Below are 56,908 nucleotides of genomic sequence, written 5' to 3'. Positions count from 1 at the left end.
TAATCAGCTGTTTTGATCATGTAACCTACACCGTTGTAAGCAGATACACCTAAATCTTCAAATGCCTTGGCAGCGCCAAGTACACTTGTACGGCTTGTAAAATCGATAGAACTGAAATCGGGCGTTAAACCTGGAATAGCATTACCTTGTAAAGCAGCTTTGAAAAACTCACGGTGAGCAATTTCATGATCGCGGATGTCTGTCAGGTAAGCAGATTCCTGTGCGCTGATGCCCGAATACGGAGTAGCAGCAACCTGCGTGTAAAATGCGGCTTCTAATTGTTCAAGCGCATAGGCATAGTTTAAAATTGCCGGGTCGCCCGAGCCAAGATCGATGTGATCATTGTACACATCGTGATTTTTTGAGCATGATTCTAATGATAAAACTCCGGCAGTAATTGCAGCTCCAGCTCCAGCATAACGCAAAAACTGTCTCCTGGCCATTCCACCCTGCTGTGGAGCCCCCTTTGTAGATGTTTCCATAAAAGATAGAAGTTTGTTTTTAAGTGAAAAAAATTGATTTATATTTATTACATATACGTGATTGTAATGTTCTTTGGATTTATATAATAACGATAGCCATAAGTTGTAAAGCATATAATATCTTTGTAACAGATGGATCACATAGCGCAAAACATTGAAGCCCTGATTTTTGCATCAGAACAAAGCATCAGGCTGGAAGAGCTGCAATACTGCCTTCAAAGCGTTTTTAATACAGATTTTTCGCCTGAGGATATTTTAAAATATATTGAAGAAATACGCATCAAATACAATGATGCACATTTTGCTATAGCGCTAGTGAAAACAGGTAACGGTTATCAGTTTTTAACCAAAAAAGAATATCACCAGGCAATAAACCAGTTGCAACTGCAACGATCAAAAAAGAAACTGAGCCAGGCCGCTATTGAAACACTGGCTATAATTGCTTACCGGCAGCCCATTACAAAACTGGAAGTGGAACAGATACGTGGTGTAAACTGCGATTATACTATTCAAAAACTGCTGGAAAAAGAGCTGATCAGTATCACCGGTAAGTCTGAGTCGGTGGGTAAACCGCTTTTGTATGGCACAAGCCCTATGTTTATGGATTATTTCGGTATTAACAGCATCAGCGAACTTCCACAGATGAAAGAACTGGTGACAGAAACCGATAGCATTGGAGATCAGGCTGAATAAATTTATTCAGCCTTTTTGCAGATTATTGATTTTCTTTATTTTTGTCAGACCTTAAATTTGCAGGTAAAAGGGACAAATTTCTATATTGCTTATACATTTCACTAATTAAGTTTTAAGTCAAATGGCAACGCCTAAAAAGAACGACAAAAAAGCACCCTCTAAAAGCGCTAATCCGAAAAAGTCAGATAAGTCTGTAGATGCTAAAGCTAAAAAAAGGCCTTTAGACGATGATGATGATGACGATTTTGAAGGTGGTTATGATGATCTGGATTATGAAGGATTAGACCGCTTTGCAGAAGAAGACGACTTTTAATCATTTCCTGATATAACTCATTTTACAGGCATCCGGTTGATGAGACTGGATGCTTTTTTCTTACAACTGATTTTCGCCCGCCACCAAAAAATGACCATCAAAGAAGTTAAGGATAAACAAGCCCGAAAAGCATTTTTAGATGTTGCCCGCAAAATTTACGCGAACGACGAAAATTGGATCTGCCCGCTTGATAATGATATTGAAGCTGTTTTTGATCCTGCCAAGAACAGCTTTTTTCAGCATGGCAAATGCACCAGGTGGATTTTAATTAATGACAAAGGTGATGTAACTGGGCGCGTGGCTGCTTTTATCAATGACAAAAAAGCCTATACCTACGAACAACCTACCGGCGGCATGGGCTTTTTTGAATGTATTGAAAATCAGGCTGCAGCCAACCTGCTTTTTGATACCGCCAAAAACTGGCTGCACCAGAATGGGATGAAGGCAATGGATGGTCCTATCAATTTCGGCGAAAATGATACTTTTTGGGGCTTATTGATAGAAGGATTTATCCCGCCATCTTATGGCATGAACTACCACCTCCCCTATTACAAGGCTTTGTTTGAGAACTATGGATTTGTTACGCAATACGAGCAAATTACCAACTGCGTAGATGCACACAAGCCGTTCCCAGAGCGTTTTACAAAAATTGCACAATGGGTAGCCAAAAAACCCGGATATGATATTAAGCACCTCGAAGCTGCCCGTATTGAAAAATTTGCAGCAGATTTCAGGGAGATATACAATGATGCCTGGAAAGATTTCAAAAACTTTGCGCCTATATCCCAAGAAGCCATACTGGATAGTTTCAGGCAAATGAAACCAATTATGGATGAAAACTTGATCTGGTTTGCTTATGTAAACGGCGAGCCTGCATCGGCAGTAGTAGTATTACCTGATGCTAATCAGATCATCAGGCATCTTAACGGTAAGTTAAATCTTTGGGGCAAAATCAAGTTTTTATACTACCGGTGGAAAGGTGTAAACCGCATGCGTGCAGTGGTAATGGGCACTAAACAAAAGTATCAGAACCATGGCATCGAGTCGGCATTATTTATTAAAATGAAGGAATATGTATTGCCGCTTAACCGTTATAACGAAATGGAACTATCATGGGTGGGTGATTTTAACGACAAAATGCTGGCTTTACATGGTGCTATGGGGGCAACATTTAGTAAAAAACACGCCACCTTACGGTATATTTTTAAATGAAAAAGCCTGGCAAAAAACCAGGCAATTCTATCTATTATATGAAGTGGTTGCCTGGTTATGCTGTAGCTTTACTCTGACGTAGTTCTTCAAAAAGTTCAATAACTTTCTTCTGTAAATCAATTACTTCGGTTTCCCGATCCATCAGCTTTTTGTTAACTGTTTCCAGTTCGCTTGCGTATTTCTGGTCACCCTCAATATCGTTAAAAGTTAAAAGTTGTACCACTGACATTTCAAATAAATCAGCTATTTGCTCAAGGCGTGACAAGTTAATGTCGGTAATACCCGTCTCAATCTTTGAGAAAGCAGGTATAGATATGTCTAATCTTTTCGCAACATCCTCCTGGCTCCACCCCTTTTGGTGACGTAATAATCTGATTTTTTTTCCCAGTGTTTTCATTCTAAATTTTAATTAAGGGTTAAGGTTTCTCAATAGTTAATAAAGTTACTAATTAATTTGATATAAAATTATAATTCTAAAATATCTTTTTCAAGATATTCTGCGTCAGTTGATTGAGGTCTATACCCCCAAAATTCCCTGAACTCATCATTAATATAGTTACGTTATGTGGTTGAATATTTTCAAATAATTTAACAATATTTTCAGGGGTATTATAAAATATCAAATCGTCACGTTTAAAAGCATCCTTTACCGTTTCAGCCGGATATGGCTCCATTTGCTTCTGCTGAAATGTTTTTAGATCAATGAAAACAACTGCTTCATCAGCCAGATCCATTGAACCCGAATACTCATTCAAAAAGTCTGCATTTAAGCTACTAAATGTATGCAACTCCATACATGCTATTAGCTTACGGCCTGGATATTGTGTTTTAACTGCTGCTATGGTTGCCCTCAATTTTGATGGCGAATGTGCAAAGTCTTTATAAACATTAACATCTCCCTTACTACCAAGTAACTCCAGCCTGCGTGCAGCTCCTTTGAAAGTGCTAATATATTCATAAAAGTTGTACGTATCAATTCCAAGTTTGTTACATACAATACGGGCCGCTTCAATATTTGACAGATTGTGCTGACCAAAAACATTTAATCTGTATGCCTTTGATTCATACATGATATAAGTTATCCCATCCCTGATCTCATACTCTGGTAGTGTATAAGACAGCTTATTGATCTCAGACAAATCTTTGATAACCATCTCATTAAGCACCTCATCTGATTGATTATAAACCAGCGTACCGCCAACGGTGATAGTTTCTATAAATTTCTGAAACTGCTCAACATAGTTAGCAAACGTTGGGAAAACGTTGATATGATCCCACGCAATACCGCTTATTACAGCTATGTTGGCTTTATATAAATGAAATTTCGGACGCCTGTCAATCGGCGATGCCAGGTATTCGTCTCCTTCTATAACAATCAGCGGGGCGTCTGTAATACTTACCATGGTATCAAAACCCTCTAACTGCGCACCTACAAGGTAATCAAATGCCATACCTGCATGCTGTAAAACATGCAGTATCATTGATGTAATGGTTGTTTTACCGTGGCTGCCGCCAATAACCACCCGAAGCTTATCTTTCGATTGTTCGTAAATATACTCCGGGTACGAGTATACCTTAACACCAAGGCGCTGCGCCATCAGCAGTTCGGGGTTATCGGTACGCGCATGCATACCTAATATAACTGCATTGAGATCTTTAGTAATTTTTTCGGGGAACCAGCCATATTGCTCTGGAAGCAGGCCGTGTTTTTTCAGTCGTGATACAGAAGGTTCAAATATAATATCATCAGAACCTGTAACCGTAAAACCCTTTTTATGCAAAGCAATAGCCAGGTTGTGCATTGCACTGCCACCTATGGCTATAAAATGTATTTTCATAATAGCTAAAGGGCAAAAATAATATAATTTGATAAGATACGAATATTTTGCAAAACTAATATTTGCTCATAAGTAAAAAAAGTTGCTTAATGATTTCAGTATACTTAAAATGATGATTTGGAAATAAGATAACTTGTTTTTACTTTTGTACTGTAATAATTTTAATTACAGTTATGAACGCCCGTTTCCAGACTGCCACACACATCCTTACCCTACTGCATCACATGCAGGGCCAATACGTATCGTCTGATTTTATTGCAGGCAGTATCAATGCAAATCCGGCATTGATCAGAAAAGAGCTTAGCGCCTTACGTAAAGTAGGTTTGATAGAAAGCAAAGAAGGAAAAAGCGGCGGTTATTTGTTAGCCAAACCATCGGGAGATATTACGATGGCCGATGTTTACCAAACGGTGAAAGCGGTATCGCCATTTGGTTTATCTAAAAACCAGCCTAACCCCGCCTGCCCTATTGGCAAACAGATTAATCAACATATTATTACGTTATATAACGATGTAGATAATGGTATAATTAAACAATTGAGCAGTATAACACTTGCTGATTTCAGCAATAAATTTTAGTAACTATTTTTTTAACAAAAACTGTAATATTATTTCTTACAATTAATTAAATCTTATGAAAATTGCATTAATCGGTGCATCTGGCTTTACAGGCACCAGTATTTTAAAGGAAGCTTTACAACGCGGTTATACAGTTACAGCTATAGCCCGTGATACGCAAAAGATCACTGTTGAAGATGAAAAGCTTACCAAAGTGGCTTTAGATGTTTATGACCTGGATAAACTTACTGAAGCTTTACGCGGGCATGATGCTGTAGTAAGTGCTTTTAATGCAGGCTGGACTAACCCAAACTTGTATAACGATTTTATTAAAGGCGGTGAAACCATACAGCAAGCTACTAAACAAGCTGGAGTTAAACGCTATATCTTTATTGGTGGCGCAGGTAGCTTAGAGATACAACCCGGATTGCAACTGGTTGATAGCCCTAACTTTCCGGCAGAATGGAAAGCCGGCGCTACAGCTGCCCGCGATTATTTAAACATACTTAAAAAAGAAAACGAGCTGAATTGGACATTTTTAAGCCCGGCCATTGATTTGCACCCCGGAGAACGCACAGGTAAATACCGCACCGGAACAGATCAACCGGTATTTGATGAACACCACAAAAGCGCTATAACTGCTGATGATCTTGCAGTAGCCCTGCTTGATGAATTAGAAAAAAACCAGTTTGTAAAACGCCGTTTCACCATTGGTTACTAAAAACAAAGAAGCCTGAGCAATGCTCAGGCTTCTTTGTTTTAAATTCATTATTTGATCAAATACCTTCGGTACCTGGGTCATCTCCGATCATACGACCAGTGGTGCGGCCATGTGGGCGGGCTTCAAAGTTTGTTTTGGCATGCCCTTCTGACGGAAACTCATGCTGCTCCGGACGGGTAACGTCAATCTGCTCACTCCATGAAGTATTGCTTTCGTTTTCCTGCGGATTGGTAGTATCTTCCTTAGGATAACGCAAATCTTCACTGTCTGATTCTTCTCTTTCCGGTGTTTCATCCTGGTCAAAATCAGGCTCTGGGCTTTCAAAGTCATCATCAGGATCGGCATCACTTGCGCTGATGATATTGCTATTTGCATCAATCAGATCGTCATCTTCCTCCTCATCCAGATCATCATCAAGCAAATCCTCCTCATCATCACCCGCAATGCTTGTTTCATCATCAAGATCGGTGTCATCACCTAAATCATCATCGTCGTCAAGCAGATCGTCATCCTCCGGGTCAGGTGTTGCTACGTCAGAAAAACGATTATAATTTATCTCGTCAGTTCTATACTGATTGTCCTGTTCTGTCCAGGAATCCTCTCTAAAAGCTGTCATAGTTTTATCTGTTTAGTTAATATAATAACCAAAGCGATAACGCTATTGTTTTTAGATTTGGAACAAAAAAGCACAGCCTCACAGCTGTGCTAATTAAATATTTGATAAGAAATCCCCTATGCATTAACCAGGCAGATCTCGCGGATTTTACCTACCGTGTAATCCACTTCTTCTTTCGTATTGTATTTAGAGAAAGAAAATCTTACAGCAGGCCTGTCTGGATTTGCACCTATGGCATTTAACACGTGTGAACCAATATTGGTACCCGAGCTACATGCACTGCCACCCGAAGCGGAGATACCCGCAATATCAAGATTAAATAACAGCATATCTGCCATATCCATTTCGGGGAACGAAACGTTTAATACTGTATATAAACTTTTTTCAGGATCCGTTTCGCCATTAAAGTGGATGCCCGGTATTTGCGCTTTAAGGCTTTCCATCATATAAGTTTTCAAGCCTTGTATTTTTTCCTGGTGCTCATCCATTTCTGTATAAGCCATTTCCAGTGCCTTTGCCAAACCTGCAATACCGTAAACATTTTCGGTACCGCCGCGCATATTACGTTCTTGCGCACCTCCATAAATCATTGGGTCTATTTTTACCTTATGATTGATATATAAAAAGCCTACGCCTTTAGGGCCGTGCAATTTATGCGCTGCACACACCATAAAATGCACTTTAAGCTTGCTCAGATCGTGCCTGTAATGGCCAACGGTTTGTACGGTATCGCAATGATAGATAGCATTGTATTGCTCACAAAGCTCGCCTATGCGCTCAATATCATTCAAAGTACCTAACTCATTATTGGCATGCATTAAAGAAACAAAACTGCGTTCGTTATCCTTTAACAATTGCTCTAAATGCTCGTAGTCCAGGCTGCCATTTTGGTCTACGTTTACAAAGCTTAATTTTATAATACCGGCTTTTTCCAACGCTTCCAGTGTGTGTACTACAGCATGATGCTCTAACCGAGTTGTAATTGCGTGTTTAAGGCCATAGCCGCTGATACCGCTACGAATGGCCATGTTATCTGCTTCGGTACCGCCTGATGTGAAAAATATTTCTGCAGGCGAAGTATGCAACAGGTTTGCTACCGTACGTCTTGCTTTTTCAATCAAAGCCCTTGCTTCGCGGCCATGCGCATGTATAGATGACGGATTACCAAACTGGCTTTCCATTACCCTGTACATTTCTTTCATTACCTCCGGGTCCAGAGGTGTTGTAGCAGCATTATCTAAATAAACACGCATTTTAATTATGATTAGTGAGTTAGTGAATGAGTAAATTCTTTTTTTCCGATATACTTTTTCTCGCAGTTGATACCACTTTCAAAATTTCGGTTGCTTCATTCATAACTATTATTAATTTTTCCTTTTCCATTATTTGAGACTCTATCAGCAACTCCATCCAGAATAAGCTTTCATCAACCTCTTCAATAACAATTGACAATTTAGAGGAAAACTCATTTTGTGATCTTGCCCGACAAGCTGCTCTATAATTAGCACCAACTGACGTAGAACAACGAAGCCATTGCTTACCTATGATCTGTGCTTCAACACTTCTTGGCAATAGCCTATACAACTTTATAACTTCTAAAACAAAGTGTTTAGTTCGAGCTCGAAATTTTTCAGCAAAATCGTTATTGTAATTTTCCATATTAATCACTAACTCGCTAATTCACTAATCACTAATTGTTAGTTTATATGCAAAATTTCTTTAATGTCAGCAATTATCTTGTTTGCCAGGTTGTTTGCAACCGTTTCTGAGTTACCTTCTGAGTAAATACGGATAATAGGTTCTGTATTTGAACGGCGAAGATGTACCCATTCTTTGTCGAATTCAATTTTAAGTCCGTCTATAGTGGTATGCGGCTGCTTCTTATATTTCTCTTCAACTTTTAACAATAACGCATCTATATCCATTTCAGGTGTTAACGTAATTTTGTTTTTAGAGATATAATAAGCCGGATAACTTGCCCTTAAAACCGAGATCGATTTACCAAATTTAGCCAGATGGCTTAAAAATAAAGCTATGCCAGCTAACGCATCGCGGCCATAATGCAATTCGGGATAGATAACCCCTCCATTGCCTTCTCCTCCTATAACCGCATTGGTTTCTTTCATTTTGTTAACCACGTTCACCTCGCCTACCGCGGCACCTTCGTAAACACCGCCTGCTTTTTCGGTAACATCACGCAGCGCACGGGTTGATGACAGGTTTGATACGGTATTACCTTTGGTGCTTTTTAAAACGTAATCGGCAACGGCTACCAACGTATACTCCTCGCCAAACATCGATCCGTCTTCGTTAACAAAGCATAAGCGGTCGACATCAGGGTCAACAGCTATACCTAAATCTGCTTTTTTAGCAACCACTTCCTGCGATAGCGCAATCAGGTTTTCTGGCAGTGGCTCGGGGTTGTGCGGAAACTTACCATCCGGATCGCAATACAACTGATGCACTGTGTTTACGCCTAAAGCCTTTAGCAGGGCCGGCACAAATAAGCCTCCGGTTGAGTTAACACAATCAATTACTACGCTGAAGTTAGCTTTAGCAATAGCGTCTTTATCAACCAATGGCAATGCTAAAATGGCATCAATATGTTTCTGAAGATAGCTATCATCAGTGGTAACGGTGCCCAACTCATCTACGTTGGCAAAATAAAAATCACTACTTTCTGCAATATCCAATACTTCTTTACCGTCAGCATCGCTAATAAATTCACCGTCCGCGTTCAGCAGCTTAAGCGCATTCCATTGCTTTGGGTTATGGCTTGCGGTAATGATAATGCCACCTGCGGCTTTTTCCATCGGAACAGCAACTTCTACAGTTGGCGTTGTAGATAAGCCCAGGTCAACAACATTTATCCCCAGGCCCTGCAGCGTACCAATAACAAGGTTATTCACCATGCTGCCAGAGATACGGGCATCGCGGCCAACTACAATTTTGTTATTGCCCGATTGTGTTACAGCCCATTTACCATATGCTGAAGTAAATTTTACGATATCGATAGGTGTTAATCCTTCGCCTGCCTTCCCGCCAATCGTACCGCGGATCCCTGAGATAGATTTTATTAATGTCAAAATACTTTTATTAGAACGCAAAAATAGCAATTAAAACCCTACAGCAATAACCTTTAACAATGTTTTGCACACTACTGATTATAGCTATATTTGAAATCACTTACGCTAATATCTACAAAGTTGCTACAGCTCGACCGGCATTTATTTTATTTCATCAATCACGACCTTACCAACCCGTTTTTTGACGTGGTAATGCCATGGCTGCGTAACCCTAAGTTTTGGATACCGCTCTATGTATTCATCGTCCTATTTTGCATCTGGAAATATAAAAAGCAAGGCATTGTTATCATTTTGCTGTTATTGGCAACCGTTGGCGTGGCCGATTTCACCAGTGCGTCGCTTATCAAATACCAGGTACAAAGGCTTCGCCCCTGCCGCGAACCTGCTTTGGCCGGTAAAGTAATTAGCCGTGTTGGATGCGGTACGGGATACAGTTTTCCGTCAACCCATGCTACCGATCATTTCGCAATGGCGGTTTTCCTAATATTGATCTTTTGTAAAAAATGGAGATGGATCTGGTTTTGGGGGATTTTATGGGCCGGACTGATTAGCTTTGCCCAGGTTTATGTTGGGGTGCATTATCCTGTTGATGTTACAGCCGGTGCTTTATACGGCTCGCTCATCGGAACATTGTTCGCACTGCTAAACAAAAAGCTTCAACCTGCATTTTACAATACATGATCTGGCAATCGCTTTTATTATTCTCAGCTGCATTTTTTGGCGGCATGTCTGTTTTTTTATTTAAAGGTGATAACCACAAGCAACTGCGGCTGATCCTGTCTTTCAGCGGGGCATATTTATTTGCCATTACGGTACTGCACCTCATTCCGGATGCTTATCATGGCAATGATAACCTGGTAGGGGTGTTTATACTGGCCGGATTTTTATTCCAGATTGTATTAGAGCAATTTTCGGATGGTATTGAACATGGCCACATGCACACACATGACCATAGTGCATTTCCTGTAGGCATTATGGTGAGCTTATGCCTGCATGCGTTTTTAGAAGGAATGCCATTGGCACAGGGCTATCAGTCGCAACTGGTTTTCGGTATTGCCCTGCATCATATCCCTGCGGCTTTTGCCTTGGGTACGGTGTTACTGCACAACAATCAGCGTAAAACAGCAATAGGGTTTTATATCCTGCTATTTGCATTAATGTCCCCGGCAGGATATTTCTTCAGCGAAACGTTAAGTAATGGGGGGATAGGAAATTTACAACACTATTTCAATCGCATAATGGGTGTTGTAATCGGTATCTTTCTTCATATATCCACCACCATATTATTTGAGGCCGGGCCGGATCACAAATTTAACCGCCGTAAACTGATGGCAGTTGTATTAGGTGTGGGGATTGCACTCGGAGGCTTCGTTACTGAACTTTAATCTGCTCCTTCACAGCAGTCGCCTTTGGTGCATGGAGCTTCAGCCCCCCTCAGCTTATCAAGCAAGTCGCTTAACTGTTCAGCTTCCTGTTCAGTTAAATGCGCTTGTATAATATCCCTGGTTTTAAACTCTATATCCATTTTTTTCAGCACCTCAAGTCCATCTTCGCTGATTCGGATATCCACAGCGCGGCGGTCTTTATTATTTATACAACGCGAAACCAGGCCTTTTTGAACAAGGCGGTCCACTATACGTGATGCATCAGACATTTTATCGAGCATACGCTCTTTTAGCAGATTAACTGTAGCCGGCTTTGGATACTGGCCGCGTAAAATACGCAGAATATTAAATTGCTGACTTGTAAGATTATAGCGTTCAAACTGGTAGCGCAGCAAATTATTGAGCCAGCCATAGGTATAACTTAAATTAACTACAACACGATGGTAGTCATCCTCAAATTTCCCCTGTATCTCTTCGTCTATTTTCATGACAATAACTTAACTGCAAATATCGCAATTATGTTTATTTATTTTTCTGCTGCGCTTTATCCTTATCATTACGCCCATAACTCCAGGGGCAATGCAGGCATTTATTTTTGCAGCAATATCCACGCTTTAAATGATACTCGCGGGTAAAAACATAGTTACCATCCTGGTTAATGTAGTAATCTATATCTTCTATCAACGGCATCAATTTAAAATCTTTACAAAGATATTATTCTCAAAATGATTTTTAAGATGCTTGCCATCGCCATGTAAAGTCCATATCTGTTTGGGCTCAACCTGCTGTATAGCGGTGAGTATGTCATTCCAGTCGGCATGATCCGAAATAAACAAGGTATCGTGCTGATTAACCTGCAGGTTTTTCCAGCCTGAGGCAAATATCCGCTTTACTCCTGTAGCTCTGATATAACTATCAAAAGTAAATGGTGGCACAATGTAAACATACTCATCCTGGGTTTTCATCAGTTTACGATTATACAATTGATGCATACCAAGAGTATATCCCATTTTCTGATAAATGGCATTCAGGGGCATAATTTTATGGTGTACCAGTACTTTTTTCTGCGGAACATGCGTAGTGATGAGATTAATCAGCCGCTGACTTTTACCTAAGCCATAAGCACCCAGTAAAATATTGGTTTTAATATCATTCAGTTTATTTATCTCTTCAACCGGGTCGGGATGTAAAACCACCGGATCAGCAAAGGTACTTTCTGTAATTAATACATCTGCCTTTAGCCATTCAATAGGTTCACAGGTTGCATCGGTCTGCAACTTAAAATCACCGGTGTATAAGTAGCTTGCGCCATTATACTCCATATACACCATTGCTGAACCTAACATATGGCCGGCAGGAATAAAGGTAATCTGAATCCCTTTTATTTGAAACGGCTTGTGCCAGTTGACAATATTAAAAACCTTTGCTGCATTTTTACCATATCGCAATTGCATAAATGCAGCGGTAGCTTCGGTACTATATACCTCGTTATTACCTGCTATGGCATGGTCTGCATGGGCATGAGAAATTACCGCAGTTGCAACGGGCTGCTGCGGATCAAGATAAAAATCACCGTAGGGGCAATAAATACCTTTATCGTTAATATAAATAAAATCGTCTAAAATCATTTGCTTTCGGCCAGCTTTAACAGCTGCTGATGCAGCGCCAGCACCTGTGGTATCACTAATTCGGTATCGTCATTTTTTATTCGGAAATCGGCAAGTTTAACTTTTTCCTCTTCCGGCATTTGGCGGCTGTTGCGGCTATCGGCTTCTGACGGAGTAATATGATCCCGTTTAATTACTCTATCCAAACGCATTTGCAGCGGCGCAGTTACAATAATATTATAATCACATAATTTATAAGAACCGCTTTCGAACAGAATAGCAGCCTCTTTAATCACATAGGGTACATCGGAAAACCCTTTTACCCATTCGTCAAAAGATCGGAATACTGCGGGATGTACCAATGCATTTAACTTCGCCAATTCTGCCGGGTCTGTAAAAACCTTTGCAGCTATATACTTGCGGTTAAGTTCCCCATTATCAAAATAAGCCTCGTTGCCAAACTGCTGTTTTAATCCGCCTATCAATAATTGATCGGTTGTCATCACCGCTTTTGCAGCGGCGTCAGCATAAAAAACAGGGATGCCAAGTAATTCAAAAATCTTGCTTACAGTTGTTTTGCCGCTGCCAATGTTTCCGGTGATACCGATCTTCAACATCTATTTTTTTATAATGAAATCTACAGTTTGCGGTTCAATTTTCACAATACGGCAAAAGGCCGGAACTCGGTTCAGTTTAACAGGTAAAGAAGTGTAACTATGCTCCCGCCAAAGATTAAGATCTACTGTTGCCTCAAAAAAATCAGCATCTATCTCTGGGTAACGGTTTAAAGATGTAGTAAAAGTTACTTTTACCTTTTGCGGAAATATCTTTACATCATAATAGTTTACATTACCTGTTACTTTAACCGGCACCTCAATTGTTTTTTCTGTAAACTCGTCAACCGGGATCTGCACCTCAACCGCTTTAGGATAAATGCTCAGGTTACCTTCACCCCCACGCTGCAGGTTTACACGTGTACTTACGGGTTCATCAATATCATTAAGCTTAAGCGAGTCGGTTTTCCAGCTTGTAATTTTATCTATAACATTACTTGGGCCGCTTAAAGTAACATAGGCAGGGCGCAACGTAATATTACCTGCCAGGTCATATTGCTGCTGATAGTCGATTTTTGACTGCAGTTTTACCGGCACCCGCTTGGTACTGCGATTAGTAAAGTCAAAATAAAGCGTATCAGGGTCAAAACCGATGATTTTCTGTTCGGGGTCTTCTTTACGGCCGTTGATCTGATTGATCTGATTATAAAGCGCGATATAGTTTTTGGTCTCCAGCGAATGCAGGTCGACGTATATACGCTCGTCAACGGGCTTAAACCTCGAGAATAGCATATCCCACCCGGTACCCTGTACAGTAACGTCTATCGTATCAGACTGTAAAGCCTTGAACGCGCGGCGTTGCGGTACGTTTGCGTAAACCAGCAAACGACGAACTTTAAAGCTGTAATCATTAGAAAGCGTAATAAGTATCCACGCCACAGCAGCAAGCACAAGGCATGTAATAAACGCGGTAAGACGCCTGCGTTCTGTTACTGATAGCTTTATTATTGGCATAGTTCTTAAACTTTCTAAATTAAAATGCCGCTCAATTATTTACAACTGAACGGCACTTGAATCTTTATATTGCTGTTTAAGCTTTTGCGGGAGCCGGATTGTTCAAGGCTCTCGACGCTTCTAAAGAGATCGCTGATTTATCAAAACGGATCTTAACACCGTTATCAACCTCAACCAAAAAAGTGGTATCATTAATGTCGGCAACTTTACCATGAATACCAGCAGTGGTAACTACTTTGTCTCCTTTTTTAAGCTCGTCAACATATTTTTTCTGATCTTTTTGCTTTTTAACCTGCGGGCGTATCATGAAGAAATAAAACACAACGATGATTAGCACAATTGGTAATAATTGTCCGAAACCACCTAAGCCGCCAGCAGCCTGTAATAGAATTGTTGATATCATTTTTTATTTATTATTTACTGTCAACCGTTACATCACCGATAAGGTGTACCCTTGATTCGGCTGGGTTAGTATTTGCTGTAATTGTAATTTGTTTGTCTTGCAGGCCCATTTTACCGGTGCTGTTAAACTCAACGTGTATAACACCGTTTTCGCCGGGTGCAACAGGGCTTTTAGGATAATCTGGTTTTGTGCAACCGCATGTAGCAGTAGCATTGGTAATAATAAGCGGCGATTTACCGGTGTTGGTGAATTTAAAATCATATTTCACTACATCGCCCGATTTTACTTTACCAAAATCATGTGTTTCGCGCTCAAATTTCATCACCGGCAGGTTAGCGGCAGAAACTGTGGTAGTGCTGTCGGCCTTTGCATTGTTTGATGACGATGCCTGCTTACAAGCTGCAAGCGTACTAAGGGCAATAAGGGCTAAAAAAACTTTTTTCATTTGATTATTCAATTAATCCCCTACCGGTTTTTCTGATTTTGTTACCGGCTTTAAGTTCAAATAAAATCTTATCAAGTATACCGTTTATAAATGAATTACTTTTAGGTGTACTAAATTCTTTTGCTATTTCAAGATACTCATTAATGGTTACCTTAACCGGCACTGAAGCAAAATTAATAAATTCTGTAATGGCCATTTTCATCAGTAAAGTATCCATCATGGCAATACGCTCAGGCTCCCAGTTTTGCGTTTTATTATTGATCAGTTCCTGGTACTCTTCGTCGTGGCGAATGGTTTGCTGGAAAAGCTCGATGATAAACTCGCGGTCTTCGGTCCAGTTGCCTGTAACCTCTGCCAGTTTATTCTGCCTTGGATCATCGTATGAGAAGTTTTTGAAGGTTTTTGCAATAAGCGCCTGCAGAACGTCTCTGTCAACCGGCCAGTGAATAAATTTATCTTCAAACACCTGTTCGGCCAGTGAAGATTTCAGGATCACTTTTTTAAATATAAACTTGATAATATCTTTATCAGTCTGAATGGTATCATCCTTAAATTCAAGATATTCTTTATACTCCGGCGAATTTTTCAGTATCGTAAACAAAGCTTTGGCAAGCTCAGGGTCAAAATCCCAGGAAATTTTATATTTTTTAATTGCCGCAATATAATCTGCGTTTTGTTTAAGTGAAACCAGGAAACGATTTTCGCTGATCTTAAAGTTAGGTTTCAGATCTTCTTCAGTGGGTAGATATTTGTTTGCACGCTCTTCGGCATCTGTAACTACATAGTCTGCCACTTCTGAGATAAGCGACAACATCCAGATATACATTTCGTATACCTTGTCGATACTTTGAAGCAGATTTTTTTCATTCAGCTTCAAGTCTTTTTTTTCTGTTTGATAATAGGCGTATAAAGCCTGTAATACTTTTACCCTAAGGTGCCTTCTGTTTAGCATTTAATAAGAACGATTTTGGGCAGCGCCCTGTTACAATTTAATATGATGATTTAACTTTTTTAATGTCAGAAATACGCTTTTCGGCTATTTTGTTTGCTGCCTCAATTGTACTTATGTTTTCGGCTTTTGATAGTTTTAAAATATTACGGGTAGCGTTGTATATATTCTCCGTAAGCTGTAGCGTACGTTTTTTGCTGAAACCCATTAACTCGGAGTAACAGTTAATGAGGCCCCCGGCATTTATAACATAATCCGGCGCATACAGAATACCTTTTTCCAACAACATATGCCCGTGGATGTTTTCGTCTTCCAACTGATTATTTGCCGATCCCGCTATAATAGCGCATTGTAATTTATCAATAGTACGGCTGTTGATGGTAGCCCCAAGCGCACAGGGAGCATAAATATCAGCCGGAACATCAAATATGGTATTATTGGCAATAGCTTCAGCACCATATTTTTTGGCTACCTGTACAAGCCGTTCCTCATTAATATCGCTAACGTAAACCTTTGTATTTTCTTCACGAAGCAGCTTAACCAGGTTTTCACCTACATGGCCTATTCCCTGCACTATTACAGACCGTCCAGCCAATGTATCTGTGCCAAACATCTCCTTCACTGATGCCTTGATACCCATAAATACACCTTTGGCGGCAATTGGTGTTGGGTCGCCACTGCCCCCTATGGTTTCAGGAACACCGGTTACATGTTCAGTTTCCATGCGGATATACTCCATGTCGCGGGTGTTGGTGCCCATATCTTCGGCTGTAATATATTCGCCGTTCAGATTTTTAATAAACCTGCCCAGGCGGCGCATCATAGCTTCGGTTTTATCCCTGCGAGGGTCGCCCATAATTACTGCACTACCACCGCCCAGGTTAAGGCCGTTAATGGCCGCTTTATAGGTCATGCTTTTTGATAAACGCAAAGCATCTGTAAGCGCATCCTGCTCGCTTTTGTAAGTCCACATACGCGTACCGCCTAATGCAGGGCCTAATGTAGTGTTATGAATAGCGATAATTGCTTTTAAACCGGTATCGGGATCATTACAAAAAACTACTTTTTGATGCCCCAGCGCATTCAAAAGATTAAAAACAGGGGTTGATGTGTTATCCGTAGACGGCATTTTGCGAGTCGGCTGTTGAAACCGCTACAAAATTAGATGTTTTTTTGAGAGCAGCAAAAGTAATATGCATATAGTAAAATATAAGGGCAGCAAACATGCGCAGGAGTTTCACACCTATGTAAATTGGAGCATAGCAAATTAGCGCATCTGCACATCTTCTTGTATTTTTACCGCCAAGCTTATGAAAGACCTTGCATTTTTAAACCGATTTTTTTACAAATACCGCTGGCGCTTTATTCCGGGGATATTATTTGTAATCATATCCAATATTTTCGGTGTGTTGCCTGCAAAGGTTATCAGTGTTGCTTTTGACCTTGTGGCAGAAAACATTGCTATCTATAGACTTTACAACGGTTTTAACCGACAAAGTGTGATCTATGATATTTTCGGGTCGAGCTTATTGCTGTTTGGCATGCTGGTGCTTGCATTGTCGTTAGTGCGTGGCTTGTTCTTGTTTTTCATGCGCCAGACACTGATCCTGATGTCGAGGCATATTGAGTATGACTTGAAAAATCTTATCTATAATCATTACCAGCAGCTTTCATTAGCTTTTTACCGCAGGCACAGTACAGGGGACCTGATGAACCGTGCCACCGAAGATGTTACCCGTGTGCGCATGTATCTTGGACCGGGTATCATGTATTCTGTAAATACTATTGTATTATTTATATTGGTGATATATGCCATGATGATGGTTAACGTAAGGCTGGCGCTATTCTCTGTATTGCCAATGCCTATACTGGCCTTAACCATTTATTACGTTAACAGCATCATCAATTACCGCAGCGAAAAGATACAACAGCGGTTATCAGGCATGTCGAGTTTTGTGCAGGAAACCTTTTCGGGCATTCGTGTAGTTAAATCATACGTACGTGAGAAGTTTATCCGCGACAGCTTTGCCAACGAGAGCGAGAATTACAAAGTGCATTCGATGGGGCTGGTAAAAGTACAGGCGCTTTTTTACCCGCTTATGCTGCTGCTGATTGGCATCAGTAATGTGATCATTATTTATGTTGGCGGTGTAGAGGTAATGAAAGGTACGGTTACACCGGGCAATATTGCCGAATTTATCGTTTATCTCAACCAGCTTACCTTCCCGGTAATGGCCTTAGGTTGGGTTACTTCTTTAATACAACGTGCAGCAGCTTCACAAAAGCGTATCAACGAGTTTCTGCAATCTAAACCTGAAATAAAATCAGGCGACGTGCCACATCATGTAAACGGTGAAATTACGTTTAACAATGTCTCTTTTACCTATCCTGATACCGGCATAAAGGCTTTAAAGAACGTTTCTTTTAAAGCTAAACCCGGAGAAATGGTAGCAATTATTGGCCGTACAGGTTCGGGGAAATCAACGATTGCCAACCTGATCATGCGCATGTATGACAGTACATCTGGCAATATTTTAATTGATGGCCGCCAGTTGCCTGAGCTTGAATTGAATAATTATCGCTCGCAGGTAGGATTTGTACCGCAGGAAGTATTTCTTTTTTCTGATACCATTGCCAACAACATTGCCTTTAGCGCTGATACATTGAATATGTCTGCGGTTGAACAGGCTGCAAAAGATGCTGCTGTTTATGGTAACATCATAGAGTTTGATGAAGGCTTTAATACCATGATCGGTGAACGTGGCATTACATTATCTGGTGGACAAAAACAACGTGTATCAATTGCACGTGCCATATTTAAACAACCGCAGATATTAATATTTGACGATTGTCTTTCGGCTGTTGATACCCGTACCGAAGAAGAGATATTAAATAATATGGGGCAAATTATGCAGGGCAAAACCAGCATTATTATAGCACACCGTATCTCCACTATTAAAAATGCCGACCAGATACTGGTGCTTGAGCATGGAGAGATTATTGAACAGGGCAACCACGAAACTTTAATGGAGAAACGTGGTGCCTATTTTGATCTGTATGAAAAGCAGCTACTTGAAGAACAGGAAACTTCTAATAATCAATAATTTCTATATTTGCGGCTTCGGGTCCCTTAGCACCTCTTTTTACATCAAATGAAACCCGTTGCCCTTCTCCTAACGATCTTAAACTTTTATCTTTAATTTCTGAATGGTGTGCAAATAAATCCTCTTTGCTATCCTCTGGTGTAATAAAACCAAATCCTTTTGCTTCATTAAACCATTTTACTGTACCCTTTGCCATATTGTTTATAATTAGTCGGCACAAGATAATTTTAAATATCAGATAACTATAAATTAATTGATTGCGGGCATTGAATACCCATCATTTTTAAAATTGTTTTAAATATTTTAAACAATATTTCAATAATTGCTTGCAGTTTGAAAAATTATTTATATTTATGCCAATCAAACTATACAATACTTTAACAATGGGAGATTTTGAAAACAGAGAGCGGGAGGAAGTTTTTTCAAAGAAGGTAAGAGCGGGCAAAAGGACTTATTTTTTTGATGTAAAAGCTACAAGGTCAAATGATTACTATGTGACCATAACCGAAAGCAAAAAACGCCTTGAAGATGGTGTATTTGTTAAGCATAAAATCTTTTTATACAAGGAAGACTTTGAAAAATTTGCAGAAGGATTAAAAACCACCGTTGATTACATCAAATCTCACCAGGAAGTAGTAGAAAAACGTTATGAGTTCAGCGATGCTTCTGAGGTTTCCAAAGCCGACGAAGATTTCTCATTCGAAATATAATACCTCACAACTAACTAAAACAACTAAATATCCACCTGCCTTAGTGCAGGTTTTTTTTATGCCTTTATTTTAGATTAGGCATGATAGCCAAAGCAATTGAAAAATAAATGATCAGGCCTGTAACGTCAACTAATGTGGCCACAAACGGGGCTGATGAAGTAGCCGGGTCTAATCCAATTCTTTTCAACAACAACGGCAGCATCGACCCTGCCAGCGATCCCCACAGTACAATACCCACCAACGAAAAACCTACTGTAAAGGCCGTTTGAAGCCAGTAAACACCATAGATATTACTAAATAATGTCCATACAGAAATACGGATAAACCCTATTGTGCCCAATATGGCCCCGAGCAATAATCCGGATAATATTTCGCGCCGCATTACTCTCCACCACTCTTTAACAGTAACTTCACCTAAAGCCATAGCCTGAATAATCAGGGTTGATGCCTGCGAACCGCTGTTACCACCGCTCGACATTACCAGCGGTACAAACAAAGCCAATACAACGGCTTTTTGTATCTGCCCCTCAAAATACCCCATTGCTGTAGCAGTAAGCATTTCACTCAGGAAGAGGATGATCAGCCAGCTTACACGCTTTTTTACCAGCCTTAAAAGCGGCATGTCCAGGTAAGGCTCGTCTAAGGCTTCGGTACCCCCAATTTTTTGTATATCTTCAGTATATTCTTCGTTAGCTATCCAAAGGATATCATCAACCGTTACTATACCTAATAATATATTTTCATCGTCTGTCACCGGTAAAGCAACACGGTTATTCATCCTGAAGATGTTAATGGCTTCCTGCTGCGGGTCATTTACGTTAAGCGCAATCAGGCGGTTATCCATCAACTCACTCATCTTAGTCTCCGGCGTTACCAATAGTATTTCACGGATACGCACATCATCCAGCAGCACACCATTACTGTCAATCACATAGATCACATCAATGGTTTCCGAATTTTTACCATACCTGCGGATATGGTTCAACACCCGCTCTACATTCCAGGTTTTCTTAACGGCTACGTAATCCGGCGTCATCAAACGGCCTACGCTATCTTCCTCGTAACCTAATAATGCAAGTGCTTCTTTACGGTCGTCGGGCGGTAAGTGGATGATCAGGTTTTTTACCGCATCGCCATGCAGTTCGCCAAATAAGGCTGTACGGTCATCGGGCGGCAGCTCGTTGATCAGCTCGGCAGTTTTCTGTCCCGAAAGTTTTTTGATGATACGTTCCTGTGTAGGAAAGTCCAGGATACGGAAAACATTTACCGCCCTATTAAGCGATAATGTTTCGATAAATAATGCGCCTTCATCGGGCAGCTCATCAATTAAATGTTCAACATCCGATATATTGAGGTTGTTCAAATAATCCTGCAGTTGATTGTGATCACCCTGCTCCAGCAATGCTTCTATTTGCTCAACCATTTCTTCCATATCGGTGCCTCCTATTTTACATTGGTGTATATTTATACCTATTTATTTATCGCTCGCAAAAGTCGTTTATTTTTTCAAATTATACGGATGTTTTTTATGTTATCTTTGCGGGATTTTTGAGGCGTAGTATATTTCTTGTCGTACAACGCCGATACATAACACAATAAAACGAAATGGGTTTACAATGCGGTATAGTTGGTTTGCCAAACGTGGGAAAATCAACTCTTTTTAACTGTTTATCAAATGCAAAAGCACAGGCGGCAAACTTTCCGTTCTGTACTATTGAGCCAAACGTGGGTGTAATTACTGTACCTGATGAGCGCCTTACTAAACTGGCCGAACTGGTAAACCCGCAAAAGATTGTGCCTAATACAATTGAGATTGTTGACATTGCCGGGCTTGTAAAAGGTGCCAGCAAGGGCGAAGGCCTGGGTAACCAGTTTTTGGGCAATATCCGTGCTACTAACGCTATCATCCACGTGCTGCGTTGTTTTGATGATGATAACGTGATACATGTTGACGGCTCGGTTGACCCTATCCGCGATAAAGAGATCATTGACACCGAATTACAGCTAAAAGACCTGGAATCGGTTGATAAGAAATTACAAAAGGTAGAAAAGGCAGCAAAAACCGGTGATAAGGAAGCTAAAAAAGCTTACGATGTGTTAACGGTTTATAAGAACCACCTGCTTGCGGGTAAATCTGCACGTACGGCTCAGGTTGCTGAAGAAGACAAAGAGTTTATTGCCGACCTATGGCTGCTTACTGCTAAACCGGTAATGTATGTTTGTAACGTTGAGGAAAAATCCGTGAACACAGGCAACGCTTATGTTGAGCAGGTTAAACAAGCTGTGAAAGAAGAAAACGCCGGTGTGTTGGTGATCTCTGCACAAATTGAATCAGAGATTGCACAATTAGATAGCTACGACGAACGCCAGATGTTCCTTGACGATCTTGGCCTGGAAGAATCGGGCGTAAACAAATTGATCAAAGCTGCCTACCAACTGCTTAACCTTAGCACTTATTTTACTGCCGGTGTGCAGGAAGTACGTGCCTGGACCATTACCCAGGGCTTTACAGCGCCTCAGGCTGCCGGTGTTATCCACAGCGATTTTGAAAAAGGCTTTATCCGTGCAGAGGTGATCAAATACGAAGACTTTGTAAAATATGGATCTGAAAGCGCTTGTAAAGAAGCCGGAAAACTAAGCGTTGAAGGCAAAACTTACATTGTACAGGATGGCGACATTATGCACTTCCGTTTTAACGTATAAACCCCTTTCCCCCAATTGATATATAAATACAAGCGCGGCAAATGCCGCGTTTTGTGTTTATATGTTTTTACAATAAAAAGTGTAACAAAAAAGATATATTGATATATGAATCTTCTTATTATACTGTAAATGAACATATAAGCAAATCATTTTTTACTTCTTTTTAAGTGTAAACAAAATTTTAAGGCCATAAATTGTTAATTTTGTAACAGCCATGCTGAAAAGAATAGCTTATATACTGATTTCTGTCTGGTTGATCAACGCATTGGTCTGCTTTCATCCTACTGATGCGGCAGAAATTCATGCGGAGGCTGCCAAAGCAACCAATGGGCCAAGCTTTTCAGACAATACACTTTTAGATCTGCTGCTGCATCACATCAGCGATGATGACGATTACAACGGCAGCCACCAGCACCACAAGATAGCCAACCGTAACAGGTATGTACTTACACGTACTTTAGGATTTAATCTTCAGGTACCATTTACACACACATTCCAGTGGCTTAATGCCGTACAATATCTCCATACGTATTATGGCCGTTTTTGGGAAAAGAAGGTATTTCTTCCGCCCCATCATAATTTCCTGTTCAGGCTCAGTCCCTTTTAATTTGATATAACATTTCGCTTTACGGCAACTCTTAAGTAGTTGTCCGCTTATCTTTTAACGGCTTTATGTCGTTACTAAACGCTTTGTTATAATCAAAACTAAAAATGAACCGTAAGAAAATTTTTTACTGGCTTGCCGCCATTATAATGCCTGCAATGTTCTCGGCCTGCTCATCGGGCAATGCCGAAAAAGCCGACAACGCAGACAGCCTTAAGCTCCCCGTTATTACTTTAAAAGCTAAAGACACCGTTTTACAAAAGGCTTATGTAGCCGATATACAGGCCGTAAAAAACGTAGAGATACGTACGCGTGTAAAAGGCTTTCTCGAAAAAATATTTGTTGATGAAGGTATGCTGGTAAAAAAAGGCCAGCTACTTTTTAAGATCAATGACCAAGAATACCGCGTAATGCTAAGCAAGGCCAAAGCTGAGCTGAGTAACGCTGTAGCCGCTGCACGTGCTGCCGAACTTGAGGTAGAACGTACAAAGTTACTGGTGAACAAAAAGGTGATTGCCAAATCAGAACTTGATGTAGCTGAAACTAAACTGGCCGCAGAGAAGGCAACCATTGAAGAGGCGCGTTCATCGGTACAATCGGCAGAAAACCATTTGGCGTATACGGCAATACATGCGCCTTTTGATGGCATTATTGACCGTATACCGCTTAAAGCAGGAAGCCTGATTGAAGAAGGCGCACTGCTTACTGATCTGTCAGACATCAGCGCCATGTATGCCTATTTCAGTTTCCCCGAAAACGAGTACCTGCAATATCAGCGCGCAAGCAAAACAACTACAGCTGAGGCTGCCAAAGAGGTAAAACTGGTACTTTCTGATGGTAGCAATTACAGTCACCCCGGCCAGATTGAAACCGTTGAAGGGCAAATTGAACAAAATACCGGTTCAATCGCTTTCCGCGCACGTTTCCCTAATCCTCAAAAACTGTTGCGCCATGGCGCTACAGGCAAGCTATATATCTCTACTGATGTGGATGATGTACTACTTGTTCCGCAACAGTCTGTATTTGATATACAGGACAAGAGCTACGTTTACGTGGTAGATAAACATAATATGCTGCACATGCAAAGCTTTACACCGGTTACCCGCCTCGCACACTACTATGTAGTACGCGAAGGTTTAAAACCAGGCGACCGGATCCTATTTGCAGGTACGCAAAACGTAAGGGAAGGCATGGTTATTAAACCAACTGCCGCTCCCGCAGCTATGCTGGCCATGAAGCAGTAATTCTGCACGGGCTGATGTTTAATTATCTATCTAAAAACTATGTTCAACATATTTATCAGGCGGCCGGTGTTGTCGCTCGTAATTTCATTAATCATTACCCTATTGGGTGTACTGGCGTTGCTAACCTTGCCGGTTACCCAATTTCCGGACATTGTACCACCGTCAGTTACCGTAACGGCTAACTACACAGGTGCAAATGCCGAAGTATGCGCCAAAGCAGTAGCCACCCCGCTCGAACGTGCTATTAACGGCGTACCGGGCATGACGTACATGTCTACCGTATGTAGTAACGACGGTTTAACCGTTATACAGATTTACTTTAACGTTGGAATAGATCCCGACCAGGCGGCGGTAAACGTACAAAACCGCGTGTCGACCATCATAGACGAGTTACCCGAAGAGGTTATTAAAGCTGGGGTAACTACAGAAAAAGAGGTGAACAGTATGCTGATGTACCTGAACGTTATGAGCCAGGACAGCACGCTTGACGAAAAGTTCATTTATAACTTTGCCGATATAAACGTTTTGCAAGAGCTTAAACGTATTGACGGTGTTGGCCGCGCCGAAATTATGGGTGCGAAAGAGTATGCCATGCGCGTTTGGTTAAAACCCGACCGTATGGCGGCATATCACGTTTCAACCGATGATGTCATTAAAGCCATACGCGCGCAAAACGTTGAAGCGGCTCCCGGAAAAACCGGCCAAAGTTCTGATAAGTCTCCGCAACTATTGCAGTATGTATTGCGTTATCCGGGTAAATTCTTTGAACCGGATCAGTATAAAAATATAGTACTCCGTGCAGATAGCACGGGTTCTATTTTAAAGCTGCAACAGGTTGCCGATGTAGAGTTTGGCGCCTTGACTTATGGCATGGTATCAAAAACTGATGGCAGGCCTTCAGCTTCTATCATGATCAAGCAGCGGCCGGGATCAAACGCGCGTGATGTAATCAACAACATCAAACAGCGCATGGCAGAATTAAAGTCTACACAGTTCCCGTCGGGAATGACCTATAACGTCAACTATGACGTTTCGCGCTTCCTTGATGCTTCCATACACGAGGTACTACGCACACTTGTTGAAGCCTTTTTGTTAGTGTTTATTGTTGTATATCTTTTCCTTCAGGATTTCAGGTCTACCTTAATACCTGCCCTTGCTGTACCTGTGGCATTAATAGGTACACTGTTCTTTATGCAGACTTTAGGTTTCTCCATTAACCTGCTTACCCTGTTTGCACTGGTACTGGCCATTGGTATTGTTGTGGATAATGCAATTGTGGTAGTTGAAGCTGTACACGTAAAAATGGCTGAAGAACACTTGTCGCCGATGGATGCTACCATTGCCGCCATGAAAGATATCAGCGGAGCAATCGTGGCCATTACGCTGGTAATGTCGGCAGTTTTTGTTCCGGTAGCATTTATGTCGGGTCCGGTTGGTGTATTTTACAGGCAGTTTTCGTTAACACTGGCCATAGCTATTGTTATTTCAGGTATAAATGCCGTAACACTTACCCCTGCCCTTTGCGCCATTATGCTGAAGCATCAGGACACAGGCAAACGCAAAGGTTTACTTGGTCGTTTCTTTGGCGGTTTCAACAAACGTTATGATGCTATATCTGATAAGTACTCGGGCTTTGTAACCAAAGTGGCGGGCCGCAGGATAATCACCTTTGTAATGCTGGCCTTCTTTTTTGCGGCAACCTGGGGTTTAAGTGCCATTTTGCCTACAGGCTTTATCCCTACCGAAGACCAGGGTGTAATTTATGTGAACGTTACCACACCATCGGGTGCAACGGTTGAACGTACGGAGCAGGTACTTTCTGCCATACAGGAGAAAAGTAAATCGATAAAAGATATCGAATCTGTATCCACACTGGCAGGTTATAGCCTTGTCAATGAGATTGCAGGCGCCTCATATGGTATGGCCATGATCAACTTAAAATCATGGGATGAACGGGATGCTTCGCTTGAAAAAGTGATGAAAGAACTGGAGGCCAAGTGCCGTAACATTGCTGATGCTTCTATCCAGTTCTTCCCTCCTCCTACCGTACCGGGCTTTGGTAACTCCAGCGGTTTCGAGATCAGGGTATTGGATAAAACCGGAACAGGCGACTTGCAAAAGACAGCACAGACAACTAACAAGTTCATTGATGCCCTAAATAAAACGCCGCAGATTTCCGGCGCGTTCAGCAGTTTCGATGCCAACTTCCCGCAGTATATGATCTCTGTGGACCAAGCTATGGCTGCGCAAAAAGGCATTACCATTGACGAAGCAATGTCGACCCTGCAAACGCTGATGGGTAGTTATTATGCATCAAACTTCATCCGCTTTGGGCAGCTTTATAAGGTGATGGTACAGGCCTCGCCCGAGTTCCGGTCGAAACCTGAAGATGTATTGCAGCTGATGATCAAAAACAATAAAGGCGAAATGGTTCCATTCTCCACCTTCATCAGCATGAAACGTATTTTCGGGCCAGAGCAGTTGACCCGCTATAATATGTATACCTCCGCCATGGTAACGGGTGATGCAGCGCCAGGTTACAGTAGCGGCGATGCTATTAACGCCATTAAGCAGGTTGCTGCCAAGACACTGCCAAAGGGTTATACCTTTGAATGGTCGGGCATGACACGCGAGCAGATCCTTTCCGGTAACCAGGCCATCTATATTTTCATTATCTGTTTAATATTTGTTTACCTGTTACTTGCAGCGCAGTACGAAAGCTTCCTGCTACCCTTACCAGTAATCCTGTCGTTACCTACGGGCATATTCGGGGCATTTTTCTTCCTCAAGGTTTTAGGTTTAGAGAATAACATTTATGCACAGGTGGCATTGGTAATGCTCATTGGCTTGCTGGGTAAAAATGCCATCCTGATCATCGAGTTTGCCGTCCAAAGGCAAAAGCAGGGCCTCAGTGTTTTAAATGCCGCTGTTGAAGGCGCGGTGTCGCGTTTGCGCCCCATCCTGATGACATCCTTAGCATTTGTGGCTGGTTTAATACCATTGTGTATTGCCTCCGGCGCAGGTGCAATGGGTAACCGTTCAATAGGTACAGCTGCTGCCGGGGGTATGCTTTTCGGTACCATTTTCGGTTTGCTGCTTATCCCTGGCTTGTATGTGATTTTTGCAACTCTGGCAGCCCGTAAACAAAAGCCAAAACAAGAACATGCCCATCACCCGGTATTAGAAACCGATTCTGTTAACATGAACTGATTATGCACACTTTGAAAAACTATCATAAATATACATCCATATTTATCTTGCTGCTGTTTGTAGCGGCAGGCTGTAAAAACTACAAAGCCGTAACGGTAAAATCGGCTATGGTTTTACCAGACACATTTGAACGTACAACCGATACTACAAACGCAGGCAACACCCCGGTAAGAAGTTTTTTCAGGGATGCTTACCTGCTGCAATTAATTGATACCGCTTTGCACGCTAACCTTGATTTGCAGGGCGCATTGCAACGCATACAAATGGCTGGCGCTAACTTAAAGTACAGCAAATCGTTACTGTTGCCTACCATAGATTTTAATGCAAGCGCAGGTATTGAGCGCTATGGCGACTATACCATGAACGGCGTTGGTAACTATGATACCAACCTATCGCCAAACATTAATGATAAACAGCGTATCCCCAACCCTACGCCTGATTATTTTATCGGTTTGCGCAGCTCGTGGGAGATTGACATCTGGGGAAAGCTGAATAACCAAAAGAAAGCTGCCTTAGCACGATTTCTGGCAACACAAAGTGGCTTCAGGTTAATTACAACCGAGCTGGCTGCGGAAATTGCTTCGCAATATTACCAGCTACTGGCGCTTGACCTTGAACTGAATATCATTAAGCGCAACATTGTGTTGCAGGAAAACGCACTTGAAATTGTTAAAGTACAAAAACTGGGTGGCCGTGCTACAGAACTTGCCGTACAGCAGTTTGAGGCACAGCTGGCACATACCCGCGGCTTGCAATACACAACTTCCCAGCAAATTACCGAAACTGAAAATCAGCTCAGGTTATTGACAGGTAAATTTAACGCGCCTGTTTTGCGCGATACTTCAATCATGACGTTGACCATGCCTGAGAAATTAAAAACAGGCGTACCTACGCAACTGCTGCTTAACCGTCCCGACATTCGCCAGGCAGAGTTAGAGCTAACGGCACTTAATGCAGACATCCGTTCGGCACGTGCTGCCTTTTTCCCTTCGTTAACACTTACGCCGTATGCTGGTTATAATGCCTTTAAGGCAGCAGTATTGTTTAATCCGGGTTCGGCAGTGTTTGGGATTATTGGTGGCTTAACAGCGCCCTTGTTAAACCGCAGCCGCATTAAATCGAACTACAACTATAAAGTTGCCGAGGCTAAAGCAGCCCTGTATGGCTATCAAAAAGCGGTGATCTCCGGCTATCAGGAAGTAATGAACAGCCTGAAAGGCATGGAAAACTACAGCAAGTTTTTCAGCTACAAACAACAGGAAGTAAACTCTTTAAAAAATGCAGTACAGGTATCCAATGATTTGTACCTGGTTGGCCGGGCATCTTATCTGGAAGTAATTACCGCTCAGCGCAATGTACTTGATGCTGAATTGGAAATGGCCAACGCCAAGAAGAATATCTTTTTAAATGAAGTAAGCCTCTACCGTGCGTTAGGTGGTGGTTGGAAATAACACCTGAGCGGGCATTGTTAAAGTGCCCGCTTTTCTTATTGCGCCTTTATTTAACAACAAGGGACCCCAACAAATTTCATAACTGATATAGTTGGTAATGTTGTTCATTATTAGTACGTTAGTAGTAATAACATTTAAACCAATGCCCGAATAAAATTTTCTGCATACGGCATATATAGTCACTATCAGTTTAATCATGAAAAAGATATTCCAATTTCTACCGATAGCCCTTTTGTTTAGTGTAAGTGCATATGCACAATATGGGTCAAACTCGCAAACCCCTGTTACTGACAACTTAGGCAACCCAATACCTGTAAGTACTTTTGCAAAGGTTAAAGGTTCGCCTTATGTATACGATGACTGGGTGCCCGGACAAATTACCAATCTGGATGGTAAAACATTTAAAGGGCTCATGTTAAAATTTGATGAGAGTAATAATCTTTTAACTTTTGTTTATAACAAAGGCGACGAACCTCAAAGATTTGCAACGCCTGTAAAAATCTTCACACTTTATGGCGACCGTGAGCGGGTATTTGCCAGTCAGTTTCCGAAAATAGATGGCTTAAAAAGTGATACTTATTATGAAGTGATTGCTGCAGGCAAAACAATGCTGCTTAAACACAATAAAGTTTCCATAAGACAAACGAGAGATGACAACAATGCTCCCATTGACGGAAGATATACTGAGACCCGAACCTACTATATTTTCAGGGACAACAAAATAGCAAGAATTAAACCTAACAGAGAACAATTACTTGCCGTTTTAAATGACAAAGCACCTCAGCTAAAAAGCTATATAGATAGTCAAAAAATCAATTTTAATAATGAAGATGATTTAAAAAAGTTGATCACTTATTATAATGGGTTGTAATAAAACCAACAAGATATCTGGATTAATAATGCATTGCGTGTATCACTAAATGACATTATCGCGTATTATGATTATAACCTTCATTAACCTAATCTTATAATCATGACTAAAAACTTCGCAGCCATAATTCTGATTTCATTATTTGCTTTTGCTTCATGCAAAAAAGATAATAATGAACCTGTTAAAACATTAACAGAGTACGATTCAGGTAAAACATTAGCAGTAAAAGCAGGCCAAACCTTTCTGTTAACTTTAGGCAATCCGGGTGATAACGGCTATCGTTTTAACGACCCCATACTTGATGCCTCAATACTTACTTTAATTAGTCACAGCCATAAAGACCCCTCCAACAAATCTATGATGGGAGATTTTGGAACAGATACCTGGAAATTCTCGGCTATGAAAACAGGGTCATCTGTTTTAAAAATAACTGCCTCACGAACTAAAACAGATTCAATACCGATGTTCACTGATACAATTGCTGTGCAGTAATTAAAGGCAAAATCATTTTAACTTTTTGCTTGGAAAACAAAAGGCGGTTTAAATTAAACCGCCTTTTTTGTGTTCCCGAAGGGATTCGAACCCCCATCATCAGAACCGGAATCTGACATTCTATCCATTGAACTACGGGAACTAATGGTGCGCAAATATAAATTATTTTAAGAGGTTTTGGGCCTCAATTTGGTTTCTTGTCGTAACAGTATCCGTAAAGCGATTATAATACTACAAACCATCGAAAAATATAATGCATAGCATTTCCAATATAGCTCTAATACACTTCTAATATATTTCTAATGCACTTCTTAATCAAATCTTCACTATCGTTTTCAACATTTGTCAGGAGATAAATGAAAAGGCTGATATTAAATACCAGCCAGTATGATAACTAAATGAAGTGGGTATATCTTTTTATTGGGATTGTTTTTGAGGTACTAGGAACCATCTCCATGAAATACGCCGAAGGCTTCACCAAGTTGATTCCATCTGTCTTAGTGTTTGTTTTTTACAGCTCCAGCCTGGCGGCCCTTGTGTTTGTACTCGAAAAAATGGAAGTAGGTATAGCCTACGGCATCTGGGCATCCGCAGGCACAGCATTGATAGCCATTATCGGCATTCTGTTCTTTAAAGAGCAGGTATCTATAGCAAAGGTAGTATCAATCTCTCTGATCATACTTGGTATCCTCGGACTGGAGCTTTTTGACTAGTATATAATTGTATTAAAATGGAAATATTTTTGACAGGTGCAACCGGCCTCGTCGGTGGTGAGGTTTTGGTAAAACTTTCCAAAAAGAGCGAAGTAAACAAAATTTTTTGCCTGATAAGGGCGGCATCAGTTGAGGATGGGCGGAATCGACTACAGCACATATTTGCGCTGCATAACGACGAATTTGATGAAACGAAGATCATCCCTGTCATCGGCGACTTATTTGATGACGGCCTTACCACTCAATTAAAACAGAGTCCTTTATTAAACAACGTTACAACCATTATTCATTCTGCAGCCAATACATCATTTGCCAAAGTAAAAGATGACCTGGTTGAAAAGGCAAACATCGGTGGCCTGACAAAAATTTTATTATGGGCAAAGCAGCTGAACAGCCTTAACACATTTATGTATGTAGGCACTGCTACCATCTGCGGAAAAGATGTAAAACACAGGTTGGTGACCGAAGATGAATCTCCAAATAATAACGCCACTCATTTAGTAAAATATACTTACACTAAACTCAGAGGTGAACAATTATTAAAAGAACACCTGCCCGAAGATAAGATACTTGTTGTCAGGCCATCTATTATTATGGGCGATAGCCGGGGCATTGAACCTCGTTCGCCTGTAATTTTATGGGCGCTTGCAACCATGAACAAGTTACGCTTAGTGCCTGCCAACCCGTATGCGTCTTTGGATATGGTTCCTGTTGATTTTGTCGCCGATGTAATGACACAACTGCTTTTTGTAAAAAGAAACTACCGTGTTTATCATATATCTGCCGGTAACGATGCCTGTACATCGGCTTTGCAATTGGCAAAGGTGTTTGATCATCATTTTGATGACCTGTTGCCACACCAGTTTGTTGGTAAAGAAATGCTTAACCCTTTAAAACTTTGGGCTAAAGGCAAGCTTCCTTCAAATCATGAATTATTTGAGCACCAGGATTACCTGGATTATATTGAGGAAAGTTTTGAAGATGTAACCAATCTAAGGATCCTTTTTGCAGGATTAGACCCTTACATAGAATTTGCAGAGTTAGGACAACGATTTGACAACTCCCGCATTATTGAGGATCTGGGTATCACTCCTTCCCTGCCAGGCCATGTATACATTCATAAGTGTTTGAAATATATCGAGCGCATCAACCTGTTAGAAGGCGCAATAGATCCGTGATCAAACTCTTTAAATCGCTTTACCCCTATTATATTATATAAAGCAGTAACAGATTGTGCCTTTAACCCGGCGCAATCTGGCTATTGCGCCCCGTTTAGTGAAAAGTCAACTCAAAGTTTGTGAAATGATTTTTCAATTAAGATGCTGATACTGTAAACAATGCAAGTTTGTTTTAAAGGCAGCCTACCTTTAAAGGTTGTTCTCTATTTTACATCAATTATCCTGCTGTTGATGTGCAACAAAGTATACGCCCAGAAAAGTAGTGTTGGCTCCCGTATTTATTTCCCTGAATTGTATGGGATAAGTATTCCTTCTGCCTCAAATAATGCGCAAATAAACTCTGGCTTTATATTCTCCAGCGCTGTAGAATACCGCTTACCTCAAAGCCACTGGTTTATGCGTTTTAATTATGACGACCTTAATAACAGATATACGAGTAACGGCACCACCAACTATTCAAATATTATCAGGGACAGAATGTCGAATAATTTTCTGGTACTGGGCGGCGGATATCGCACCCATATCCATGATAAATTAGCTTTTTATGGCATAGCACAGGCAGGGATGTCTATCTCAGGCTACAATAAAGGGTTTGAAACGGAAAATGGCATTATTCTTACACCTGTATCAAACACTGCCCCCAGTGTAAAACTGGCGTTGGGCAGCGAATATTATTTATTTAAGGGCTTCGCTATAAATATAGAAGTCTCGCAGTATAATATATTGCAAAGAACGGGGTTCGATCACAGCCGTTTCCACGCGCTAAGCCTATCATTGGGCATTACTACAACACTTTTTTAAGTATCTTGTAAAATAAGCTGATTAAATTATTAAACTGAGTGTATATATGGAGCTCACTTATTTTTTAACCCATCCCACCCAAACTGTTTATGGAAATGAAATTGCTAAACTGCTGATTTCAGTAATTGCCGGTTCTGTGCTCGGATTAGAAAGAGAGATCCGTGGTAAATCTGCCGGTTTTCGTACCATAGGTTTAATATGTGTGGGCGCCACTATTTTTACCATCTGCTCCTACCTATTAGGTGTTCAGGACAACCGTGACCGTATTGCTGCAAATATTATAACTGGAATAGGCTTTATAGGCGCCGGGGTTATTTTTCGCAACAATTCTTCAATAACCGGTATTACTACAGCCGCATCTATATGGGTGGCTGCCGCTATAGGTATGCTAATTGGTATTGGCAATTATCCATTGGCCGGCATAGCCCTCGTGATGGCATTGTTTATACTGTATGCACTTGATTTCATCCAGGAATGGGTAGATTATAAATTCCAGCACCGGACGTATAAAGTAGTATTCCGGAATAATTACATGGGTGATCTGCTACAGCAGAAAGCCTTAGACCTTAAACTACAGTTGAAAAAAACAAAGATCTTACGAAACGATCAGCAGATCATTTTTCAATTCACGATCTCTGGCAAAGAGAGCAACCTGATATTACTTAATCAATGGCTTTTAGATAATCAGTCGATACTTTCATTTGAGTGGTAATGCGGCAGTAAACATTTATTCACCCCTTCAATCATCTTTAACTATATGGCAAGTATATATCAACGGTTAACCAATTATAATAATGGGCTGATACCGGAAATGGTACAGTTGAAATATAAACTGATGTTAGAAAACGCTTTTCGGTTCTTCAGAGGTACTTGTCATCTTTTCTATGAAGACTTAAGCAAAGCCAAAGATTTTCCGGATGGCCCGGCAAGTTGGATATGCGGCGATCTGCATTTAGAAAACTTTGGTAGTTATAAAGGCGATAACCGCATGGTGTATTTTGACCTGAATGATTTTGATGAATCTATACTTGCCCCGCTAACATGGGAGGTTGTAAGGGTACTTACAAGCATTTTTGTTGCCTTTGATACACTAAACATAAGCCCGGCAGAGGCAAAAAAGGCTGCAAGGCTGTTTTTAGATACATACACTACCACCCTTTCAGGAGGTAAGGCCTATTATATTGATCCAAGGACAGCCAAAGGACTTATAAAGGACTTTATGAAAACTGTTAAAAAACGGAAAGAGGGCGACCTGATACGGCATGTTTGTCAGGGCAAGGCTGCCGCGTTAAAAATAGCAATAGATAACAAAACGCATTTTAACATTGACCCCACCTTGAAGGAATCATTAAAGCTTAAAATAGCCGGGTGGATTGAGCATGTACCCGAGTGGCCTAACCACTATGAAATCAAAGATATTGCATTCCGTGTAGCAGGTACCGGAAGCGTAGGATTAAAACGATACATGTTTTTACTGCAAAGCAACAATAACAAACATAAGTACCTGATTGTTGAAATGAAGCAAACACGGCCATCTTGCCTATCGCCATATGTTACAGTTAAACAACCCGAATGGAAATCGGAAGCCGAGCGGTTAATCTCTTTAAAACGCCGGATGCAAAACATCCCGCCGGCATTATTAAGTGAAATTGAATTTGAAGGCGAATCGTACATTTTTCAGGAAATGCAACCCCTGGCAGATAAGATCAATTTTGAATTGATTGAAAATAATTACAAGGATATTGAAAGCGTGATCAGATCAATGGCTGTGTTAACCGCTTCTGCTCAAATCCGCAGCAGCGGCAGGCAGGGTTCTGCAATTACTGATGAATTAATTGCTTTTGCAAAACGAAACGACTGGCAGCCCAAATTACTTGAATATGCAGCCGGGTATTTACAACAGGTAGAAAAGGATTACGACCAGTTTACGGCAGATTATAAAGACGGAAAGTTTGCTTTAGCTTAACCTTAGGAGATATAACAATAGTTATCAGGAAATAACATGAAAATGAAAAGGTTGCAGCTATTAACTGCAACCTTTTCATTAACTAACTAAACTAACTATAAAACTATTGATAAGCTTGCGTTCCCCAACACAAGCGTACTATGCTTTTTTTGACACTGCAAATATCGGCACTATAATATATTTTCTTAAAAATAACTTAAATTTGGATGAATATTCTACCATTTACCACAATGTTAGATTTTTAGTTTATTACAACCAATTATATATCGCTACAGCAGAATATCTTTTTGAAATGAATGAAGTATTAGATGAAACCGATATCCGCATATTGCAGCTTTTGCAACAAAATGCGCGGCTTACCAACAAAGAGATTGGTGAAAAGCTGAATAAAACGGCTACCCCTATTTATGAAAGAATAAAGCGCTTACAGGAACAGGGTTATATAAAGGGTTACATTGCCGTGCTTGACCATAAGAAAATCGGGTTTGGTATGATGGCTTTTACCCAAGTGCATATACGTAACCATTCGCACGAAAACCTGAGCCACTTTGTTGATGATATTATCAAGTTTGATGAGGTGCTGGAGTGTTACCAAATGTCGGGCGAGTATGATTATTTATTAAAAGTTGCTATTAAAGATCTGGAAGCCTACCACGATTTTTTAATGAATAAGCTTTTCAAGGTCGTTCCGCTGGGATCTGTACAAACAACATTTGTGTTAAAAGAAGCCAAACGCGATGCCGGCTTTCCGCTTACCCTGAATAAAAAGAAAGGCAAGTAATTAACAGTTTCAATCATATTATCGCACTTTGTAATTTTTAGTTAATTTTAGCGCTGTAAGAAAAGTTCAATAAACATTGCTTATGACCAATAAAAAATCTAACCGCAAGATTGCCTTAAGGGCAGCACTGGCTTTACCAGTCACAATTGCATTAACGGTTGTGTCGTTACATGCTAATGCACAAACTACACCACCAACCCCACCTCCGCCGCCGCCATCACCCGGCGAGGTGTTCAATAAGATCAATCCCTTTAAAAAGCATAAAAAAACGGCAGAGAAACCTGCCGCTGAAAAAGAACCTGTAACTACAGAAAGCGAGAAAAGCAAGGCCACCCCGGCTAAACCAGAAGGTCCTCAGCCGCCGCCATCACCCGGTAAGGTGTTCAATAAGCTTTTCAAAAAGAAAAACACAACAACACCTCCGCCACCTGGCGAGAAGGCTTAATATAACAAAGCCGTATTGGACGCAATACGGCTTTGTTATTTGCTTGCGTTAACGATTACAATGCTGGTTCCATACGGGTGCTGATGGCTATCCGGTTCCATGCATTTATCGTTGCTATTGCCATTATCATTTGCGAAAGATAAACTTCGTCAAAAACGGCGGCAGCTTTGTTCCACACTTCGTCCGGCACATGATTGCTGCTGATCAGGGTCACTGCTTCTGTAAGCGCCAGTAAAGCGCGTTCTTGCTCGTCGAAAAAAGGTGTTTCGCGCCAGGCATTTAATGCGTAAATGCGCTGCTCTGTTTCACCAAGCTTACGGGCATCTTTAGTGTGCATATCAATACAAAATGCACAGCCATTAATCTGCGATGCCCTTATTTTTATCAGCTCTTTATGCCTGGGATCAATGCCGGTGGTTTTTAAATAATTTTCTAAAGCATACATAGCTTTGTATGCAGCCGGCTCTACCTGGTCAATTTTAATTCTGCTCATTTTTTTATTGTTTTGTTAACACAAAGGTGCCATACAAGCGCCTTCAAAAAAATGAACTGAGTTTAAGAAATTATACTTTTTTGGCCCTTAGCCTGCTCATAAACTGCGGCGTAAAACCAAGATAACTTGCCAGCATGTATTGGGGAACACGCTGAACAAAGGCCGGGTTCAGTTTCGAAAAATAACGGAAACGTTCTTCGTCAGATTGGTTGAAGATGAATCCAATGCGCCTTTGCGATGCCACATAAGCCTTTTGCATCATGATGAAGAAATACCGTTCAACAGCGGGTACCCTATTAAATAGATCTTGCCGCTCATTTTCAGGCAATAATAAAAGTTCGCAATTTTCTATAGCTTGTATATAGGTTGTTGCAGGCTGGTGGTTTAATAAACTGTCCTGATCAGCAATCCACCAATCTTCCAGCCCAAACTGAATAATCTGCTCATTAAGCTTCTGGTTCACAAAATATTGCCGCAGACAGCCTTTCAACACAAAATAGTTTCCAGCGCATTGTTTACCGGCTTGCAAAAGGTATTCTTTTCTTTTTAGCTTAATGTGCTGCAGTTTGGCAAACAGTATTTCCTCTTCATTGGCAGTAAGCTGAACAAAACGCCTGATATGTGCTGAGAGTTGTGGAAACATTTATTCAATATACTTAATTATTCTTTCCAGAATTATATCAGCAGGCTCAACCGTATCTGCCAACAGTTCATCATCCTTTGCCGTTAAATGCATCACTCCATAGCGCTTTTTAAATTCCTCAAAACTGGTAATAAGCTGATTGGGTCTGGGGTTATCATTCCTGCTTTGTAATCTTGCCGACCATAAAGCTTCATTGCTACACGTTACCAGTATAACTTTTAGTTTTACACCATGATCATGGCACCAGCCTTTAATAACACTAAGATCGCTATCGGTTTGAAAGGGAAAATCTAAGATGATCGTAATTGAAGTGGTGCTATTGCTTTTCAAAATACGGTACAAAGCGTCATACGCTGCCTTGTTTCGCAAATCGTGATCGGGTATTATAGCAGCTACAGCATCGTAAAGATCATCTTTACTTAAAACCATACTATGAATGCAACCGGCTAATAGTTTAGATAAGGTAGTTTTACCTGTCCCTGGCCTGCCTCTAAATAATATTACCTTCATAAATTTCAAATATTACTCATATAAGCGATTACATCATAGCAATATTAATAAGCATCTGAAATTAACAGCCGCTGCCCGGAACTTTACATATAATAGATATTCAATAGTTCTGTTTTTCCCTTTATTGATTTCACCATACCTTTTCGGTTTCCGTCAAACCGGTCATAATAAGCAAACTGTGTGTTACCTATTTGCTTTAATTTACCAGCATTGTCATTGTCGAAACGGTCATAGTAAGTTAATTTAACATCGCCAATTGATTTAATCTTACCCTTATTGTCCTGATCAAAACGATCATAATAAGTAAAAGTGACATTACCGATCGATTTCACCTTTCCCTGGTTATCCATATCGAAGCGGTCATAATAAGTGATTTTTACATTCCCCACCGATTTTACTTTACCAACGTTATCAAAGCCGTCTGCCTGATCCAGGTAAGCCACCTTTGTGCGCCCTATGCGCCCCGTATGTTCAAACTCCCACTCATTGTCAGTCGTTTCATCATACTCTGCATGAGTATCAGTATAGTCAAAATAACGGTCGCACCTTACTCGTCCCTTGCTGTCAACACTGATCATTACATCACCGACAATAAATTTAGAGGTGGTTAACTGCACTTGGAAATCAGTCACTTTAACATTGATAGCAGACAGTGTTTGGGATTTAGCTGCAAAATTGATCACACAAAATGCGACAATAATTAATAAGTATTTAGGCTTCATACGCTGCAAAATTAAGTGAATTTATTTCTCTCTTAATCTTATACGCACAAATATTCATAATTATAACAAGTGATTATAAATATTGCCAGGCGATGGAACGCAATAAAAAAGTCCGGAAGAACTTTGTCGTTCATCCCGGACTTTCAATTTCAATATGTGTTTCTAACGTTATTTGCTGATCTCGTACCCTAAACCAATGGCAAGCGATAAAAATACAGCACTCTGGCTTTTATTGGCACCATTTAACGAGTGGTCGTCAACGTGCCAGTCGCTTTTTGCTGCATTGATGTAATAACCGCCCCTAATGCCGATAGGTATACTGCGTTTAATAGTAAAGCAGTCAACCGTTTTAGCCTTAACCGGTATGGCATAATCAAAGCCGAGGCCTAAATCAATGCCAAAGTTTCCCTGGTAAAAAGTTTTGCTCGATGTGCTGTTTAATAGCTCAGTTGAGAAATCATCGGTGGCATTGATACGGTTTTTATCCTGAATGCGTAGCATAGCACCTGTTAAGTTAATACCTGCGAATGGGAAAAAGCGGTAATTAGGGCCGTCGGCAATATCATACCCAATGCGGGCGAATAACTGTGCCTGGTTAAATTTAGCTTTTAAACCGTTATTGTTATCGGCAGATGAAGTTGGCGTAAAACCGATACCATCTTCAAATATTACCTTTTTGTGAACGTGCATCATACTGGCGTTGATCCAGAAATCGTTACCTTTTAACGATGGTATACCGTTTGCATTTAAGGCACTGTTTATCTGACCCAGATCCGTATTACGATAAGTGCCTCCTATTTGTATAGCGCCGGCAACGTTTTTACCCATCCAGTTGCTGGTTTGTGCATTTGCATTAGATGCAGCAATAAGGGCAAAAAATAAAAAAGTAGCGTTGAATATTTTTTTCATAGATGTGTTTTAAACTTATAAGTAATACAGAAAACGTTACTGTTTGTTTAAAATTACACGGGCATAGCGCCACAGGTTGTCAACATATCCATTATAAAGCTTTAAGTCGCCACGTTGCCTGTATCTTCCCCCGGTTTCTGAATTTCTCTAACACATCTGGTGGTGTCACTTCTAAAAACTGATTAAGCGAACTTAATTCTGTACGATCTGTCACAGCTTCTTTATCCAATTTAAATCCATTTTCTTCAAAAAATCTTGCTGCAGACTCAAAATCATCAAACTTATTGTCTTCGATATGATGATCTTTGAAAAATTTATCGAGTTTATCGTTTCCAAATAAAGCACGGTCTTCTTTTCTTTTCACATATACATCGGCAGTAATCCAGCAGCCACCACGTTTTTGTAAAACCTTGCGGATGATAGTACACAATTTGCGTTTCTCCTCAGTATTAAGATACATCAGCAAACCTTCGTTCAATATCACAATTTCACCTGGTGGCAATAGGTTAACTGTTTGCATAAAAGCGTCTTCGTCGAGCGCGTTAAGGGGCATAACCTTCAAACGGCTATTACCCGCTAAGGCATCCGGGCTTAATTTTTCAATCAACTTGCGTTTAGTGTCTATAACATCGGGTAGGTCGGTATCTATATAATGTACAGCAGTGTTTTCCATAGCGGCCAATCCCCTTAATGAAAAGCCTGATGATATTTCGAGGATATTAGTGATACTTATATCTTTCAATAAGCTGTCTACGCTTTTATAACGGCTTTCAAAATGCAGTACCTTTCCCCAAAACATAGCCGGCTGCCCTGCAGCATCAACATCTAACGTATTCTGTATGTTGATTGCATTTACGGCCTCACGCGCATAAGGGATATCCGTAAGCGCTTTAAGATACATGAGTGATACCGCCGAAGGGCTGATGGTACTAAAATCGCGATTGTCTGATGTTGAACTATTCATGGCTGCAATATCAATAATCAACTACTTAACAAACGGCAATTTATCCTGTTTAAGTATTAATCTACCAACTGCTCATACAGCTTCTCCAGTGTTTCTGATGCACTGATGCATAAGCCCGGATGAACCTTTGATGCCTGTACCACTGTACTTCGGGTTGCGGTTATCCATCGAAACCGAGAAGGGGCATCCAGTTTGGCTATCGGTCCGCCTGCTTGTGTTCCCTGGCAAATTTGCTGTAAGGCATCCATGTGGCATTTCAACTCATCGATGTCTATATCCGGGCAAAGCGCTAATAACCTATCTGCTTTAATAGCACATTTGATCTGTAAAAACTTTTCCTGCTTGCAATAAAGGATTACCCCAACATTGATAAACTCTTCGCGTTCTACCCTTGGCACAACACGTATTACAGCGTACTCAAATAGATGTTTCTCTTGCATGTTGTGCTTCTTTTACAAATATTTCTGACGCCGCAATGCGGATATTTAAAAACTGTGCATATACCTTACGCAGATCTTCGGGCTTACCATCCTGCCCCATAGCCAGCAACCAATCATCAGGCACCAGGCTTACAATGGCTTCGATAACATCTGGTGTAAGTACCTTTTTGAATTCCGTATCAACAGACTCTAATTCTGTAGCGTATGGCAACAACACATGGTCTTTCACCTGAACGAATGGGCGCTTCGCCTGCTCTTCCCAATTTACCCATGAATGGTGAAAATATAACGAGGCTCCATGATCTATCAGCCATAGTTCTTTATGCCATATCAGCATGTTAGTGTTACGTGCAGTACGATCAACATTGGTCAGCAGGCAGTCAAGCCAAACGATCTGCGAGCTTAATAAACCGTCCAAACGGGTAACCACCGGATCAAAGGTTATGGCGCCTGACAGGTAATGGTTAGCCAGGTTTAAACCTACGCTTGCCTTAAGCAGGTCCTGTATTTCCTCGTCCGGCTCAGTACGTCCGAATGCAGTATCAAGATTAGCAAAAACTATTTCGGGCACTTTAAAACCAAGAACGCGTGCCAGCTCACCTCCTATCAGATCAGCAATGAGCGCCTTAACGCCCTGCCCTGCCCCGCGGAACTTAAGCACATACAGGAACTCATCATCTGCCTCTGCAATGGCAGGCAAAGAACCACCCTCGCGCAGTGGCGTTACATAACGGATCACATTTACCGTACGTAGCTCGGGTTTAATAAAACTCATATCTTGAATAAAGCGGCAAATTAATAAATAAGGCCCATTAAACATATCGAATACATTTAACAGGCCAATCCTGAATTTTATAATCAGTAATTAGTCGACTGGGATCTTAGCTTATAACAGCAAAAAATTTATTGCCTAATTATTTGGTGCCCGATGGCTTTGGCCTGTTTGGCTTTTTGCCTTTATTTCGGTTTTGTCCTGTAGGCCTGCGACCTTTATTACGGGTGTTTGAATGAGGCTTAAACTTTGGAGCTTCTCCCAATTCGGGCGGTAAGCTTACTTCCTCAATCTGTTTATCAATTAGCTGCTGAATATTGGCCAAACGGCGCTGATCGCGCTCATTAACCAGGGTAATAGCTGTACCTGTTGTAGCAGCACGTGCTGTACGGCCTATACGATGTATATAATCTTCAGGATCACCCGGAACATCATAGTTGATAACCAGATCGATACCTTCTACATCGATTCCTCGCGATAAAGCATCGGTACCAATAATTACCGGCAGCTGGCGGTTTTTAAAATGAAGTAATATCTCCTCCCGTTCACGCTGCTCAATATCGGAATGGAAGGCATCAACGTTTAAGCCTGCGGCTTTAAGATCTTTGGTAAGCGCCTTTACTTTTTCTTTGGTTGAGGCAAATATGATAGAACTTGCAAACTGCCCGCTTTTAAGTAAAGTAGCTATCAGAGGCGTTTTTTGCTCGTCGTGTACTTTATAAATCTGCTGCAAAATGCCCTGTGCAGGCTGCGATATCGCAATATTGATCTGCTCAGGCTCGTGCAGGATACTACGTGCAAGGGTACGGATCTTTGGCGGCATGGTAGCAGAGAACAAGAGTGTTTGCCGCTTTTTAGGAAGATAGGTAATGATCTTCATAATATCGCTATAGAAACCCATGTCAAGCATACGGTCAGCTTCGTCCAACACAAAATACTGCAGATGATCAAGTTTCAAGGCACCAGAGGTTAGAAAAGAGATCAAACGCCCCGGCGTAGCAATCAGGATATCTACTTTATTAAGGATACCTTTCCGTTGTTGCTCGTAGGCAATACCATCGCCGCCGCCAAAAACTGCCAACGAGCTGATGCCTGCAAAATATGCCAGGCCTTCTACCTGCTGGTCGATTTGTTGCACCAGTTCGCGCGTTGGCCCAAGTATTAATGTACTGATCTGTGTTTGATCGGTATGGTGGATATTGTTAAGCACAGGCAATAGGTACGATGCGGTTTTGCCGGTGCCGGTTTGGGCACAGGCGATCACATCCTTACCCTGCATGATAACTGGTATAGCCTGCTGTTGTATGGCAGTTGGCGTTTTATATCCCATACTGCGCACACCTTCGGCCAGCCCCTCGTTAAAATTAAAGTCGTTAAAAGTCACGTATTTATTTATATAATGTGCAAGGTACTTAATATTGTCTTTATCTCTAAGTATTTCGACCACTGACAATTATTTCATTATGTTTGATTTAAATATTATGAAGCCTTACTCTTTTGACATCATTCTAAAATATATCATTTTAGCTTCCTCCCCTTTTGTTTTGATTGAAAGTATTTTAAGTCTATTTGACATTGGCACTTATAAATTTGGCGGGGCCGAGGTACATGGTATCTTTGCTTTTATCCTCACTTTAATGAGCTCATTATTAACCACTTTGATCTTTTCTATTTTCATTTGGTTTGCATTGAATTTCGGAAAGTGGCTAAACGACATTCTCTTTAATAAGTAGAGTTAATAATTGTTAATGGCAAAAACTCAAAAAATTGGTTTGTGGACCAGCACTTCACTGGTTGTTGGCAACATGATTGGTGCCGGTGTTTTCCTGATGCCTGCAGCGATGGCAACATTTGGTAGTGTAAGCTTATTAGGTTGGGTTTTCTCGGCTATCGGCTCATTCTTTTTAGCAAAAGTATTTAGTAACCTAAGTCGAATACTACCTAACAGCACCGGCGGGCCATATGCTTATGCCCGGCACGGGCTTGGCGACTTCGCAGGGTTCCTGGTAGCATGGGGTTATTATCTGGCAACGGCATGCGCCAATGCTGCAATAACGGTATCCTTCGTAAGTGCATTAAGTGCTTTTTTCCCGGTGCTGGCTACAAACATGGTAGCTGCAATAGCCACAGGCTTATCAGCCATCTGGTTACTTACGTGGATTAATACAAGAGGCGTTGCCGTGTCAGGCAGTGTGCAACTTATCACCACTGCTTTAAAATTGGTCCCCTTACTTATCATATCCGTAGGAGGCTTGTTTTTCATAAAGGCTGCAAACTTTCACCCTTTCAATAATTCCAATACGTCGCTATTTGGCGCGGTTACAGCTACCGCTGCCATGACTATGTTCTCATTTGTGGGTATTGAATCGGCAACTATACCGGCTGGAAATATCCAGGACTCAAAAAACACGGTTGCCAAAGCCACACTATTAGGCTTGCTGATTGCAACGCTGGTTTACATTTTAGGTACGGTAAGTGTAATGGGCATCATTCCGGCAAATGTGCTCAGGCAATCTGTTACACCATTTGCAGATGCAGCCGTAGTGATGTTTGGCCCATCAGCCAAGTATTGGGTAAGTGCAGGCGTTGCCATCGCAGCATTTGGGGCGCTTAACGGGTGGACATTGTTACAAGGCGAAATGCCATTTGCTATTGCTAAGGACGGCCTGTTTCCCGGCATATTCCGCAAACAGAACAGCAAAGGCATGCCCTATATAGGTATGGCTATCAGCGGGGTTATTGTATCGTCATTTATGGCGATGAATTATACAAAGGCATTGGTAGAGCAATTCAGGTTCCTGCTACTGCTATCTGTATTTACTATGATGGTAGCTTACCTGTTTTCGGTCATCGCTTATGCCATTATCAGCCTGAAAAGCAGCACCATGAATGGCAAAAGAGCATCGGCCATAGTATTGGCCATTTTAGCTTTTGTTTATATTCTGTGGGAAGTTGCCGGGGCTGGCCCTAACTCGGTATTTTCCGGCTTTATATTACTGATGGCAGGCGTTCCGTTATATGCCTGGAGCGTTTGGAAGAGAAACGAAAAGCAGGAATCAGGTCACCTGTAAAGATGCCTGATTCTTTTCTTTGACCCTGAAAAATTTACCTGCCTTATTTTGTGTATTGTTTGTCTAAAAATAAATACCTGTCGCGGTAACCGTCTGCTTCAAGACGAGATTTTACATCAATATTCATGTAGTGTACTTTGCTGCCTTTGGTATTCGCTTCCCACTTTGGTAAGCCCGGTCCATTTGGATTTAAGGTTTTAACAAAATTGGCAAAGTAATTTTCCATGGTATTTGATACCTTATAATCATCAGCAGTCCAGTCGTAAACTGTATTCGTTTTTAAATTACCTAAAGCATATTCAATCTCCGATGCGTGAGCTGCACCATTAAAGGCAACCGGCGGCTTTGGCTTATTGGCATCAGCAGCATTACCTTTAATAACGCCACCCGCAAGCCCGGCTGTAGCATTACCCATCTTAGCGCTCATTGGCGGGCGAGGGTGCGAAAACAAATAACGGTAAACAGGTTTGCCCCCAGTCTCGGCTTGCAGATCGGCCCACTTCCAGGTACTGTATACGATAAAACGGTCGCTGGCTAATTCTGTAGCCGATTTAATTACTTCCGCTTCATCCTTACCCGGATAAAGTTTTAACACCTCATCGGCTTTGTCGCCATAAGCTTCCTTAACCAGTTTTGCGTAGTTTTCAGGAGTAGGTGCTTGCCCGCGTGTAAAAGCCATGTAAGGTATCTCAGCATTATTCCATCCCACTAATAATGGCACATGCGCCTGCTCGCCTGCATTGAAAACATCTATCGGGGCTTTAGTTAAAAAGTAACCGTCAACAACTGTTGCATTTGGCGGCATGCCCGGTTTGTATGAATCATCTAATAATTGCTCGGCAGGGATTGCACGAAGATCAGCCAGCGACTTAGCACCCACTTTTTCGGCAAAGGTCACTCCATTCTTTTCTCCATCTGCTAACGGGACAGGGAACAAAGTTGGGTTAAACGGCGCACCGCTTTCGCCTATGGCACCTGCTATCAGGTTTCGGGATAAAGTCGAGGCCATTTGCGCACATACAGAAATTGACCCGGCCGATTCCCCTGCAATAGTGATCTTATCAGGGTCGCCGCCAAAAGCTGCGATGTTTTGTTTCACCCATTTAAGGGCAGCATTCTGATCCAGGTATCCATAATTGCCTGATGCATGATTAGGCGATTCTTTGGTAAGCTCGGGATGAGAGAAAAAGCCAAATACCCCTAAACGATAATTTACGGTAACCGCAACAAGCCCCTTTGTAGCCATGCTCTCGCCGTCGTATCTTGGTTCAGAGCCATCACCTGCAACAAGGCCACCGCCATAAAAGTAAACCATCACCGGCAGGTGTGCATTTGCTGATTTGGCTGGTGTCCATACATTTAAGTAAAGGCAGTCTTCGCTTAAACCATCAGAACGGAAACCCATATCGCCAAATACCGGTTTTTGCATCGCCCGCGGACCAAAATGATCAGCTTTACGTACGCCATCCCAGTTTTTTACAGGCTGCGGTTCGCGCCAGCGTAAATCGCCAACGGGTGGTTGTGCAAACGGTACTCCTTTAAACATGCGGATACCGGTTTCAGCAGATTTCACACCTTCAAGAACACCATTGGCCGTTTTAACCTGCAAGGCGGGTGCTTGTGCCATTACTGCAGCAGACAACAGCTGCGTGCAGATCAGCAAATAATTTCGTAATGTTTTCATCAAGAGGCTTATTGGTTGGTTTAGTAACAAGCACAAATTTCCATTGTGTCTGTTTGATACAATAATAGTTTTCTCAAATGATAACTACAAATACCAACCAATAATGTTACGCAAGTTTACGTGCAACGCACATTAATGTGAGCGCGCTTTTGGAAGCGTCGGGGTTGCGCCCAGATAACAAGTTACCCATACGGTACTTCTTTTCGGCCCTGCCTCGTTTACCCTCAAATATTTCTGCACCTAAATCATGGTTATGCGGGTACACATTCACCTCAAAACCCATTGGCTTTAATATGCTGTTAAAAAGCTCGTGCGTTACACCGTCACCAGGTTTGTGATGTGTTTCGCAGGCTAAACCCCATTTTTGCTGTTCGCTGGATTTATGGAAACTGTGCCCAATTATCCTGTAATACCATGTACGTGCATTCCATAGCAGCATGGCTATGCCTTTATAATCCCATGCACTGCGCTGCGGATCATGATCTGTAATTAACACACCTCCCGGTTTAACCAAACGAGCTGCTTCTTTTAAAACAGAAGCCATATTATCGGTATGGTGCAATGTGGCATTCAGGGTTACCACATCAGCAATATCTGACTTAAAAGGCAAGTGATTAGCGTCTGCCAAAACGGTGGTGTAACCTTGTTTTGATGCGAATTTTAAAGATCCCGGCGCCACATCAACACCAATTAATTTTTCAGGCTTTTCATCGAAGTTGGCAAAAATATTACCCGGACCACAACCTATATCTATCACAGTTTTACCGGTAAGCGGCCCCATCGCTGCACTCCATCTGCTTTTAAATGTATCTTCCCTGTGGCAATAGGTTAGGTATTCCTCGGCCCATTCAGCATGGCCGAAGTAATAAGCATTCGCTTCGAGCGATTGTGATTTCCCAAGGATGGGAAACTCATAATAAGTGTCGTTGATTTTCGGCTCATACCCGTCTTTTAAAAGCGGGGCAATATTAGTGATCATAGGTATCTTGTTATCAATCTAATTAACGCTGACTTATACGGCAAATTTTTAAATAAGTTTAATCATTAAGTTAATTTTTAACTATTTTGATAATACTTACATAATATTACTTTAAAATTCGCAATAGCCATTTATAATCATCACTCTTTTAAATAATTACAAAAACATTTATGATAATGATGAGCTTTTATAGAAATGAAAAAAACAGTCGGATTGGTATTAATTATTGCAGGTGTAGTGATGCTAATATGGACGGGCTTTACCTACACTAAGAAAGAAAAGGTAATTGATGCCGGCCCGTTGCAGGTATCAGCAGATAAACAGCACACCGTTGCATGGCCACCTTATCTTGGCGGGATTTTACTCATTGGCGGGATAATTATCTTCGCTACGTCAAAAAATAACAGATAGCTGGTAACAATACTTACCACTGACATTTGATGCACAGTTATTAGCTTACTTAGTGCCCATTAACTTTATTATGGGTATCAAACTAAAAGCTTTACTATTTTTATCGGTTTTAATTATAAACACTGCAGCATTTGCACAAAGCGATTGGAAACTTAAAACTGAAGAGGAAGGGATTAAAGTTTACATGCGCTCGGAGCCTAACTCTAACTTCAAGGCTATAAAGGTTAATTGCGAGGTGGATGCTACGCTATCGCAGTTTGTAGCTATTATAATGGATATCAAAAACAGCGTTAACTGGGCTTATCATACCAAATCGGCTACTGTACTTAAACAGGTATCGCCGTCTGAATTATATTATTATTCTGAGGTTGAAGTGCCTTGGCCAGCGCAAAACCGCGATTTTATCTCGCACATTACAGTAAAGCAAAACCAACAAAACCATACGGTTATTATTGACGCCCCCTGTATTCCTGATTATGTACCTGCAAAACCAAATATAGTGCGCGTACCCAGGTCGGCTGGTAAATGGATTATTGAACCTGTTAGCGACAAACGCCTAAAAGTAGAGTATACCCTATCGCTTGATCCGGGTGGTAATGTACCGGCATGGCTAATCAATATGTTTGCCGCCCAGGGCCCTATGCAAATGTTTAAAGCGCTAAAAAAAGAGCTGCAAAAACCGGCGTATCAGCATCAGCAATTAGCATATATTATTAATTAGAAGGAAACAAAATTTGCAATTAATAAACTAATGATGTATATTGTAACACGCTCCTTCAATTAACCGCCCGTTATTTGTTAAAAAATGTTATCTGCGTAATATCATAACACGACATAGCGTTTTATTTTTTCAAGGGCCTGATTATTAACTTTAATACAGAATTTCTTATGGAAACACGTCACAAAACCATACTCGTAGCTGATGACGACACAGCTATTGTTGATTCAATTTCCAGCATATTAAATTATGCAGGTTACGAGGTTCTGTTTGTATATGACGGCACTTCGGTAATGGAATCTGTAAAAGCACAACCAGACCTGGTTTTACTGGATATAATGATGGAAGGCCACAGCGGCGTAACGGTTTGCAAGCAGCTAAAACGTATGGGGCGGACGCAAAATATTCCGGTATTAATGATGTCGGCCCGCACCAATGGCGAACAACTTGCACGTGAAGCCGGAGCTGACGGATACCTTGCTAAGCCATTTGATATGGAAGTGCTGCAATCCAGCATATCTGACTTGCTGAGTGTAAGTGTATCTGCTTAAATTAATCTAATATTAGCCCTTTCTGATTTGTTGCCTGCATACTGCCAAGCAAACCTTAAATCGTGTGCAAATGTTAATGTTAAACCAAATAACATTAGCATGCCTGCAAAAACTACCACCAAAACTGCATCCGGTGCAGATCAATTGTTAGCTAAAGCTCCGAAATCTGAGTTTCCTATAGGTTTAAAACCTATGCTGGCCACGCTGGTAGATCAGCCTTTTGATGACCCCGACTGGGTTTACGAGGTTAAGTGGGATGGCTACCGCGCTTTAAGCTTTGTTAATAATGGCGAGGTTGAGGTTTCATCGCGCAACAGCAAATCATTTAACGAGAAATTTTATCCGATTTACAATGCTTTAAAAAAGTGGAAGATCAATGCCGTGGTTGATGGTGAAATCATTGTACTGAATGAGAAAGGCGTTTCCGACTTTAACGGCTTGCAGGGCTGGCGCAGCGAAGCTGATGGCGAACTTGCCTATTATGTTTTCGACCTGCTTTGGTACGATGGCAAAAATCTGATGGAGTTGCCATACACACAACGCCGGGAAATACTAAAATCTGTTTTGCCAACTAATGATGATACGATACGCCTTAGCCAGGTTTTTAACGCCAGTGGCACCGACTTTTTTTCTGCAGCCGATAAAATGGGCCTGGAAGGCATTATTGCGAAACGAGCTAATAGTGGGTACCTGTCCGATGTACGTTCAAAAGACTGGCTAAAGATTAAAACAGAGCGTAGGCAGGAAGCTGTAATAGGCGGTTATACGCATAATGAAAACAGCCGGAAAAAATTCAGCGCCTTGTTAATGGGGGTATTTGATAACGGCGTATTTATTTATATCGGGTCAGTGGGCACTGGTTTCAGTGATAAGCTGCAAAATGAGATTGTGGAGAAATTAAAGCCACTGGAAATTGAGGAATGCCCTTTCCCTGTAGTACCAGATTTCAACAAGCCGTCACGTTTCAGGCCTAACCCGCCTAAAGCTACTGCAACCTGGGTTAAGCCTGTAATGGTTGGTGAGGTTGCCTTCAGGCAAATGACCAGAGATAACATTATGCGGCATGCCTCATTCAAAGGCTTACGTGAAGATAAAGATGCCCGCGAGGTAGTTTTAGAAATTCCTGACGCTACAAAACAAGTGATCGCCGATGACCACGAGCTTTCAAAGCAAAAAGTAATTGAAGCCCCTAAAGCCAAAACCCGCAAAACGCTGCTGAATCCTAAAGATGCTTCGCAGGTGCGTAGCATTAACGGACACGATCTCAAATTCAATAATCTTAACAAAATTTACTGGCCTGAGGATGGTATCAGCAAACGTGATATGCTGAACTATTACTACCAGGTTGCGCCTTACATATTGCCCTATCTTAAAGACCGGCCACAATCGCTAAATCGTTTTCCTAATGGTATAAACGGCATGCACTTTTACCAGAAGAACTTGAAAGACAAGGCACCCGACTGGTTAGAGACATTCCCTTACACCACGAGCGATGGTGAGCATAAAGAGTTTCTGGTGGGCACAGATGAATACAGCTTGCTATACATGGCATCGCTCGGCGCCATAGAAATGAATCCATGGTTTAGCCGGGTGCAGTCGCCGGATAACCCAGATTATTGCGTAATTGACCTCGACCCGGATAAAAACACATTTGAACAGGTAATTGAAGCTGCCCTTGAAGTTAAAAAAGTACTTGATGCCATTGATGTACCCTGCTGGTGCAAAACGTCGGGTTCAACAGGTATGCATATTTATATCCCGCTGGCTGCTAAATATGATTACGATCAATCGCAGATGTTTGGGCGTATGATCGTCAACATTGTACACAAACAAATACCTGATTATACCAGCGTTGAACGGATGATTGCCAACCGCAAAGGCAAAATGTATCTCGACTTTTTACAGAACCGCCCGGGCGCTACACTTGCCTGTCCTTACTCGTTGCGGCCTAAACCAGGTGCAACCGTTTCCATGCCTTTACATTGGGACGAGGTAAAGCCCGGCTTAACCATGCGGCAGTTTAACATACACAATTCGATAGAGCGCGTTAAATCAGAAGGCGATCTGTTTGCCGGGGTTTTAGGGAAAGGCATTGATCTGGAGAAAACAGTAAAGAAAGCCAAAGAGATATTTAGCATTACTACAATAAAGTAGCACCTATTATACTTAATTTGCATTCATAACTAAATGATGAAAAACGCCTTTTTATTAGCCGCTGCACTTACTTTTGCACTTTCAGCAAATGCGCAAACAGCTACCAACTTTGGTTCAAAACAAAATGTAAAAGTTGGCGGAGAAGTTGAAAAGCCTTTCACTATCACTTCGGCATGGCTGCAAAAAGCTAAACAGGTATCTGTAAAAGCGACCGGACACGATGGCAAATCACATAAATATACAGGCGTACTGTTATCTGATATTATAACCGAAGCGGGCGGCATCCCGAACAATCAGCTGCGCGGTAAAGCACTGGCAAGGTACATCCTTGTTAAAGCAGCAGACGGCTACCGCGCTGTAATTGCCATGGCCGAGATCAGTAATGAGTTTAACGATAAACAAATTATACTTGCCGATAAGGTAGATGGCAAACCGCTTGATGATAAAACAGGTCCTTACCAGGTCATTATCGCCGGTGAAAAGAAATGGGGACGTTGGGTACGCGAAGTAAACGAGATTGATGTACAAACTGCAAAAGATTAAACCTATGCGATTAAATAAGCTGATTACTCTTTGCGCCTTCTTATCTTTTGCTTTCTCTGCAAATGCTCAGAAATTACGGATAGCCGTTGCAGCCAATGCCCAGTTTGTGTCGCAAAAGTTAGCAGAAGAATTTAAAAAGGAAACCAACGTTGATGCCGATCTGATTGTAAGCTCATCGGGTAAGTTAACTACACAAATAGAACAAGGCGCGCCGTTTGATGTATTCCTGTCGGCTGATATGAAATACCCACAGGAATTAGCTGATAAAAACCTCACGCTTGAGCAGCCACGCATTTACGCTTACGGCCAGCTGATTATGTGGATGCTGAATAAAAGTTTAAAGCTGTCGCAGCCTGCCGACCTGCAACAAAATGCCGTTAATAAAATAGCTATAGCCAATCCATCGCTTGCACCTTATGGCGAAGCTACCTTACAAGCATTAGGAAAACTCAATTTGACGGATAAGCTGAAAGGCAAAATCGTATATGGCGAAAGCATTGCACAGGTAAACCAGTACCTTTTAAGTGGCGCTGCTGAAGTTGCATTTACGGCAAAATCCATCGTGCTTGATCCGCAGCAGCAAGGGAAGGGAAAATGGGTGCCGGTGAATGATAAACTGTATAAGCCCATCGCACAAGGCATAGTTATCCTTAAATCATCTTCAGGCAAAAACCTGGAAAGTGCTCAAAGGTTTTATACTTTTCTTTTCGGCCCAAAGGCGCGTAAAATTCTAAAAGCTTACGGATATAAGTAATGGATATTGACCTGCAACCACTCTGGCTTACCTTTAAACTGGCATCTGTAACTACTGTTTGCCTGCTTACCATCGGTTTGCCTATGGCTGCATTGCTGGCCCAAAGCCGTTCTAAAATAAAACCGTTTTTCGAGGCGCTTATTAGTTTGCCGTTGGTGTTACCCCCTTCGGTACTTGGCTTTTATTTGCTCATTGCGCTTAGTCCTGCACATGTGTTTGGTAGCTGGCTGCAAAGCTGGTTCAATATCAGGTTAATATTTACTTTTCCGGGACTGGTTGTCGGTTCGGTGATTTATAGCCTGCCATTTATGGTTCACCCTATTCAGGGCGGATTAGAAGCCTTACCAGCCAGCCTGCAACAAGCCGCATGGACATTAGGCAAAAGCAAATCAGAGACCTTTTTTAAAGTATTGTTGCCCAACATTCGCCCGGCATTGCTAACCGGTATTGTACTGGCATTTGCACATACGCTGGGCGAGTTTGGTTTGGTACTGATGATTAGCGGAAGCCTGCCGGGCGTAACCAAAGTTGCATCCATCGCCATTTATAACGAGGCCGAGGCTTTAAATTTCCATTCGGCACATATTTACTCGGCCATACTGCTGGTTACATCTTTTTTGATTTTGCTGTTGGTTTATCTCATCAATAAACGGTTGGTAAAAAACAGGTTTGCCTTATGATCAGGATCAACATTTCAAAAAAGCTGAACCTTGCAGGCGGATCTACTAACCTGTTAATTGATGCCGAAATTCCTGATCAGCAAATCACCGCCTTGTATGGTGAATCGGGGGCTGGCAAAACAACCTTACTAAAAATGCTTGCCGGTTTAATAAAACCGGATGAAGGTTACATCGAAGTAAATGGGCAAGTTTGGTTCAACAGTGAAAAACGCATCAACCTGCCACCCCAAAAGCGAAATATTGGCTTTGTTTTTCAGGATTACGCCCTGTTCCCTAATATGACAGTGAAGGAGAACATGATCTTCGCAGCAGGTAAAAGTCCGGATCATCAGCAAATTGAGCATCTGCTTAAAATTGTACAATTAAGTGGTTTTCAAGATCATAAGCCTTCTGCTTTATCCGGTGGTCAGCAGCAAAGAGCAGCTTTGGTAAGAGCGCTGATGCGCAAACCACAGTTACTATTGCTGGATGAACCGCTGTCGGCTGTGGATCACGAAACCAGGTTGCTGATACAGCAGGAACTATTGCAATTGCATCAGGAATATCGCTTTACCGGTTTACTTGTGAGCCATGATAAAGACGAAATATTCAGCCTGGCTAAAAATGTAATTTGTATTGATACAGGCACTATTAGCCAGTCTGGCCATCCGGTTGATGTTTTCGCCATAAAAAATGACGACAATAAATTAATCTTTACCGGAGTGATAATTAGTTTAAACAGCGGCTTGGCTGAAGTACTGATTAACAACCAATTAATTACTGTACCTGCCAACAACAATTGGAAGCCGGGCGACAAGATTCAATTAACATACCCGGGTAATTCTTTGCTGCCATAAACCCGGATTAAAACCTACATTGCCTATATTTGTTCAACAGGTATAATCTATGGAAATACTGCTTTTCGGGATCACGCGCGATATTACAGGCAAACAAAAATTGACTGTACCTGCTGATGCAAATATCAGTTCGGTAAGCCAGCTAAAAACTTGGTTAGGCCAACAATATCCGGCTATGCAGCAATTAAGCTCATTAGCTGTAGCCGTTGACAGTGAATATGCCAGTGACGAGATTGCTTTGCATGCCGACAGTGAAATTGCTTTGATACCACCAGTAAGCGGAGGATAATAATGCTGATCCGCCTGGTTGAAAATATAGATATTAATGAGGCTTATGCTTACCTGGAAACAGAAGAAGCAGGTGCTGTTAACCTGTTTGTAGGCACGGTACGAAATCATACAAAAGGCAAAGCTGTTTTAAAATTGGAGTTTGAAGCGTATGAACCGATGGCCATTAAAGAACTTGAGAAAATCGCCTTGGTTGCACAGCAACAATGGCCGCTTTATAAGGTATTAATCATACATGCACTTGGCGCAAAACAACCGGGCGAGGCTGTAGTGATTACCGGTGTATCATCTGCACACCGCCAGGCATCATTTGAGGCCTGTCAATTTTTGATTGATGAACTGAAAAAGACGGTACCGATCTGGAAAAAAGAATATTACGAAGATAACAGCGTTTGGGTTAATGCCCATCCATAACAAATGAGAGAAAGTTTATTAGTTGATCAATACGGCAGGCGGCTGAATTACCTGCGGCTTTCGGTTACCGACCGCTGCAATTTCAGGTGCTATTACTGTATGCCTGAAGAAGGGATCGACTTTGCCAAACGGTCCCAACTCCTTTCATTTGATGAAATGTACCGCCTATCAGCCTTGTTTGTTGGCTTGGGCGTTGACAAAATCCGGATCACGGGCGGCGAACCTTTTGTTCGCAATGGCATCATCCCGTTTTTGGATAAACTAAGTAAGCTGGATGGCCTTAACGAGATCGTTATCACCTCCAACGGCACCCTTACTACTCAGCACCAGGCAGCGTTGAAAAATATGGGTATCAGCAAGATCAATATAAGCCTTGACTCGTTAAATGCCGAACGCTTCCATTACATTACCCGCCGCGACAGCTTTGATACAGTTTATAACGGCATTATGCAAATGCTCGACAATGGTTTCGATATTAAGCTGAACTGTGTAGTAGCCGAAAATAAAAATATAGAGGATATCATTCCTTTCATAGAACTAACTAAAGACCATCAAATAGCTGTTCGCTTTTTGGAAGAAATGCCTTTTAATGGCACTGAAACTTCGGGCTATACAGGCTGGGATCATACTAAGATTTACGAGCACATTGCTGCTCATTATAATCGCATCAATAAGATCATCAGCGAAGCTAACTCCACTTCTGTAAATTACCAGATAGCGAGTTATAAAGGTAGTTTCGGCATTATACCATCATTCAGCCGTACATTTTGTGGCACCTGTAACCGTATACGGTTATCTGCTACAGGCGAATTGCGCACTTGTTTGTACGGCGCTCCGGCTGCAAACCTGCGAGACCTTATACGCTCTGGTGCAAGCGGCGAAGAATTGGAACAGATCATACTGAACGCCGTAGCCAAACGTGAACGCGATGGCTTTGCTGCAGAAGCAGCAAGCCGGCAATCTATTCACACATCCATGTCTGTTTTAGGGGGGTAATCAATGGCAGAGAACCGTTACAGCAGGCAGTTACAAGTCAACGGCTTTGGAAATGAAGCACAGCAAAAACTTGCTGATGCTAAAGTGTTGGTGATTGGTGCGGGTGGCTTGGGCGTACCTGCGCTGCAATACCTTACAGGCATGGGCGTTGGCACTATTGGTATCATGGATGGCGACAAGGTAAGTCTCAGCAACCTGCACCGCCAGGTGATCTATAACGAGAATGAAGTAGGCCAGCTAAAGACAGATGCCATTTTGCCTAAGCTTAAGGCGCTCAACAGTACTATTATATTTAAGGGTCATCCTTACTTTCTTAGCGTTGCCAATGCACTTGATACCATTAAAGGCTACGATCTGGTGATTGATGCCAGCGACAATTTCGGTACCCGCTACCTCATCAACGATGCCTGCGTAATACTTAACAAGCCTTTTGTATATGGCGCTATTCAGCAAATGGAAGGGCATGTAAGCGTTTTTAATTATGATAATGGGCCTACCTATCGCTGCGTTTACCTGGAATTGCCGCAAAGCAATGAAATACCAAACTGTAACGAAGCCGGTGTTTTAGGTGTTGTTCCGGGGATTATTGGCTGCCAGCAGGCATTACAAGCTGTTAAAGTTATTATCGGCCTTGGCAAAACATTATCTGGCTATCTGCAAATTTTTGATTTTAATAATGACGAGCAACTCAAAATAAAACTGAAAGCTGATCCAAATAAAAAAGCAATAAGATCGCTGCAAGCCGACTACGATACACCTTCAGCAGGTTTTACTGGCAGTTTAACAGTTGATGAACTTTTTGAATGGTATACCTCAGATAAGCCATTTTTGCTGGTTGATGTACGAGAAGCAAAAGAGTTTACACAAGAGCATTTACAAGATTCTGTATCCATACCGCTATCGATGTTAAATGACAAGGCTGATGAGCTTCCGGATAACTTACCAATAATTACCATTTGCGAAATTGGTGGCCGTAGTAGCAGAGCGGTACAGGTCATCAGCAAAGCAAAGCCAGATGCAACAGTATATAATGTTATTGGCGGCATTGAAACCTGGTTTGATCAACTTGGCGATCAATTTATCATCGAACCTAAAAACGCTTAAAATGATTTCCGTAGCCAAAGCTTTACAACTGATAAACATGCAGGTGCGCGATTTTGGCGCGCATGATGTTGATTTGCTTAATGCTAATGGCCGTATCCTTGCCCAGGATGTGAGCGCCGACCGT

Annotated in this window: 66 protein-coding genes and 1 tRNA gene (2 of these 67 cut by a window edge); 37 read left to right on the top strand and 30 right to left on the bottom strand. The window is 41.5% G+C overall.

The window, feature by feature from the left end:
- Positions 1–482, bottom strand: partial view of a ferritin-like domain-containing protein gene (locus PQ461_RS07930; RefSeq protein WP_274303077.1) — the 5' portion only. It extends 217 nt beyond the left edge of the window; the window shows 482 of its 699 coding nt (coding positions 1–482); its start codon is at positions 480–482; its stop codon lies beyond the left edge, outside the window.
- Between the two features lie 132 nt (positions 483–614).
- On the opposite strand from PQ461_RS07930, the gene scpB reads away from it, so the two are divergent.
- The 3 genes from scpB to PQ461_RS07915 all read left to right on the top strand — a co-directional run bounded on the left by scpB (position 615) and on the right by PQ461_RS07915 (position 2,700).
- Positions 615–1,175, top strand: a complete 561-nt coding sequence (gene scpB / locus PQ461_RS07925) for an SMC-Scp complex subunit ScpB (protein WP_274303076.1) — start codon at positions 615–617, stop codon at positions 1,173–1,175.
- Between the two features lie 121 nt (positions 1,176–1,296).
- Positions 1,297–1,488, top strand: a complete 192-nt coding sequence (locus PQ461_RS07920) for a hypothetical protein (RefSeq protein ID WP_274303075.1) — start codon at positions 1,297–1,299, stop codon at positions 1,486–1,488.
- A 39-nt stretch (positions 1,489–1,527) separates the two neighbouring features.
- Positions 1,528–2,700 (top strand): GNAT family N-acetyltransferase, encoded by a 1,173-nt coding sequence (locus tag PQ461_RS07915; RefSeq protein WP_443192782.1) that lies wholly within the window; start codon positions 1,528–1,530, stop codon positions 2,698–2,700.
- A 55-nt stretch (positions 2,701–2,755) separates the two neighbouring features.
- Here the strand turns inward: PQ461_RS07915 and PQ461_RS07910 are convergent, their stop codons facing one another.
- Both PQ461_RS07910 and PQ461_RS07905 read right to left on the bottom strand, forming a co-directional pair.
- Complete coding sequence (locus PQ461_RS07910; RefSeq protein ID WP_274303073.1) at positions 2,756–3,097, bottom strand: helix-turn-helix domain-containing protein; 342 nt, start codon at positions 3,095–3,097, stop codon at positions 2,756–2,758.
- A 76-nt stretch (positions 3,098–3,173) separates the two neighbouring features.
- Positions 3,174–4,538: a UDP-N-acetylmuramate--L-alanine ligase gene (locus PQ461_RS07905; protein ID WP_274303071.1), complete on the bottom strand. Its 1,365-nt coding sequence runs from the start codon at positions 4,536–4,538 to the stop codon at positions 3,174–3,176.
- Positions 4,539–4,711: 173 nt separating this feature from the next.
- Between PQ461_RS07905 and PQ461_RS07900 the strand changes: the two genes are divergently transcribed.
- The gene (locus tag PQ461_RS07900) at positions 4,712–5,116 is read left to right on the top strand and encodes an RrF2 family transcriptional regulator (RefSeq protein ID WP_274303070.1); all 405 of its coding nucleotides are present in this window, start codon (positions 4,712–4,714) and stop codon (positions 5,114–5,116) included.
- Positions 5,117–5,171: 55 nt separating this feature from the next.
- A complete protein-coding gene (locus PQ461_RS07895; protein WP_274303069.1) occupies positions 5,172–5,816 on the top strand; it encodes an NAD(P)-dependent oxidoreductase in 645 nt (214 codons plus the stop codon).
- Positions 5,817–5,871: 55 nt separating this feature from the next.
- On the opposite strand, the gene PQ461_RS07890 is transcribed toward PQ461_RS07895, so the two are convergent.
- The 4 genes from PQ461_RS07890 to glmM form a co-directional block, all read right to left on the bottom strand.
- Positions 5,872–6,432, bottom strand: coding sequence for a hypothetical protein (locus PQ461_RS07890; RefSeq protein WP_274303067.1), 561 nt, complete (start codon positions 6,430–6,432; stop codon positions 5,872–5,874).
- Between the two features lie 116 nt (positions 6,433–6,548).
- Positions 6,549–7,685: a cysteine desulfurase family protein gene (locus PQ461_RS07885; protein WP_274303064.1), complete on the bottom strand. Its 1,137-nt coding sequence runs from the start codon at positions 7,683–7,685 to the stop codon at positions 6,549–6,551.
- A gap of 19 nt (positions 7,686–7,704) precedes the next feature.
- Positions 7,705–8,091: a four helix bundle protein gene (locus PQ461_RS07880; RefSeq protein WP_274303063.1), complete on the bottom strand. Its 387-nt coding sequence runs from the start codon at positions 8,089–8,091 to the stop codon at positions 7,705–7,707.
- Between the two features lie 38 nt (positions 8,092–8,129).
- On the bottom strand, positions 8,130–9,518 hold the full coding sequence (gene glmM / locus PQ461_RS07875) for a phosphoglucosamine mutase (RefSeq protein ID WP_274303062.1): 1,389 nt from the start codon (positions 9,516–9,518) through the stop codon (positions 8,130–8,132).
- 120 nt (positions 9,519–9,638) lie between these two features.
- On the opposite strand from glmM, the gene PQ461_RS07870 reads away from it, so the two are divergent.
- Together PQ461_RS07870 and PQ461_RS07865 are read left to right on the top strand one after the other, a co-directional pair.
- Positions 9,639–10,199 (top strand): phosphatase PAP2 family protein, encoded by a 561-nt coding sequence (locus PQ461_RS07870; RefSeq protein ID WP_274303059.1) that lies wholly within the window; start codon positions 9,639–9,641, stop codon positions 10,197–10,199.
- Positions 10,196–10,903: a ZIP family metal transporter gene (locus PQ461_RS07865; RefSeq protein WP_274303057.1), complete on the top strand. Its 708-nt coding sequence runs from the start codon at positions 10,196–10,198 to the stop codon at positions 10,901–10,903. The genes PQ461_RS07870 and PQ461_RS07865 overlap by 4 nt, the downstream gene beginning before the upstream one ends.
- Here the strand turns inward: PQ461_RS07865 and PQ461_RS07860 are convergent.
- The 9 genes from PQ461_RS07860 to PQ461_RS07820 all read right to left on the bottom strand — a co-directional run bounded on the left by PQ461_RS07860 (position 10,900) and on the right by PQ461_RS07820 (position 17,004).
- Positions 10,900–11,391, bottom strand: a complete 492-nt coding sequence (locus PQ461_RS07860) for a MarR family winged helix-turn-helix transcriptional regulator (protein ID WP_274303055.1) — start codon at positions 11,389–11,391, stop codon at positions 10,900–10,902. The genes PQ461_RS07865 and PQ461_RS07860 overlap by 4 nt on opposite strands.
- A gap of 34 nt (positions 11,392–11,425) precedes the next feature.
- On the bottom strand, positions 11,426–11,593 hold the full coding sequence (locus tag PQ461_RS07855; protein ID WP_274303053.1) for a DUF5522 domain-containing protein: 168 nt from the start codon (positions 11,591–11,593) through the stop codon (positions 11,426–11,428).
- Positions 11,593–12,531 (bottom strand): MBL fold metallo-hydrolase, encoded by a 939-nt coding sequence (locus PQ461_RS07850; RefSeq protein ID WP_274303052.1) that lies wholly within the window; start codon positions 12,529–12,531, stop codon positions 11,593–11,595. Before PQ461_RS07850 ends, PQ461_RS07855 begins: the two co-directional genes overlap by 1 nt.
- Entirely contained in the window at positions 12,528–13,127 is a 600-nt protein-coding gene (coaE, locus tag PQ461_RS07845; protein ID WP_274303051.1) for a dephospho-CoA kinase, read from the bottom strand. The genes PQ461_RS07850 and coaE overlap by 4 nt, the downstream gene beginning before the upstream one ends.
- A complete protein-coding gene (locus PQ461_RS07840) occupies positions 13,128–14,078 on the bottom strand; it encodes a CdaR family protein (RefSeq protein WP_274303049.1) in 951 nt (316 codons plus the stop codon). It lies immediately after the preceding gene.
- A 76-nt stretch (positions 14,079–14,154) separates the two neighbouring features.
- The gene (gene yajC, locus PQ461_RS07835; protein WP_274303046.1) at positions 14,155–14,481 is read right to left on the bottom strand and encodes a preprotein translocase subunit YajC; all 327 of its coding nucleotides are present in this window, start codon (positions 14,479–14,481) and stop codon (positions 14,155–14,157) included.
- A gap of 10 nt (positions 14,482–14,491) precedes the next feature.
- Positions 14,492–14,926 carry a DUF1573 domain-containing protein gene (locus tag PQ461_RS07830; protein WP_274303043.1) on the bottom strand — a complete coding sequence of 145 codons (435 nt, stop codon included), beginning with the start codon at positions 14,924–14,926 and terminating at the stop codon, positions 14,492–14,494.
- A 4-nt stretch (positions 14,927–14,930) separates the two neighbouring features.
- Positions 14,931–15,878, bottom strand: a complete 948-nt coding sequence (gene nusB / locus PQ461_RS07825; protein WP_274303041.1) for a transcription antitermination factor NusB — start codon at positions 15,876–15,878, stop codon at positions 14,931–14,933.
- A gap of 37 nt (positions 15,879–15,915) precedes the next feature.
- Positions 15,916–17,004, bottom strand: coding sequence for a Glu/Leu/Phe/Val family dehydrogenase (locus PQ461_RS07820; RefSeq protein WP_274303039.1), 1,089 nt, complete (start codon positions 17,002–17,004; stop codon positions 15,916–15,918).
- 181 nt (positions 17,005–17,185) lie between these two features.
- On the opposite strand from PQ461_RS07820, the gene PQ461_RS07815 reads away from it, so the two are divergent.
- Positions 17,186–18,979, top strand: coding sequence for an ABC transporter ATP-binding protein (locus PQ461_RS07815; RefSeq protein ID WP_274303037.1), 1,794 nt, complete (start codon positions 17,186–17,188; stop codon positions 18,977–18,979).
- On the opposite strand, the gene PQ461_RS07810 is transcribed toward PQ461_RS07815, so the two are convergent.
- Complete coding sequence (locus tag PQ461_RS07810) at positions 18,966–19,175, bottom strand: cold-shock protein (protein ID WP_274303034.1); 210 nt, start codon at positions 19,173–19,175, stop codon at positions 18,966–18,968. The genes PQ461_RS07815 and PQ461_RS07810 overlap by 14 nt on opposite strands.
- A 187-nt stretch (positions 19,176–19,362) precedes the next feature.
- Here PQ461_RS07810 and PQ461_RS07805 point away from each other — a divergent pair, with 187 nt between their 5' ends.
- Entirely contained in the window at positions 19,363–19,689 is a 327-nt protein-coding gene (locus tag PQ461_RS07805; protein ID WP_274303993.1) for a DUF3276 family protein, read from the top strand.
- A 64-nt stretch (positions 19,690–19,753) separates the two neighbouring features.
- Here the strand turns inward: PQ461_RS07805 and mgtE are convergent, their stop codons facing one another.
- A complete protein-coding gene (gene mgtE, locus PQ461_RS07800) occupies positions 19,754–21,121 on the bottom strand; it encodes a magnesium transporter (protein ID WP_274303032.1) in 1,368 nt (455 codons plus the stop codon).
- A gap of 173 nt (positions 21,122–21,294) precedes the next feature.
- On the opposite strand from mgtE, the gene ychF reads away from it, so the two are divergent.
- From ychF to PQ461_RS07765, 7 genes are all read left to right on the top strand, one after another.
- Positions 21,295–22,392, top strand: a complete 1,098-nt coding sequence (ychF, locus tag PQ461_RS07795; protein ID WP_274303029.1) for a redox-regulated ATPase YchF — start codon at positions 21,295–21,297, stop codon at positions 22,390–22,392.
- A gap of 214 nt (positions 22,393–22,606) precedes the next feature.
- The gene (locus tag PQ461_RS07790; RefSeq protein ID WP_274303027.1) at positions 22,607–22,999 is read left to right on the top strand and encodes a hypothetical protein; all 393 of its coding nucleotides are present in this window, start codon (positions 22,607–22,609) and stop codon (positions 22,997–22,999) included.
- A gap of 104 nt (positions 23,000–23,103) precedes the next feature.
- Complete coding sequence (locus tag PQ461_RS07785; protein ID WP_274303024.1) at positions 23,104–24,240, top strand: efflux RND transporter periplasmic adaptor subunit; 1,137 nt, start codon at positions 23,104–23,106, stop codon at positions 24,238–24,240.
- 39 nt (positions 24,241–24,279) lie between these two features.
- Positions 24,280–27,450, top strand: coding sequence for an efflux RND transporter permease subunit (locus PQ461_RS07780; protein WP_274303022.1), 3,171 nt, complete (start codon positions 24,280–24,282; stop codon positions 27,448–27,450).
- Between the two features lie 2 nt (positions 27,451–27,452).
- The gene (locus PQ461_RS07775) at positions 27,453–28,901 is read left to right on the top strand and encodes a TolC family protein (RefSeq protein WP_274303019.1); all 1,449 of its coding nucleotides are present in this window, start codon (positions 27,453–27,455) and stop codon (positions 28,899–28,901) included.
- Positions 28,902–29,097: 196 nt separating this feature from the next.
- Positions 29,098–29,772, top strand: coding sequence for a hypothetical protein (locus PQ461_RS07770; protein ID WP_274303016.1), 675 nt, complete (start codon positions 29,098–29,100; stop codon positions 29,770–29,772).
- A 102-nt stretch (positions 29,773–29,874) separates the two neighbouring features.
- The gene (locus tag PQ461_RS07765) at positions 29,875–30,264 is read left to right on the top strand and encodes a protease inhibitor I42 family protein (protein WP_274303012.1); all 390 of its coding nucleotides are present in this window, start codon (positions 29,875–29,877) and stop codon (positions 30,262–30,264) included.
- A 70-nt stretch (positions 30,265–30,334) separates the two neighbouring features.
- On the opposite strand, the gene PQ461_RS07760 is transcribed toward PQ461_RS07765, so the two are convergent.
- Positions 30,335–30,406: transfer RNA gene (locus PQ461_RS07760), tRNA-Arg, on the bottom strand.
- A gap of 313 nt (positions 30,407–30,719) precedes the next feature.
- On the opposite strand from PQ461_RS07760, the gene PQ461_RS07755 reads away from it, so the two are divergent.
- The 7 genes from PQ461_RS07755 (at position 30,720) to PQ461_RS07725 (ending at position 36,148) form a co-directional block, all read left to right on the top strand.
- A complete protein-coding gene (locus tag PQ461_RS07755) occupies positions 30,720–30,977 on the top strand; it encodes a DMT family transporter (RefSeq protein WP_274303009.1) in 258 nt (85 codons plus the stop codon).
- Positions 30,978–30,994: 17 nt separating this feature from the next.
- Positions 30,995–32,155 carry an SDR family oxidoreductase gene (locus PQ461_RS07750; RefSeq protein ID WP_274303007.1) on the top strand — a complete coding sequence of 387 codons (1,161 nt, stop codon included), beginning with the start codon at positions 30,995–30,997 and terminating at the stop codon, positions 32,153–32,155.
- Between the two features lie 231 nt (positions 32,156–32,386).
- Positions 32,387–32,956: an outer membrane beta-barrel protein gene (locus PQ461_RS07745; protein WP_274303003.1), complete on the top strand. Its 570-nt coding sequence runs from the start codon at positions 32,387–32,389 to the stop codon at positions 32,954–32,956.
- Between the two features lie 46 nt (positions 32,957–33,002).
- The gene (locus PQ461_RS07740) at positions 33,003–33,668 is read left to right on the top strand and encodes an MgtC/SapB family protein (RefSeq protein ID WP_274303001.1); all 666 of its coding nucleotides are present in this window, start codon (positions 33,003–33,005) and stop codon (positions 33,666–33,668) included.
- Positions 33,669–33,713: 45 nt separating this feature from the next.
- Entirely contained in the window at positions 33,714–34,922 is a 1,209-nt protein-coding gene (locus tag PQ461_RS07735; RefSeq protein WP_274302998.1) for a DUF2252 domain-containing protein, read from the top strand.
- Positions 34,923–35,214: 292 nt separating this feature from the next.
- Positions 35,215–35,703, top strand: coding sequence for an Lrp/AsnC family transcriptional regulator (locus tag PQ461_RS07730; RefSeq protein ID WP_274302997.1), 489 nt, complete (start codon positions 35,215–35,217; stop codon positions 35,701–35,703).
- Positions 35,704–35,785: 82 nt separating this feature from the next.
- The gene (locus PQ461_RS07725; RefSeq protein ID WP_274302996.1) at positions 35,786–36,148 is read left to right on the top strand and encodes a hypothetical protein; all 363 of its coding nucleotides are present in this window, start codon (positions 35,786–35,788) and stop codon (positions 36,146–36,148) included.
- Between the two features lie 55 nt (positions 36,149–36,203).
- Here the strand turns inward: PQ461_RS07725 and PQ461_RS07720 are convergent, their stop codons facing one another.
- The 9 genes from PQ461_RS07720 to PQ461_RS07680 form a co-directional block, all read right to left on the bottom strand.
- Positions 36,204–36,641, bottom strand: a complete 438-nt coding sequence (locus PQ461_RS07720; protein ID WP_274302995.1) for a carboxymuconolactone decarboxylase family protein — start codon at positions 36,639–36,641, stop codon at positions 36,204–36,206.
- Between the two features lie 70 nt (positions 36,642–36,711).
- Positions 36,712–37,284 carry a Crp/Fnr family transcriptional regulator gene (locus tag PQ461_RS07715; RefSeq protein ID WP_274302993.1) on the bottom strand — a complete coding sequence of 191 codons (573 nt, stop codon included), beginning with the start codon at positions 37,282–37,284 and terminating at the stop codon, positions 36,712–36,714.
- Complete coding sequence (locus PQ461_RS07710; RefSeq protein WP_274302991.1) at positions 37,285–37,794, bottom strand: P-loop nucleotide/nucleoside kinase family protein; 510 nt, start codon at positions 37,792–37,794, stop codon at positions 37,285–37,287. It abuts the gene before it with no gap.
- Positions 37,795–37,877: 83 nt separating this feature from the next.
- Positions 37,878–38,516 (bottom strand): hypothetical protein, encoded by a 639-nt coding sequence (locus tag PQ461_RS07705; RefSeq protein ID WP_274302989.1) that lies wholly within the window; start codon positions 38,514–38,516, stop codon positions 37,878–37,880.
- Positions 38,517–38,684: 168 nt separating this feature from the next.
- The gene (locus PQ461_RS07700) at positions 38,685–39,425 is read right to left on the bottom strand and encodes a hypothetical protein (RefSeq protein WP_274302986.1); all 741 of its coding nucleotides are present in this window, start codon (positions 39,423–39,425) and stop codon (positions 38,685–38,687) included.
- A gap of 91 nt (positions 39,426–39,516) precedes the next feature.
- On the bottom strand, positions 39,517–40,389 hold the full coding sequence (locus PQ461_RS07695; RefSeq protein WP_274302983.1) for a hypothetical protein: 873 nt from the start codon (positions 40,387–40,389) through the stop codon (positions 39,517–39,519).
- A 56-nt stretch (positions 40,390–40,445) separates the two neighbouring features.
- Positions 40,446–40,829: a DUF3037 domain-containing protein gene (locus PQ461_RS07690; RefSeq protein ID WP_274302981.1), complete on the bottom strand. Its 384-nt coding sequence runs from the start codon at positions 40,827–40,829 to the stop codon at positions 40,446–40,448.
- Positions 40,807–41,604: a HipA family kinase gene (locus tag PQ461_RS07685; protein WP_274302979.1), complete on the bottom strand. Its 798-nt coding sequence runs from the start codon at positions 41,602–41,604 to the stop codon at positions 40,807–40,809. Before PQ461_RS07685 ends, PQ461_RS07690 begins: the two co-directional genes overlap by 23 nt.
- Before the next feature lie 139 nt (positions 41,605–41,743).
- Positions 41,744–42,985, bottom strand: a complete 1,242-nt coding sequence (locus tag PQ461_RS07680) for a DEAD/DEAH box helicase (RefSeq protein ID WP_274303991.1) — start codon at positions 42,983–42,985, stop codon at positions 41,744–41,746.
- A 364-nt stretch (positions 42,986–43,349) separates the two neighbouring features.
- Between PQ461_RS07680 and PQ461_RS07675 the strand changes: the two genes are divergently transcribed.
- Positions 43,350–44,672 carry an amino acid permease gene (locus PQ461_RS07675; protein WP_274302976.1) on the top strand — a complete coding sequence of 441 codons (1,323 nt, stop codon included), beginning with the start codon at positions 43,350–43,352 and terminating at the stop codon, positions 44,670–44,672.
- Positions 44,673–44,715: 43 nt separating this feature from the next.
- Here the strand turns inward: PQ461_RS07675 and PQ461_RS07670 are convergent, their stop codons facing one another.
- Entirely contained in the window at positions 44,716–46,356 is a 1,641-nt protein-coding gene (locus PQ461_RS07670; RefSeq protein WP_274302974.1) for a carboxylesterase/lipase family protein, read from the bottom strand.
- 106 nt (positions 46,357–46,462) lie between these two features.
- On the bottom strand, positions 46,463–47,335 hold the full coding sequence (locus tag PQ461_RS07665) for a class I SAM-dependent methyltransferase (RefSeq protein WP_274302971.1): 873 nt from the start codon (positions 47,333–47,335) through the stop codon (positions 46,463–46,465).
- Positions 47,336–47,530: 195 nt separating this feature from the next.
- Here PQ461_RS07665 and PQ461_RS07660 point away from each other — a divergent pair, with 195 nt between their 5' ends.
- The 13 genes from PQ461_RS07660 to PQ461_RS07600 all read left to right on the top strand — a co-directional run.
- A complete protein-coding gene (locus PQ461_RS07660) occupies positions 47,531–47,746 on the top strand; it encodes a hypothetical protein (protein WP_274302969.1) in 216 nt (71 codons plus the stop codon).
- Positions 47,747–47,816: 70 nt separating this feature from the next.
- Positions 47,817–48,467, top strand: coding sequence for an START domain-containing protein (locus tag PQ461_RS07655; protein ID WP_274302967.1), 651 nt, complete (start codon positions 47,817–47,819; stop codon positions 48,465–48,467).
- A 167-nt stretch (positions 48,468–48,634) separates the two neighbouring features.
- Positions 48,635–49,015, top strand: a complete 381-nt coding sequence (locus PQ461_RS07650; RefSeq protein WP_274302964.1) for a response regulator transcription factor — start codon at positions 48,635–48,637, stop codon at positions 49,013–49,015.
- A 99-nt stretch (positions 49,016–49,114) separates the two neighbouring features.
- A complete protein-coding gene (gene ligD / locus PQ461_RS07645) occupies positions 49,115–51,169 on the top strand; it encodes a DNA ligase D (protein WP_274302961.1) in 2,055 nt (684 codons plus the stop codon).
- 33 nt (positions 51,170–51,202) lie between these two features.
- The gene (locus tag PQ461_RS07640; RefSeq protein ID WP_274302958.1) at positions 51,203–51,712 is read left to right on the top strand and encodes a molybdopterin-dependent oxidoreductase; all 510 of its coding nucleotides are present in this window, start codon (positions 51,203–51,205) and stop codon (positions 51,710–51,712) included.
- 4 nt (positions 51,713–51,716) lie between these two features.
- Complete coding sequence (modA, locus tag PQ461_RS07635) at positions 51,717–52,466, top strand: molybdate ABC transporter substrate-binding protein (RefSeq protein ID WP_274302956.1); 750 nt, start codon at positions 51,717–51,719, stop codon at positions 52,464–52,466.
- On the top strand, positions 52,466–53,146 hold the full coding sequence (gene modB, locus PQ461_RS07630) for a molybdate ABC transporter permease subunit (protein WP_274302952.1): 681 nt from the start codon (positions 52,466–52,468) through the stop codon (positions 53,144–53,146). Before modA ends, modB begins: the two co-directional genes overlap by 1 nt.
- The gene (locus PQ461_RS07625; protein WP_274302950.1) at positions 53,143–53,982 is read left to right on the top strand and encodes a sulfate/molybdate ABC transporter ATP-binding protein; all 840 of its coding nucleotides are present in this window, start codon (positions 53,143–53,145) and stop codon (positions 53,980–53,982) included. Before modB ends, PQ461_RS07625 begins: the two co-directional genes overlap by 4 nt.
- Positions 53,983–54,031: 49 nt before the next feature.
- Positions 54,032–54,271 carry a molybdopterin converting factor subunit 1 gene (gene moaD, locus PQ461_RS07620; protein ID WP_274302947.1) on the top strand — a complete coding sequence of 80 codons (240 nt, stop codon included), beginning with the start codon at positions 54,032–54,034 and terminating at the stop codon, positions 54,269–54,271.
- Between the two features lie 2 nt (positions 54,272–54,273).
- Positions 54,274–54,684, top strand: coding sequence for a molybdenum cofactor biosynthesis protein MoaE (locus tag PQ461_RS07615; protein WP_274302945.1), 411 nt, complete (start codon positions 54,274–54,276; stop codon positions 54,682–54,684).
- 3 nt (positions 54,685–54,687) lie between these two features.
- Positions 54,688–55,680 (top strand): GTP 3',8-cyclase MoaA, encoded by a 993-nt coding sequence (gene moaA / locus PQ461_RS07610; RefSeq protein WP_274302942.1) that lies wholly within the window; start codon positions 54,688–54,690, stop codon positions 55,678–55,680.
- A gap of 3 nt (positions 55,681–55,683) precedes the next feature.
- Positions 55,684–56,784, top strand: coding sequence for a HesA/MoeB/ThiF family protein (locus PQ461_RS07605; RefSeq protein ID WP_274302939.1), 1,101 nt, complete (start codon positions 55,684–55,686; stop codon positions 56,782–56,784).
- A gap of 1 nt (position 56,785) precedes the next feature.
- On the top strand, positions 56,786–56,908 hold the 5' portion of the coding sequence (locus tag PQ461_RS07600) for a molybdopterin molybdotransferase MoeA (protein ID WP_274302937.1). The gene runs 1,068 nt beyond the window's last position; the window shows 123 of its 1,191 coding nt (coding positions 1–123); it begins with the start codon at positions 56,786–56,788; its stop codon lies off the right edge, out of view.

Origin of the sequence: Mucilaginibacter sp. KACC 22063 (assembly GCF_028736115.1) — a bacterium.
Classification (GTDB): Bacteria; Bacteroidota; Bacteroidia; order Sphingobacteriales; family Sphingobacteriaceae; genus Mucilaginibacter.
Note: the sequence above shows the minus strand (reverse complement) of the source record. Positions and strands in the feature narration are given on the sequence as shown.

Coding starts and splice junctions, on each gene's coding strand:
- scpB (WP_274303076.1), top strand. CDS start 615: ATGGATCACATAGCGCAAAACATTGAAGCCCTGATTTTTGCATCAGAA.
- PQ461_RS07920 (WP_274303075.1), top strand. CDS start 1,297: ATGGCAACGCCTAAAAAGAACGACAAAAAAGCACCCTCTAAAAGCGCT.
- PQ461_RS07915 (WP_443192782.1), top strand. CDS start 1,528: ATGAGACTGGATGCTTTTTTCTTACAACTGATTTTCGCCCGCCACCAA.
- PQ461_RS07910 (WP_274303073.1), bottom strand. CDS start 3,097: ATGAAAACACTGGGAAAAAAAATCAGATTATTACGTCACCAAAAGGGG.
- PQ461_RS07905 (WP_274303071.1), bottom strand. CDS start 4,538: ATGAAAATACATTTTATAGCCATAGGTGGCAGTGCAATGCACAACCTG.
- PQ461_RS07900 (WP_274303070.1), top strand. CDS start 4,712: ATGAACGCCCGTTTCCAGACTGCCACACACATCCTTACCCTACTGCAT.
- PQ461_RS07895 (WP_274303069.1), top strand. CDS start 5,172: ATGAAAATTGCATTAATCGGTGCATCTGGCTTTACAGGCACCAGTATT.
- PQ461_RS07890 (WP_274303067.1), bottom strand. CDS start 6,432: ATGACAGCTTTTAGAGAGGATTCCTGGACAGAACAGGACAATCAGTAT.
- PQ461_RS07885 (WP_274303064.1), bottom strand. CDS start 7,685: ATGCGTGTTTATTTAGATAATGCTGCTACAACACCTCTGGACCCGGAG.
- PQ461_RS07880 (WP_274303063.1), bottom strand. CDS start 8,091: ATGGAAAATTACAATAACGATTTTGCTGAAAAATTTCGAGCTCGAACT.
- PQ461_RS07865 (WP_274303057.1), top strand. CDS start 10,196: ATGATCTGGCAATCGCTTTTATTATTCTCAGCTGCATTTTTTGGCGGC.
- PQ461_RS07860 (WP_274303055.1), bottom strand. CDS start 11,391: ATGAAAATAGACGAAGAGATACAGGGGAAATTTGAGGATGACTACCAT.
- PQ461_RS07855 (WP_274303053.1), bottom strand. CDS start 11,593: ATGCCGTTGATAGAAGATATAGATTACTACATTAACCAGGATGGTAAC.
- PQ461_RS07850 (WP_274303052.1), bottom strand. CDS start 12,531: ATGATTTTAGACGATTTTATTTATATTAACGATAAAGGTATTTATTGC.
- coaE (WP_274303051.1), bottom strand. CDS start 13,127: ATGTTGAAGATCGGTATCACCGGAAACATTGGCAGCGGCAAAACAACT.
- PQ461_RS07840 (WP_274303049.1), bottom strand. CDS start 14,078: ATGCCAATAATAAAGCTATCAGTAACAGAACGCAGGCGTCTTACCGCG.
- yajC (WP_274303046.1), bottom strand. CDS start 14,481: ATGATATCAACAATTCTATTACAGGCTGCTGGCGGCTTAGGTGGTTTC.
- PQ461_RS07830 (WP_274303043.1), bottom strand. CDS start 14,926: ATGAAAAAAGTTTTTTTAGCCCTTATTGCCCTTAGTACGCTTGCAGCT.
- nusB (WP_274303041.1), bottom strand. CDS start 15,878: ATGCTAAACAGAAGGCACCTTAGGGTAAAAGTATTACAGGCTTTATAC.
- PQ461_RS07820 (WP_274303039.1), bottom strand. CDS start 17,004: ATGCCGTCTACGGATAACACATCAACCCCTGTTTTTAATCTTTTGAAT.
- PQ461_RS07815 (WP_274303037.1), top strand. CDS start 17,186: ATGAAAGACCTTGCATTTTTAAACCGATTTTTTTACAAATACCGCTGG.
- PQ461_RS07810 (WP_274303034.1), bottom strand. CDS start 19,175: ATGGCAAAGGGTACAGTAAAATGGTTTAATGAAGCAAAAGGATTTGGT.
- PQ461_RS07805 (WP_274303993.1), top strand. CDS start 19,363: ATGGGAGATTTTGAAAACAGAGAGCGGGAGGAAGTTTTTTCAAAGAAG.
- mgtE (WP_274303032.1), bottom strand. CDS start 21,121: ATGGAAGAAATGGTTGAGCAAATAGAAGCATTGCTGGAGCAGGGTGAT.
- ychF (WP_274303029.1), top strand. CDS start 21,295: ATGGGTTTACAATGCGGTATAGTTGGTTTGCCAAACGTGGGAAAATCA.
- PQ461_RS07790 (WP_274303027.1), top strand. CDS start 22,607: ATGCTGAAAAGAATAGCTTATATACTGATTTCTGTCTGGTTGATCAAC.
- PQ461_RS07785 (WP_274303024.1), top strand. CDS start 23,104: ATGAACCGTAAGAAAATTTTTTACTGGCTTGCCGCCATTATAATGCCT.
- PQ461_RS07780 (WP_274303022.1), top strand. CDS start 24,280: ATGTTCAACATATTTATCAGGCGGCCGGTGTTGTCGCTCGTAATTTCA.
- PQ461_RS07775 (WP_274303019.1), top strand. CDS start 27,453: ATGCACACTTTGAAAAACTATCATAAATATACATCCATATTTATCTTG.
- PQ461_RS07770 (WP_274303016.1), top strand. CDS start 29,098: ATGAAAAAGATATTCCAATTTCTACCGATAGCCCTTTTGTTTAGTGTA.
- PQ461_RS07765 (WP_274303012.1), top strand. CDS start 29,875: ATGACTAAAAACTTCGCAGCCATAATTCTGATTTCATTATTTGCTTTT.
- PQ461_RS07755 (WP_274303009.1), top strand. CDS start 30,720: ATGAAATACGCCGAAGGCTTCACCAAGTTGATTCCATCTGTCTTAGTG.
- PQ461_RS07750 (WP_274303007.1), top strand. CDS start 30,995: ATGGAAATATTTTTGACAGGTGCAACCGGCCTCGTCGGTGGTGAGGTT.
- PQ461_RS07745 (WP_274303003.1), top strand. CDS start 32,387: ATGTGCAACAAAGTATACGCCCAGAAAAGTAGTGTTGGCTCCCGTATT.
- PQ461_RS07740 (WP_274303001.1), top strand. CDS start 33,003: ATGGAGCTCACTTATTTTTTAACCCATCCCACCCAAACTGTTTATGGA.
- PQ461_RS07735 (WP_274302998.1), top strand. CDS start 33,714: ATGGCAAGTATATATCAACGGTTAACCAATTATAATAATGGGCTGATA.
- PQ461_RS07730 (WP_274302997.1), top strand. CDS start 35,215: ATGAATGAAGTATTAGATGAAACCGATATCCGCATATTGCAGCTTTTG.
- PQ461_RS07725 (WP_274302996.1), top strand. CDS start 35,786: ATGACCAATAAAAAATCTAACCGCAAGATTGCCTTAAGGGCAGCACTG.
- PQ461_RS07720 (WP_274302995.1), bottom strand. CDS start 36,641: ATGAGCAGAATTAAAATTGACCAGGTAGAGCCGGCTGCATACAAAGCT.
- PQ461_RS07715 (WP_274302993.1), bottom strand. CDS start 37,284: ATGTTTCCACAACTCTCAGCACATATCAGGCGTTTTGTTCAGCTTACT.
- PQ461_RS07710 (WP_274302991.1), bottom strand. CDS start 37,794: ATGAAGGTAATATTATTTAGAGGCAGGCCAGGGACAGGTAAAACTACC.
- PQ461_RS07705 (WP_274302989.1), bottom strand. CDS start 38,516: ATGAAGCCTAAATACTTATTAATTATTGTCGCATTTTGTGTGATCAAT.
- PQ461_RS07700 (WP_274302986.1), bottom strand. CDS start 39,425: ATGAAAAAAATATTCAACGCTACTTTTTTATTTTTTGCCCTTATTGCT.
- PQ461_RS07695 (WP_274302983.1), bottom strand. CDS start 40,389: ATGAATAGTTCAACATCAGACAATCGCGATTTTAGTACCATCAGCCCT.
- PQ461_RS07690 (WP_274302981.1), bottom strand. CDS start 40,829: ATGCAAGAGAAACATCTATTTGAGTACGCTGTAATACGTGTTGTGCCA.
- PQ461_RS07685 (WP_274302979.1), bottom strand. CDS start 41,604: ATGAGTTTTATTAAACCCGAGCTACGTACGGTAAATGTGATCCGTTAT.
- PQ461_RS07675 (WP_274302976.1), top strand. CDS start 43,350: ATGGCAAAAACTCAAAAAATTGGTTTGTGGACCAGCACTTCACTGGTT.
- PQ461_RS07670 (WP_274302974.1), bottom strand. CDS start 46,356: ATGAAAACATTACGAAATTATTTGCTGATCTGCACGCAGCTGTTGTCT.
- PQ461_RS07665 (WP_274302971.1), bottom strand. CDS start 47,335: ATGATCACTAATATTGCCCCGCTTTTAAAAGACGGGTATGAGCCGAAA.
- PQ461_RS07660 (WP_274302969.1), top strand. CDS start 47,531: ATGAAAAAAACAGTCGGATTGGTATTAATTATTGCAGGTGTAGTGATG.
- PQ461_RS07655 (WP_274302967.1), top strand. CDS start 47,817: ATGGGTATCAAACTAAAAGCTTTACTATTTTTATCGGTTTTAATTATA.
- PQ461_RS07650 (WP_274302964.1), top strand. CDS start 48,635: ATGGAAACACGTCACAAAACCATACTCGTAGCTGATGACGACACAGCT.
- ligD (WP_274302961.1), top strand. CDS start 49,115: ATGCCTGCAAAAACTACCACCAAAACTGCATCCGGTGCAGATCAATTG.
- PQ461_RS07640 (WP_274302958.1), top strand. CDS start 51,203: ATGATGAAAAACGCCTTTTTATTAGCCGCTGCACTTACTTTTGCACTT.
- modA (WP_274302956.1), top strand. CDS start 51,717: ATGCGATTAAATAAGCTGATTACTCTTTGCGCCTTCTTATCTTTTGCT.
- modB (WP_274302952.1), top strand. CDS start 52,466: ATGGATATTGACCTGCAACCACTCTGGCTTACCTTTAAACTGGCATCT.
- PQ461_RS07625 (WP_274302950.1), top strand. CDS start 53,143: ATGATCAGGATCAACATTTCAAAAAAGCTGAACCTTGCAGGCGGATCT.
- moaD (WP_274302947.1), top strand. CDS start 54,032: ATGGAAATACTGCTTTTCGGGATCACGCGCGATATTACAGGCAAACAA.
- PQ461_RS07615 (WP_274302945.1), top strand. CDS start 54,274: ATGCTGATCCGCCTGGTTGAAAATATAGATATTAATGAGGCTTATGCT.
- moaA (WP_274302942.1), top strand. CDS start 54,688: ATGAGAGAAAGTTTATTAGTTGATCAATACGGCAGGCGGCTGAATTAC.
- PQ461_RS07605 (WP_274302939.1), top strand. CDS start 55,684: ATGGCAGAGAACCGTTACAGCAGGCAGTTACAAGTCAACGGCTTTGGA.